The 57,671-nt window shown below is 41.1% G+C and carries 53 protein-coding genes, 3 tRNA genes and 1 other annotated feature (2 of these 57 running past the window's edge); of the genes, 35 read left to right on the top strand and 21 right to left on the bottom strand.

Annotation, left to right across the window (positions count from 1 at the left end; translation table 11 throughout):
- The 9 genes from G586_RS0101030 to G586_RS0100990 all read left to right on the top strand — a co-directional run.
- On the top strand, positions 1-620 hold the 3' portion of the coding sequence (locus G586_RS0101030; protein WP_051204345.1) for a YdcF family protein. 43 nt of this gene lie to the left of the window's left edge; only the last 620 of its 663 coding nucleotides appear in the window; its start codon lies beyond the left edge, outside the window; its stop codon occupies positions 618-620.
- A 48-nt stretch (positions 621-668) separates the two neighbouring features.
- The gene (locus G586_RS24425; protein WP_051204343.1) at positions 669-2,840 is read left to right on the top strand and encodes a hybrid sensor histidine kinase/response regulator; all 2,172 of its coding nucleotides are present in this window, start codon (positions 669-671) and stop codon (positions 2,838-2,840) included.
- A complete protein-coding gene (locus tag G586_RS21260; RefSeq protein ID WP_051204341.1) occupies positions 2,837-4,846 on the top strand; it encodes a hybrid sensor histidine kinase/response regulator in 2,010 nt (669 codons plus the stop codon). The genes G586_RS24425 and G586_RS21260 overlap by 4 nt, the downstream gene beginning before the upstream one ends.
- Positions 4,847-4,916: 70 nt before the next feature.
- On the top strand, positions 4,917-6,503 hold the full coding sequence (locus G586_RS0101015; RefSeq protein WP_026526192.1) for an NAD(P)/FAD-dependent oxidoreductase: 1,587 nt from the start codon (positions 4,917-4,919) through the stop codon (positions 6,501-6,503).
- 57 nt (positions 6,504-6,560) lie between these two features.
- The gene (locus G586_RS0101010) at positions 6,561-7,757 is read left to right on the top strand and encodes an FprA family A-type flavoprotein (protein ID WP_026526191.1); all 1,197 of its coding nucleotides are present in this window, start codon (positions 6,561-6,563) and stop codon (positions 7,755-7,757) included.
- Positions 7,758-7,920: 163 nt separating this feature from the next.
- On the top strand, positions 7,921-8,949 hold the full coding sequence (locus G586_RS0101005) for a glycoside hydrolase family 5 protein (RefSeq protein WP_026526190.1): 1,029 nt from the start codon (positions 7,921-7,923) through the stop codon (positions 8,947-8,949).
- Between the two features lie 63 nt (positions 8,950-9,012).
- On the top strand, positions 9,013-9,447 hold the full coding sequence (gene dtd / locus G586_RS0101000) for a D-aminoacyl-tRNA deacylase (protein WP_026526189.1): 435 nt from the start codon (positions 9,013-9,015) through the stop codon (positions 9,445-9,447).
- 35 nt (positions 9,448-9,482) lie between these two features.
- Entirely contained in the window at positions 9,483-10,346 is an 864-nt protein-coding gene (locus tag G586_RS21255; protein WP_196811522.1) for a putative sugar O-methyltransferase, read from the top strand.
- Between the two features lie 393 nt (positions 10,347-10,739).
- Positions 10,740-11,972 (top strand): hypothetical protein, encoded by a 1,233-nt coding sequence (locus G586_RS0100990; protein WP_026526188.1) that lies wholly within the window; start codon positions 10,740-10,742, stop codon positions 11,970-11,972.
- Between the two features lie 71 nt (positions 11,973-12,043).
- Here the strand turns inward: G586_RS0100990 and G586_RS24420 are convergent, their stop codons facing one another.
- Together G586_RS24420 and G586_RS0100980 are read right to left on the bottom strand one after the other, a co-directional pair.
- Positions 12,044-13,882, bottom strand: a complete 1,839-nt coding sequence (locus G586_RS24420) for an ABC transporter ATP-binding protein (RefSeq protein WP_051204337.1) — start codon at positions 13,880-13,882, stop codon at positions 12,044-12,046.
- Positions 13,879-15,684: an ABC transporter ATP-binding protein gene (locus tag G586_RS0100980; protein WP_026526187.1), complete on the bottom strand. Its 1,806-nt coding sequence runs from the start codon at positions 15,682-15,684 to the stop codon at positions 13,879-13,881. Before G586_RS0100980 ends, G586_RS24420 begins: the two co-directional genes overlap by 4 nt.
- 602 nt (positions 15,685-16,286) lie before the next feature.
- Between G586_RS0100980 and G586_RS0100975 the strand changes: the two genes are divergently transcribed.
- Entirely contained in the window at positions 16,287-16,565 is a 279-nt protein-coding gene (locus G586_RS0100975) for a GIY-YIG nuclease family protein (RefSeq protein WP_026526186.1), read from the top strand.
- On the top strand, positions 16,537-17,178 hold the full coding sequence (locus tag G586_RS0100970) for a trimeric intracellular cation channel family protein (protein WP_026526185.1): 642 nt from the start codon (positions 16,537-16,539) through the stop codon (positions 17,176-17,178). Before G586_RS0100975 ends, G586_RS0100970 begins: the two co-directional genes overlap by 29 nt.
- A gap of 700 nt (positions 17,179-17,878) precedes the next feature.
- On the opposite strand, the gene G586_RS0100960 is transcribed toward G586_RS0100970, so the two are convergent.
- Positions 17,879-18,742, bottom strand: coding sequence for a LysR family transcriptional regulator (locus tag G586_RS0100960; protein ID WP_026526184.1), 864 nt, complete (start codon positions 18,740-18,742; stop codon positions 17,879-17,881).
- 230 nt (positions 18,743-18,972) lie between these two features.
- Here G586_RS0100960 and G586_RS0100950 point away from each other — a divergent pair, with 230 nt between their 5' ends.
- A complete protein-coding gene (locus G586_RS0100950) occupies positions 18,973-19,743 on the top strand; it encodes an EFR1 family ferrodoxin (protein WP_026526183.1) in 771 nt (256 codons plus the stop codon).
- Between the two features lie 71 nt (positions 19,744-19,814).
- Here the strand turns inward: G586_RS0100950 and G586_RS0100945 are convergent, their stop codons facing one another.
- The gene (locus G586_RS0100945; RefSeq protein ID WP_026526182.1) at positions 19,815-20,096 is read right to left on the bottom strand and encodes a hypothetical protein; all 282 of its coding nucleotides are present in this window, start codon (positions 20,094-20,096) and stop codon (positions 19,815-19,817) included.
- Between the two features lie 12 nt (positions 20,097-20,108).
- Here G586_RS0100945 and G586_RS21240 point away from each other — a divergent pair, with 12 nt between their 5' ends.
- Positions 20,109-20,555, top strand: a complete 447-nt coding sequence (locus tag G586_RS21240; protein WP_026526181.1) for a helix-turn-helix domain-containing protein — start codon at positions 20,109-20,111, stop codon at positions 20,553-20,555.
- Between the two features lie 102 nt (positions 20,556-20,657).
- Positions 20,658-22,982: a diguanylate cyclase domain-containing protein gene (locus tag G586_RS0100935; RefSeq protein WP_026526180.1), complete on the top strand. Its 2,325-nt coding sequence runs from the start codon at positions 20,658-20,660 to the stop codon at positions 22,980-22,982.
- A gap of 53 nt (positions 22,983-23,035) precedes the next feature.
- Here G586_RS0100935 and G586_RS25485 read toward each other — a convergent pair whose 3' ends face one another.
- Complete coding sequence (locus tag G586_RS25485) at positions 23,036-23,215, bottom strand: MetQ/NlpA family ABC transporter substrate-binding protein (RefSeq protein ID WP_081674058.1); 180 nt, start codon at positions 23,213-23,215, stop codon at positions 23,036-23,038.
- A gap of 71 nt (positions 23,216-23,286) precedes the next feature.
- Here G586_RS25485 and G586_RS25930 point away from each other — a divergent pair, with 71 nt between their 5' ends.
- Positions 23,287-23,505 carry a hypothetical protein gene (locus G586_RS25930; RefSeq protein WP_026526179.1) on the top strand — a complete coding sequence of 73 codons (219 nt, stop codon included), beginning with the start codon at positions 23,287-23,289 and terminating at the stop codon, positions 23,503-23,505.
- A gap of 124 nt (positions 23,506-23,629) precedes the next feature.
- Here the strand turns inward: G586_RS25930 and G586_RS0100920 are convergent.
- Positions 23,630-23,703, bottom strand: a tRNA-Pro gene (locus G586_RS0100920).
- Between the two features lie 191 nt (positions 23,704-23,894).
- Here G586_RS0100920 and G586_RS21235 point away from each other — a divergent pair.
- Together G586_RS21235 and G586_RS0100905 are read left to right on the top strand one after the other, a co-directional pair.
- Entirely contained in the window at positions 23,895-24,863 is a 969-nt protein-coding gene (locus G586_RS21235; protein WP_155833996.1) for a carbohydrate kinase family protein, read from the top strand.
- Positions 24,864-24,887: 24 nt separating this feature from the next.
- Entirely contained in the window at positions 24,888-26,180 is a 1,293-nt protein-coding gene (locus G586_RS0100905) for a class I SAM-dependent rRNA methyltransferase (protein ID WP_035772017.1), read from the top strand.
- A gap of 22 nt (positions 26,181-26,202) precedes the next feature.
- Here the strand turns inward: G586_RS0100905 and G586_RS0100900 are convergent, their stop codons facing one another.
- From G586_RS0100900 to G586_RS0100880, 5 genes are all read right to left on the bottom strand, one after another.
- Positions 26,203-27,357, bottom strand: a complete 1,155-nt coding sequence (locus G586_RS0100900) for a sensor histidine kinase (RefSeq protein ID WP_196811521.1) — start codon at positions 27,355-27,357, stop codon at positions 26,203-26,205.
- A 212-nt stretch (positions 27,358-27,569) separates the two neighbouring features.
- Entirely contained in the window at positions 27,570-28,280 is a 711-nt protein-coding gene (locus G586_RS0100895; protein ID WP_026526176.1) for a LytR/AlgR family response regulator transcription factor, read from the bottom strand.
- A 26-nt stretch (positions 28,281-28,306) separates the two neighbouring features.
- On the bottom strand, positions 28,307-28,981 hold the full coding sequence (locus G586_RS0100890) for an ABC transporter ATP-binding protein (RefSeq protein ID WP_026526175.1): 675 nt from the start codon (positions 28,979-28,981) through the stop codon (positions 28,307-28,309).
- Positions 28,982-28,999: 18 nt separating this feature from the next.
- The gene (locus G586_RS0100885) at positions 29,000-31,462 is read right to left on the bottom strand and encodes an ABC transporter permease (protein ID WP_026526174.1); all 2,463 of its coding nucleotides are present in this window, start codon (positions 31,460-31,462) and stop codon (positions 29,000-29,002) included.
- 12 nt (positions 31,463-31,474) lie between these two features.
- Positions 31,475-33,478 (bottom strand): M13 family metallopeptidase, encoded by a 2,004-nt coding sequence (locus tag G586_RS0100880; protein WP_026526173.1) that lies wholly within the window; start codon positions 33,476-33,478, stop codon positions 31,475-31,477.
- Between the two features lie 235 nt (positions 33,479-33,713).
- On the opposite strand from G586_RS0100880, the gene G586_RS0100875 reads away from it, so the two are divergent.
- Positions 33,714-34,892 carry a MerR family transcriptional regulator gene (locus G586_RS0100875; RefSeq protein ID WP_026526172.1) on the top strand — a complete coding sequence of 393 codons (1,179 nt, stop codon included), beginning with the start codon at positions 33,714-33,716 and terminating at the stop codon, positions 34,890-34,892.
- 64 nt (positions 34,893-34,956) lie between these two features.
- Positions 34,957-35,922, top strand: a complete 966-nt coding sequence (locus G586_RS0100870; protein ID WP_026526171.1) for an AEC family transporter — start codon at positions 34,957-34,959, stop codon at positions 35,920-35,922.
- A 93-nt stretch (positions 35,923-36,015) separates the two neighbouring features.
- On the opposite strand, the gene G586_RS0100865 is transcribed toward G586_RS0100870, so the two are convergent.
- Complete coding sequence (locus G586_RS0100865) at positions 36,016-36,408, bottom strand: pyridoxamine 5'-phosphate oxidase family protein (RefSeq protein ID WP_026526170.1); 393 nt, start codon at positions 36,406-36,408, stop codon at positions 36,016-36,018.
- A 101-nt stretch (positions 36,409-36,509) separates the two neighbouring features.
- Here G586_RS0100865 and nudC point away from each other — a divergent pair, with 101 nt between their 5' ends.
- Positions 36,510-37,376, top strand: coding sequence for an NAD(+) diphosphatase (nudC, locus tag G586_RS0100860; RefSeq protein ID WP_026526169.1), 867 nt, complete (start codon positions 36,510-36,512; stop codon positions 37,374-37,376).
- Between the two features lie 48 nt (positions 37,377-37,424).
- On the top strand, positions 37,425-37,907 hold the full coding sequence (locus tag G586_RS0100855) for a hypothetical protein (RefSeq protein ID WP_026526168.1): 483 nt from the start codon (positions 37,425-37,427) through the stop codon (positions 37,905-37,907).
- A 74-nt stretch (positions 37,908-37,981) separates the two neighbouring features.
- On the opposite strand, the gene G586_RS0100850 is transcribed toward G586_RS0100855, so the two are convergent.
- Positions 37,982-38,572, bottom strand: a complete 591-nt coding sequence (locus G586_RS0100850; protein ID WP_026526167.1) for a hypothetical protein — start codon at positions 38,570-38,572, stop codon at positions 37,982-37,984.
- A 275-nt stretch (positions 38,573-38,847) separates the two neighbouring features.
- On the opposite strand from G586_RS0100850, the gene G586_RS0100845 reads away from it, so the two are divergent.
- From G586_RS0100845 to G586_RS0100835, 3 genes are read left to right on the top strand one after another with little or no spacing between them, the layout of a single operon-like run.
- A complete protein-coding gene (locus G586_RS0100845) occupies positions 38,848-39,270 on the top strand; it encodes a DUF4430 domain-containing protein (protein ID WP_026526166.1) in 423 nt (140 codons plus the stop codon).
- A 30-nt stretch (positions 39,271-39,300) separates the two neighbouring features.
- Positions 39,301-39,843 carry a hypothetical protein gene (locus tag G586_RS0100840; protein WP_051204331.1) on the top strand — a complete coding sequence of 181 codons (543 nt, stop codon included), beginning with the start codon at positions 39,301-39,303 and terminating at the stop codon, positions 39,841-39,843.
- 31 nt (positions 39,844-39,874) lie between these two features.
- The gene (locus G586_RS0100835; protein WP_026526164.1) at positions 39,875-40,267 is read left to right on the top strand and encodes a PaaI family thioesterase; all 393 of its coding nucleotides are present in this window, start codon (positions 39,875-39,877) and stop codon (positions 40,265-40,267) included.
- A 12-nt stretch (positions 40,268-40,279) separates the two neighbouring features.
- Here G586_RS0100835 and G586_RS25925 read toward each other — a convergent pair whose 3' ends face one another.
- From G586_RS25925 to G586_RS0100820, 3 genes are all read right to left on the bottom strand, one after another.
- Positions 40,280-40,447, bottom strand: a complete 168-nt coding sequence (locus tag G586_RS25925) for a hypothetical protein (RefSeq protein ID WP_155833994.1) — start codon at positions 40,445-40,447, stop codon at positions 40,280-40,282.
- A gap of 272 nt (positions 40,448-40,719) precedes the next feature.
- Positions 40,720-41,190, bottom strand: a complete 471-nt coding sequence (locus G586_RS21230; RefSeq protein ID WP_051204329.1) for an NUDIX hydrolase — start codon at positions 41,188-41,190, stop codon at positions 40,720-40,722.
- A 15-nt stretch (positions 41,191-41,205) separates the two neighbouring features.
- Positions 41,206-42,078: an aminoglycoside 6-adenylyltransferase gene (locus tag G586_RS0100820; RefSeq protein ID WP_026526163.1), complete on the bottom strand. Its 873-nt coding sequence runs from the start codon at positions 42,076-42,078 to the stop codon at positions 41,206-41,208.
- A 142-nt stretch (positions 42,079-42,220) separates the two neighbouring features.
- Here G586_RS0100820 and G586_RS0100815 point away from each other — a divergent pair, with 142 nt between their 5' ends.
- Entirely contained in the window at positions 42,221-42,964 is a 744-nt protein-coding gene (locus G586_RS0100815) for an aminoglycoside adenylyltransferase domain-containing protein (RefSeq protein WP_026526162.1), read from the top strand.
- A 103-nt stretch (positions 42,965-43,067) separates the two neighbouring features.
- Positions 43,068-44,324 carry a serine/threonine transporter SstT gene (sstT, locus tag G586_RS0100810; protein WP_026526161.1) on the top strand — a complete coding sequence of 419 codons (1,257 nt, stop codon included), beginning with the start codon at positions 43,068-43,070 and terminating at the stop codon, positions 44,322-44,324.
- A 110-nt stretch (positions 44,325-44,434) separates the two neighbouring features.
- On the opposite strand, the gene G586_RS0100805 is transcribed toward sstT, so the two are convergent.
- Positions 44,435-44,507, bottom strand: a tRNA-Gly gene (locus tag G586_RS0100805).
- 220 nt (positions 44,508-44,727) lie between these two features.
- Here G586_RS0100805 and G586_RS0100800 point away from each other — a divergent pair.
- From G586_RS0100800 to G586_RS0100785, 4 genes are all read left to right on the top strand, one after another.
- Positions 44,728-45,045 (top strand): PadR family transcriptional regulator, encoded by a 318-nt coding sequence (locus G586_RS0100800; RefSeq protein WP_026526160.1) that lies wholly within the window; start codon positions 44,728-44,730, stop codon positions 45,043-45,045.
- A gap of 1 nt (position 45,046) precedes the next feature.
- Complete coding sequence (locus tag G586_RS24415) at positions 45,047-45,739, top strand: DUF2812 domain-containing protein (protein ID WP_051204324.1); 693 nt, start codon at positions 45,047-45,049, stop codon at positions 45,737-45,739.
- Complete coding sequence (locus tag G586_RS0100790) at positions 45,732-46,556, top strand: TrmH family RNA methyltransferase (RefSeq protein WP_026526159.1); 825 nt, start codon at positions 45,732-45,734, stop codon at positions 46,554-46,556. The genes G586_RS24415 and G586_RS0100790 overlap by 8 nt, the downstream gene beginning before the upstream one ends.
- Positions 46,557-46,701: 145 nt before the next feature.
- Positions 46,702-47,175 (top strand): flavodoxin, encoded by a 474-nt coding sequence (locus G586_RS0100785; RefSeq protein ID WP_026526158.1) that lies wholly within the window; start codon positions 46,702-46,704, stop codon positions 47,173-47,175.
- A gap of 83 nt (positions 47,176-47,258) precedes the next feature.
- Here the strand turns inward: G586_RS0100785 and G586_RS27320 are convergent, their stop codons facing one another.
- From G586_RS27320 to G586_RS0100770, 3 genes are all read right to left on the bottom strand, one after another.
- Positions 47,259-47,909: a CD3324 family protein gene (locus G586_RS27320; protein WP_330363216.1), complete on the bottom strand. Its 651-nt coding sequence runs from the start codon at positions 47,907-47,909 to the stop codon at positions 47,259-47,261.
- Between the two features lie 27 nt (positions 47,910-47,936).
- Complete coding sequence (locus tag G586_RS0100775; RefSeq protein ID WP_026526157.1) at positions 47,937-48,644, bottom strand: hypothetical protein; 708 nt, start codon at positions 48,642-48,644, stop codon at positions 47,937-47,939.
- Positions 48,645-49,011: 367 nt separating this feature from the next.
- A tRNA-Gly gene (locus G586_RS0100770) sits at positions 49,012-49,084 on the bottom strand.
- A gap of 133 nt (positions 49,085-49,217) precedes the next feature.
- On the opposite strand from G586_RS0100770, the gene G586_RS0100765 reads away from it, so the two are divergent.
- From G586_RS0100765 to surE, 5 genes are all read left to right on the top strand, one after another.
- Positions 49,218-50,114, top strand: a complete 897-nt coding sequence (locus G586_RS0100765) for a TIGR01212 family radical SAM protein (RefSeq protein WP_026526156.1) — start codon at positions 49,218-49,220, stop codon at positions 50,112-50,114.
- Between the two features lie 92 nt (positions 50,115-50,206).
- Entirely contained in the window at positions 50,207-51,139 is a 933-nt protein-coding gene (locus G586_RS0100760; protein WP_026526155.1) for a phosphatase PAP2 family protein, read from the top strand.
- Positions 51,140-51,167: 28 nt separating this feature from the next.
- Positions 51,168-52,658: a glucosyltransferase domain-containing protein gene (locus tag G586_RS0100755; protein ID WP_026526154.1), complete on the top strand. Its 1,491-nt coding sequence runs from the start codon at positions 51,168-51,170 to the stop codon at positions 52,656-52,658.
- Between the two features lie 61 nt (positions 52,659-52,719).
- Positions 52,720-52,972: a binding site (T-box leader), on the top strand.
- A gap of 95 nt (positions 52,973-53,067) precedes the next feature.
- Positions 53,068-56,259, top strand: coding sequence for an isoleucine--tRNA ligase (gene ileS / locus G586_RS0100750; protein WP_026526153.1), 3,192 nt, complete (start codon positions 53,068-53,070; stop codon positions 56,257-56,259).
- Between the two features lie 76 nt (positions 56,260-56,335).
- Complete coding sequence (surE, locus tag G586_RS0100745) at positions 56,336-57,055, top strand: 5'/3'-nucleotidase SurE (protein WP_026526152.1); 720 nt, start codon at positions 56,336-56,338, stop codon at positions 57,053-57,055.
- Between the two features lie 146 nt (positions 57,056-57,201).
- Here surE and G586_RS0100740 read toward each other — a convergent pair whose 3' ends face one another.
- A protein-coding gene (locus G586_RS0100740; protein ID WP_051204322.1) for a prolyl oligopeptidase family serine peptidase crosses the window boundary here: on the bottom strand, positions 57,202-57,671 show its end. The gene runs 1,006 nt beyond the window's last position; 470 of the gene's 1,476 nt are visible here — the last part of the coding sequence; its start codon lies off the right edge, out of view — the gene reads right to left on this strand; it ends in the stop codon at positions 57,202-57,204.

Here is a 57,671-nt window from a genome sequence, read left to right as displayed (position 1 = left end):
AACCGGCGAATGCGGCTTCTTTCGATGAGATAGGAAGGTTCATATTTGTTTCCGATGAGCCCAGAGAGGCCGACCTTATTCTTATCCCGGGGGCTCCGGTGAAGGAGCTTGCGGAGCACGGAGCATATCTTTGGAAGAAGGGATACGCTAAAAAGGTGCTGGTCACCGGAAAGTTTTATATGACATACGAATCCCTCGAGGATGAGTTTAATAAGTTTTCAGCCAGTTCCGGAGACAGAGGAAATAGTAAAACGGAAGCTGAGTTTTTATCAAAGCTCATGATTTCTGAAGGGGTCGATAGGGATAGCATAATCCTGGAGGAGGAATCTACAAATACCTTTGAAAATGCCAAGTTTTCAAGGGAGATTATCGAAAAAGAGCTAAAGGGGGAAAATATTAAGCGGATTATTCTATGCTGCCAGGCTTTTCACGCAAGACGGGCACTTATGACGTTTCAGTCAGAGCTTCGCGACATAGAGATTATAGTTTGTCCTGTGGTGACACGTGGCTTAAGTATAGATACCTGGATGGACAATCTTAAAAATTTTAATCTTGTACTTTCAGAGCTCAGCAAATGCGGAGAGTATTTTATGGGAGAGCGGATGTACGAGCTAAGATAGCCAAGGGGGACTATCTAACACGGTGCGCTATTTTCATGAGGGGTTAATATGCGTAGTGCCAAAAAGTCAAAATGGACAGTGCCGATAGTCATTGCTCTGCTTTTTATTATTTTGATTTTACTGGTTAATACTATTCAGAGCAGATTTATCTATAGTGATCGAATGGTTCAGCTGACTACTTATTATTCTCAGCTGGAGTCTGTTATTACGACCAGATTTACGAGACATTTCAAATTACTCAGAAGCTGGTCGTATCATCTTGAACATGAGAAAGAATCCGGAATCGGAAATTTCACTAATTACATTTCTACTGAAAAAAGAATATGGGACATTGAACAGATTTTTCTGTTTGACGCTGAAGGGAATTATGTTGATACCGAAGGGCTGACAGGCACAATTGACGAAGACGAAGAGTTTTTGGAGCGCTTAAAGACTGTTGGTGACAGACAGGTATCTCATATTATAGGATCCAACGGAAAACGTCTGGATCTGTTTGTGCTTAGCGTAAAGCCAGGAAAATTCGATGGCTTTTCTTATCGTGCCATTGGCCTTGGGCTTGATTCGTACCAGATGAAGAGCCGCTTATCCGTAAAAAGAAGTGATATGGCGGGCTCTCTTAATTATCTTGTGGATCAAAATGGTAATCTCATTATCACATCGGTAAAACAATCCCGTGAAAAAGAGAATATTGTCCAATACGTTACAGAGAACGGAACCATGCTCTATGATCCGATCGGTGATGGCTTAGCAAAGGAAGTTGAAGAAAGAAAGACCGGAGTTGTTGTCATGGAGGTTGATGGGATTACTTACTATGTAACCTTTATGCCCTGCGGAATGGCTGATAGTATGCTCGTCTGCCTGACTCCGTCTGCTTCTGTTGACAAAAGCATAGACCAGGTAAAAAAGGTCAACAATATTCTACTTATCATAGCATTTGCAATTGTCCTGATAGTTATTATTGTGCTGATGAGATACACATCCATGCAGGAAATGCTGGTAGTGGCAAATTCGGCAAATGATGCCAAGACAAGATTTCTTGCGAACATGTCCCATGATTTCAGAACTCCCATGAATGCCATGGCGGGGTATCTTACGCTTATGAAAGAGAATGCGGATGATCCTGAAAAGGTTAAAGAATATGGGGAAAAAGCGGAGTATGCCCATCGCAATATGCTTAATATGATCAATTGTGTGCTTGACCTTAGCAAAATGGAGCAGGGTGGTGATGAGGTTGATTATGAAAGATTTTACCTGAGTGATGTTCTTACAAAGGTAGATAAAGAGATGCGGGCCCTCACGGATAACAGAAAGCAGAACTTCACAATAGACAGAAGCAAAGTGAAGGAGGATGCTTTTGTCGGTGATGCTCTGAAACTGGAAATAATTTTGAAAAATATTATTCAGAATTCAGTTACTTATACAGATGATGGTGGAACGATCAGCCTCGAAGTATATCCTGAAAATGAGGGCGATGAAGAGAGACTAATGCTTGCATTTAAGATTTCAGATAATGGAATCGGCATGAGCAAAGAGTTCATTGAACATGTTTTTGAACCGTTTAAGAAGGAACAGAGGAAGAATGCAACAAAGGAGCAGGGGACCGGCCTTGGACTTACTGTTACCAGAATGATGGTTGAAATGCTTGGAGGAGCCATAACTGCCGAGAGTGAGATAAACAAGGGCAGCACCTTTATGGTAAGGGTTGCATTTGATATTGCAAAGAAGACGGAGCTTGAGGAAATAAAAGAACTCGAAGAAGTTTTAGAGAGTGGAAATCAAAAGGAAGATCAGGAAGAAGTAAGCGTGTTTGAGGGCATGCGTTTTCTTGCTGCGGAGGATAATGAGCTCAACGCGGAAATTCTCGTTGAAATACTTAAAATGAGAGGCGCTGAGCTTGTGGATGTGGCCGAGGATGGCGAGAAGGCTGTTGAGATGTTTAAGGATAAAGGAGCAGGATATTACGATATGATCCTTATGGACATACAGATGCCGAACATGGATGGATATGAGGCAGCAGCCACTATCAGAGCTCTTAAGGACAGCGGAAGAGAGGATGCAGGTAAGATACCTATTATAGCAATGAGTGCCAATGCATTCAGGGATGATATAGAAAAAACCAGTGAATCCGGAATGGATGCCCACATACCGAAGCCGATAGACATAAAGCTTTTTGAGAATACGGTCAGGGCGTTTAAGGTTAGGGGGCATGAAGTCCTATGAGTGAGAGCAGAGATATTTTTATGGATCAACAGAGCAAATGTAAAGAATGGTTTTTTGATTTTCTTGTAAAGCAGCAAAGGACAGTTGCAGCCATTTTTTCAGGTAAGGATTACAGAGTTATATTTTTGACTGAAAATGCAGAGAAAATTCTTGGTGTACCAAGAGAGAGTATCTGCGATGATATTCGTGTTCTTCTAAGGATGGGAATAAAGATAAATAAAACGGATGCTCCTGCTCTTGAAAAAATCGCGAAGCTGCCGGTTGGTCAGACAATCGAAGCGGAAATACTTGAGGCTATAAATCAGGAGACCGGTGAAATCATGTATTTCAGAGGGAGTATAAATCATTCACCCCAAAGTGGAGGGGACTGGTATCTCCTTATATGGATTGATATCACGGACGAGGTTAAGAGAAATCAGCAGATGGAAGACATGATAGCTGTTGCGAAGGCTGCAAATGATGCAAAAACAAGCTTTCTTGCAAATATGTCCCATGATTTCAGAACTCCCATGAATGCCATAACGAATTTTAATCTTCTTATAGCAAAGAACTCGGATAATCCTCAGAAGGTAAGAGATTACACCCATAAGATTGGACTGTCCTGCCAAAATCTGTTGTCTCTGCTAAATGATGTTCTTGATATGAGCAAAATCGAGAGTGGCAAGACAGATATAAACAGTGAGGAGTTTGCCCTTGGACTTCTTTTGGAGGAGGTCAATTCAGTTGTAGCATTTCAGGCAAAGAGCAAACAGCTTGACTATCGCATGTATTCGACCGGAATGCAGCAGGATACTTTTATAGGTGATAAGAAAAGGATTAATGAGGTACTGGTAAATATTCTTGGAAATGCTGTCAAATACACTCCTGAAGGCGGAAAAGTCACTTTTTCAATAGAAGAGGAGAAGGTTGGAAATGGCAATCTGTGGGAGCTCAGATTTTCAGTAAAAGATAATGGAATCGGTATGAGCAAAGAATTCCAGGAAAAGATTTTCGAAGCGTTTACCAGAGAAGAGAAGGAAGAGACAACCGGAATTCAGGGAACTGGTCTTGGAATGGCGATCACAAAGAGTCTTGTTGAGATGATGGGTGGCACGATTTCAGTAGAATCCGAGGAAGGTGTGGGATCTAATTTTATAATCACCTTAAGACTTCCCGGAGTGAGACAGGAAAGCGGAGACTTCTGGAAAAATCATAATCTTAACAGAGTCCTGGTGATTGATGATGATATGAAGGAATGCAAGAATGTTGAAGTTGCACTTCATGATACCGGACTTGAGGTATTTTTCTGTACAAGCGGTTACAAAGCAATAAAGCTCATTGAAGCAGGAGATGATGACGGGAGAGGCTTTGATATCATTATCATTGGTATGATGATAAGGAGTCTTAGCTGTTTTGAGATCGCGGAGTATGTGAATAAAAAGAAATTAAAGCATAAACCGAAAATGATTCTTCTTACGGATGATTGGGAAGAAATAGCATCAGACGCAAGAGAGGCAGGAATCTTTGACTTTATTCAGAACCCGTTCTTCCTGTCGACGTTTATGCAGCTTATGGAAGATATTGTAGGCAGAACAAGCTTGGGCAATAGTGACGAGAGACGGAGTATCCTTAAGGGTATGAGGTTCCTTGCCGCTGAGGATAATGACATTAATGCGGATATTTTATCTGAGCTAATGGGTATGGAAGGCGCATTGGTTGTTAGAGCTTCAAACGGTCAGGAAGCAGTGGAGATGTTTGAAAAGGCGGAGCCCGGCTATTATGACATGATACTTATGGACATTCAGATGCCGCTTCTAAATGGCTATCAGGCTACCAAGGCAATAAGGAAACTGAATAAGGATGGAGCTACCGAAATACCCATCATTGCTATGACTGCGAACGCTTATGCCGATGATGTTCAGAGAGCGCTTGACTCCGGAATGAATGCACATGTGTCAAAGCCCATAGATATGAAGCTTGTGGAAGCAACAATTGCGTCACTAAAAGAAAATAATCAGTCGACATAAATTATTAATAATGATAAAATTACACTATTGTGAAGATAGTAAATTAAGATAGTGGAGAGCAGATTTAAAAATGAAGAAAGCATTAATCATAGGTGCCGGCCCTGCAGGTCTTACGGCAGCATATGAGTTACTTACAAAGTCAGATGATATCGAGGTTATCGTTTTTGAAGAGACTGACAAGTTTGGAGGTATTTCCAGAACTGTTGAATATAAAGGAAACCGCATGGATATGGGAGGACACAGATTCTTCTCCAAGGTTCCTGAAGTTAACCAGTGGTGGGACAACATGCTTCCCAGACAGGGTAGCCCGTCCTATGACGATATAGTTTTGAAGCGTGCATCAACTCTTGCAAAGGGTGGTCCTGATCCGGAGATAGAGGACAGGGTTATGCTCAGAAGAAATCGTATCTCACGTATTTTCTTCAATGGCAAGTTCTTTGATTATCCTATTTCATTGAAGGTTGAGACTTTCACAAACATGGGTCTTGGCACAACAATTGTTGCAGGCTTTTCATACATTAAGGCACTTTTGTTTAAACGCAAAGAGAATTCACTTGAGGACTTTTATGTAAATCGCTTCGGTAAGAAGCTTTACTCCATGTTTTTCGAGCATTATACAGCTAATCTTTGGGGAAGACATCCCTCAGAGATAGATCCCAGCTGGGGCGCTCAGCGTGTTAAGGGCGTATCTATTATGGCTGTTCTTGCCAATGCGTTTAAGAAAAAGAGTGGTAAGACAGGCGGAAAGGTTGAGACTTCTCTTATTGAGGAGTTCAGCTATCCTAAGCTCGGTCCCGGTCAGCTTTGGGATGTTACAGCATCCGAGATCAGGAAAAAAGGTGGCACAATAATAACAGGTGCCAAGGTCGTTAAGATCAATAAAGACGGAGATCATCTCACAGGTGTTACTTATGTGAAGGACGGTGAGAATGTTACCGTTGAGGGTGATTATGTTATTAGCTCAATGCCTGTAAAGGATCTTGTAGCAGGTATGAATGATGTTCCTGCTGATCCTGCAAGAATTGCTGCAGGACTTCCTTACAGAGATTACATGACACTTGGTGTTCTTATTCCGCACCTTAATCTTGTGAATAAGACAAACACCAAAACTATCGGCAATATTGTTCCTGATAACTGGGTATATGTACATGATCGTACAGTATCCATGGGACGTTTTCAGATTTATAATAACTGGTCACCTTACCTTGTTAAGGACATCGACAAAACCGTATGGATGGGACTTGAGTACTTCTGTAATGAAGGCGATTCCATGTGGAGCATGACAGACGATGAGTTTGCCAAGATGGCAATAAAGGAGATGGTAAAGATCAATCTCATCGATGAGGAGAGTGAGGTCATCGATTACCACGTTGAGCGTGTTAAGAAGGCTTATCCTGCTTACTTCGATACATATGATGAGATGGACAAGCTTGTTGATTATCTGAACACTATTGATAACCTTTACTGTGTAGGTCGAAATGGTCAGCACAGATATAACAACATTGATCATTCGATGTGCACATCCTTTGAGACTGTTAAGAATATTCTCAGCGGTACAAGGGACAGAAGCAACATCTGGAGTGTTAATACAGAAAAAGAATATCATGAATCCACAGAGGAAAAGAGCCCTGAGGATGAAGAGATAGAGATAGACTGATTTATATTATAAGGGCGCCAAAAACTGGCGCCCTTATTTAAAAGAAGGAGGCAAACAATGATCAATTTCAGAGAAATTACTGACAACACTTACTGGGTTGGCGGAAGCGACAGAAGGCTTTCAAGATTTGAGAATATCTTCCCGCTTGAGAACGGCGTTTCCTATAACAGCTATGTAATACTTGATGATAAAACCGCTCTTTTTGATACGGCTGATATCTCTATATCTGATCAGTTTTTGGAGAATGTCAAAGGGGTTCTCGGAGACAGAAAGCTTGATTACCTCGTGATAAACCACATGGAGCCCGACCATTGTTCACAAATAGCAACGGTTGTAGCACTCTATCCTGATGTAACTCTTGTGGGTAATGCTAAAACGTTTACTTTCCTTTCTCAGTTTTTCCCGGAGCTTGGCGCTCAGAATAAAATAACGGTAGCTGAAGGCGATACATTGGAGCTTGGAAAGCATACTCTCAGTTTTGTTATGGCACCTATGGTTCACTGGCCTGAGGCAATGTTTACATACGATCAGGCTACAGGAGCTCTTTTCAGTGCAGATGCATTCGGAACCTTTGGTGCAATAGATGCCGGCATATTTGCTGATGAGTATGATTTCGAAAAAGACTTCCTTGATGATGCCAGAAGATATTATGCTAATATTGTTGGAAAATATGGTATGCAGGTTCAGGCAGTTCTTAAGAAGGCAGCAGGTATTGATATCAAGCTTATCTGCCCGCTTCACGGACCTGTATGGAGAGAGAATATCGGCTGGTTTATTGATAAATATCAGAAGTGGAGTACATACACTCCCGAGGATGACGGAATAGTAGTTATCTACGGAAGTCTGTACGGACATACCGAGAGTGCGGCTCAGAAGGCTGCAGCCATGATTCGTGAGCAGAGTGGCAAAAAGGTCAGTGTATACGATGTTTCACAGACACACACATCCGTACTGATCTCAGAGGTATGGCGCTGCAGTAAGATTGTGCTGTTTTGCCCAACATACAATAATGGTATTTATATTCCGATGGAAAATTTCCTGTCAGACTGCGCAGCACTTACTGTTCAGAACAGAACATTTGCTCTTGCACAGAATGGTACCTGGGCTCCCGCTTCAGGTAAGCTTATGACAGAAAAGCTCTCTGCACTTAAGAATGTGACTATTGTTGAACCTATGCTCACAATTAAGAGTGCACTTCATGAGACAGATGAGCCCGAGCTTCATGCTTTTGTTAATGCTGTTGTAGAGGCATAAAGCATAAGCTGTGATTTCTGTGGATTTGAGACTTATCTATTTGGCAATTCGCATAATTTTGACAAAAATAGTATGTTTTTAGTATAAAAATACCAATAATCAGTAATAAAATAGTCACCTGAAGTTTTCTATTTACAAATAATTTGCTTAAGGAGATAACGAAATGAAACAGTTCCCGGGATTTTCACATGGAATAAACCTTGGAGGATGGCTCTCACAGTGCGATCACACCAAGGAGAGATATGATAATTTTATTACTGAGAGCGATATTGAAAAGATTAAAAGCTGGGGTCTCGACCACATAAGAATCCCGGTTGACTATGATCTTGTGGAGGATAAAGAAGGTAATTATAAAGAAGATGGCTTTGGCTATATTCAGAAGGCCCTTGACTGGACTGAGAAATATGGCCTTAATACCGTACTGGACCTTCATAAAACCTTCGGATACAGCTTTGATAATGGCGAGCAGGAAGCAGGCTTCTTTGAAAATGAGAAGTATCAGGAGCGTTTTTACAAACTTTGGGAGCAGTTTGCAAAGCGTTTTGGTAAATATGAGGACAGACTTGCATTCGAACTCCTTAATGAAGTTACAAAGAAGGAGTATTGCGACACCTGGAATCGTATTTCCACGGAATGCATTAAGAGAATCAGAGTTTTTGCTCCTACAATAAAGATTCTTGTCGGTGGCTACTATAACAACAGTATTGTTGCTCTGAAGGATATCTGTGCACCCTATGATGAGAATGTGGTATATAATTTCCATTGCTATGAGCCACTGGTATTTACTCATCAGGGAGCAGCATGGATTGATACAATGGATGTGGATTTCAGAATGCCTTTTGATTCCACATATCGTGAGTATGATGACAACGCATTTGCTCAGCTTGGTAACAGACCTGAGGAGATGAAGGTAGACGATCCTGACAGGAAGCTTGGAATCGAGTACTTCGAGCAGTATATGGAGGAGGCTGTAAGAGTAGCAGAGGAGAGAAATGTTGCTCTTTACTGCGGAGAGTATGGAGTTATTGAAAAAGCAACTCCCGAGGATGTTCTTAAGTGGTATACTGCTATAGGTACATGCTTTAATAAGTACAATATTGGCCGTGCAGCATGGAGCTACAAGGAGATGGATTTTGGTCTTTCGGATGCGCGTATGGATGGCGTTCGAGACGATATACTTAAGCTTATGTAACTAATCTTAGACTTCCCCTTGTGATCTTTTATTAGTGCAGGCAGAGTCTGATAAGGGGGATATATGAGAGCTGTTTTGACAAGAGTTTTGTCTGCTTCCGTTACAATTGACGGGCAGAAGGTATCAGAGGTAGGAAAAGGATTTTTGGTACTTCTTGGTGTAAAGACCGGGGATACCGAAGAGCAAGCCAAAAAGATTGCTGATAAGATCTGTGGGCTTAGGATATTTGAAGATGATAATGGTAAGATGAACATTAATCCTAAGGATGCAGGAGCAGAACTATTGATTGTCAGTCAGTTCACATTGTATGCCGATTGCAGCTCCAGAAGACCCGGATTTACAGATGCTGCAAGACCCGAGATATCAGAGCCGCTTTATGAGCTTGTAGTTTCTGAGTGCAGAAACAGAGGTTTTGAAGTTCAGACCGGAGTATTTGGCGCTGATATGAAGGTGGAATCTGTCAATGACGGTCCTGTTACTATTGTACTGGATGTATAATGGTGAAATATATAGGGGAAGGTATAAGAGTAAAAATGGCAACTTTTTATGAAAGAGTTCAAAAGAAGCTGGATAACAAAATTCTAGCAAAACATATTGGAAATAGTTCAGGCGGGAGCAGTGTTTCTGACGATGGTAAATATCCGATTTTCTGCAAGGTTGCAAGTCAGAATGGATTTATGTTTAACCATTTCAGAAGAAATGAGATTTATAATCTAATTCTTGATCATTTATCATTTGAGCAGGGACAGCAATATCTTGACGAGCTTAAGAAGAAAAGCGGCTTTGATAAAATCTCAGAGAGAATTTCAGAGTACGTGAAAAATGATACCGTAGGATCACCCAGAAAATATGTATATAACATAGGTGGCAGAGAGGTAAGCATTTCTCCGACAACTCTTCGATACATTAAGGTCCTTTATGATTTAAAGGAGCTGTTTGATATGGACAGTATAAAATCTGTTGCTGAGATCGGGGTAGGTTATGGCGGACAGTTCAGGATTATAAGTGCTGATCATCCGATGAATGCATATTATCTTATTGATCTTCCCGAACCTCTTATGTTGGCAAAGAGATATACCGGTAAATTTGCCGGCACGGAAGCTGCAAGATTTGTTGACGGAACCACTATTAAGGACTCAGATGTGGATAGTTGTGATCTCGTTATGAGCAATTATGCTTACAGCGAGCTTGTCCGTGTGATTCAGGACAGCTATTTTAAAAAAGTCATTAAAAAAGCAAGACATGGATATCTGACATGGAATCTTGAATCTGAGAGAAAAATGGATGGATATACTGTTAAAGAGTTCACTGAGAAATTAGAGGCTCTTGGCAGAGAGGTGAAGATCCTTGAGGAACATCCGCTAACAGCCGAGGGCAATTGCCTTATTGTATGGTAAAAAAAATATTATGATCATTTTAGGACGAGCGATTTTTGATTGCTCGTCCTTTTTATTGCAAACATTCTTTCTATATATGACTTTTTCATGGTCTAAATGTTAAGAGAATATGTACCCTGTGTAATTTTATTTCATTACTAAAAGCATTAAGGTGATTCTTTTATTCAATAAAAATATGGACTTTTCATAGATTAAAAAAATATAAACTTCAAAAGTTCTTGTTAATACTGAAATTGAGACATCAAAAATGAGTAATGAAAAAGGTTCTTGATTAGAATTTTATCTGAATTTTTAGCGAATCTTAATCGATTTGTGCTTTTCGTGAGGTTATAGTGTGTTCGAGGAAAAGAAAAGCCTTTGAAATTTAGTTGTACACGATTGGGGGATATTTTTATGATGAAAAAAACAACATTTTCACTGTTAATGATGTTTATGTGTTTGCTTCTGCCGCTTCAGGTAAAGGCTGAAGAAACAGAGATTACGGATGCTCAATATACTGATAAATTTGAAAAGGTCAGTGATTATGCTCAGTTTAGAGAGGATAATGAGTCACTTCTTGAAAATCCGATCTGGATTGAGGGAATAGCAAAGAGCTATGACGATAATGCTAAAACCATAATAATAAAGACGGTTGATGGTAATTGGGCTGCTTACTGCGGAGATAGCGGGAACGACCGGTATTATGAACTGGTACAGGAAATGGTAGGCAAACAGGTTCGTGTATTCGGAAAGTATACCGGTATATCAACTGATCTTGGAATACCTGAAATAACATTTATCGACAAAAATATATATGATCTGCCTTGCAGGTTGGAGAATGATGATAACAGCTTTAGATTATTCTATGGAGATTATGTATATGAGAAGCCGGAATATGATGATAGTTGTACTTATGGTATAGCAACTTTTGATGTTTCAAGGGACTTCAAAAAGGAAGAGACCGATGCTACACTTTTCTACTATTATTCAGATGATATACCGGCATTTATGATGATTCACACGGATGATCTGACAGACCCTGCTTATGATAATAACACTGATGAGGAGCTTCTTAAGATCTTTGGAAATCAGTTCTTAAAGTCATCTGATACTGAGATACTTAAGAAGGAGACTGAGATAAATGGCAGAAAGGGCCTGCTATGCGAGTCAACCTTTGTCTCTGAAGATTGTCCCTGTCCAATGAGTTCGTATTGTTATATGACGATCATAGACAGGCATTTCTATTACTTTGGAAGTACCCAGCCATATCTTTCTTCGGAAACTTATAAAGAGATTCTGATGGATACTGTAAATAGCCTTAGGGTAGAAAATCCGAGGCAGGTTAAAGTATCTACTGAAGGTGAAAAGAAGCATCCTTCAGTGAAAGAAATTGACGGACTTTATGCGATGACAGTCGAAATTACAGGTGCATCAGGAGTATCTAAGACAGAAACAGGACAAAATCTGTATTTTGGAGAGGATATTCTTAATGATTATGATGAGGAATCCGGTATAACCACTGTAAGCTGGGATGGCATTGTAATGATGCTCGTTTTCGACTATGACGATCAGGGAAATGTTATTTGTCATGGAACCTTGTCATCAAACAATGCAATTGGTTCGATTGTGGGAATGAAGACGAACTAAATACTTAATTAAATTATAGAGGCTGTTATCTCGGGTCATTTCGGGATAACAGCCTTTTTTATAAATGATTTTTATGATGCGTTATAGTCTGTATAATGATTTGCCTGGGCATTCCACATTTCCGAATATTTCCCGGGAATGCTGACTAGTTCATCATGAGTGCCCTCCTGAACAATCTGGCCCTTATCCATAACAATGACTCTGTCACAGAATTTGCAGGAATAAAGCCTGTGGCTAATGAAAATGGTTGTCTTATTAGCTGATATTTCATTCATCTTTGTGAATATCTCATATTCTGCATAAGGGTCCAGCGCAGCTGTGGGCTCATCCAGGATGAAGAGGGGAGAATCCTTGTAGATGCCCCTTGCTATGGCGATTTTTTGTGCCTCACCTCCGGATAGATCACAGCCGCCATCATCGTAGTCTTTGAAAAGAGGTTGCTCCAGCTTCCTGTCAAAGCTTTCTACTCTTTCTTTCATTCCTACTTTTTCAAGAGCATTCCAAACCTTTGCCTTATCGCATAGAGCACCGGCAGAGATATTATTGCCTATAGGTAGCGAGAGCAGACTAAAGTCCTGAAAAACAACCGAGACAGGAATATTCCCGATAGTTATGCTTCCATTTGAAACATCGTAGAGACCGCAAATCAGTTTGACCAGCGTTGTTTTTCCTGATCCGTTAGCACCTACTATTGCAACTTTTTCACCGTCAGAGATTTTTAGTGAAACATTATTTAAGGTGTTATTCCGGGAACCGGGGTATTTGAAGGAGACGTTATCTACTACGACTTCTCCTTTACCTGTTATGTCTGTTTTTGAAGCGGAAGCGTTTTCTTCGTCAAGTGATACGTAGTTAAAATATCTGATGAGGTGCTCGTTGTTGTTTCTAAGGTCTGTAAATGTCATGGAAAAATCCGTTAAGGCCTTTATCAGCATGGTAACCGCCGCATATACAAGAAGTACATTACCTATGCCAATACTGCCGTTCATCGCTTTTGCGCCTACAAGGATATATACAACACCTCCGGTAATGGCGCTGAGAAAAAGAAGGACGCCGTTACCCATGCTGGATGCGTCTTTTTCTCTCTTATCTCCTTTTGAAAATGGTATATAGCACTTGTCCAGAACTTCTTTTAGTATGAGGCTTTTCTGGTGATAAAGGCGAACATCCTTGGCAGATTTATCATCTGAGAGGTATTCAAGTTTGTAATAGCCTGAATAGCGGTTATACTTTGCACCATTTAAGAATACATCAAAGGATACGTCAAATATTTTGGCTGTCATTTTTGATGATATGAAAGCGGAGATAAGTATAACCAAAGCTAATACAAAATATCCCCATACGGAGTTTGCAAAACTAAACATCGATCCTGAAAAGCCTAGAGTTGTGCCTTCGATTCCGACATTAAGCGCAAGAATAATTATGCTGATAACTCCTGAAATAATGGCATTAAATATTGATCCACAGTCCCAGTACAGACTTCCCATTCCAGCACCGGAGCAATCAATACTTCCTGAGACTTCATCCCTGAGGGCTCTTATTTTTTCGTTTTCAAGAAGGGAGTATTTCATGGCGTTGGCTTTTTCGTTAAGCCGTATCTCGTGAGCCGGGAAGAGTTGATTGTAGCCCACATTAATTTTCTTATTTAAAATTGCGGATAGCACACTTAAAAGCAGTGTAAGAGAAATAGATACAGCTATATATGTAATAAGTGCGGATACTCGCCTTAGTCCGCTAAGCTCGCTGATAACCATAGAGGTCATGTATATTCCTATATAGGGTATTATCATTGAAATAAGAGAGGCTATGAAGAGTAGCCTTAGCTGCCTCGGAAGAAATGTGCCGAATTCTATCATGCCCCGTCTTATGAGTTTTAAGTCTTCTATAAGTGTTCTGCCATTTTTTCTCATATAGCTTCTTCCTTTCCTTCAAGATAATATTTGCTCTGAACCATGTACATATCGTGGTACATTCCACCTTTTTTCATAAGCTCATCATGTGTTCCGATCTCTTTGATTCTGCCGCCATCTATCAGTATGATACGGTCACAGAATCTGGTGGATGATAGTCTGTGAGATATGAAGAATGAGGTCTTATCTTTTGCCAGCTGATGGTACTGCAAATAGACATTCTGTTCGGCGATAGGGTCCATTGCTGCTGTGGGCTCATCGAGAATCAATATTGGCGAGTCCTTATACACAGCCCTTGCGAGCAGGAGCTTTTGAACCTCTCCTCCGGAGAATTCGGTTCCATTCTCGGTGATATGCTTAACAAGGGGAGTTTCTATTCCATTTTCAAGTGACGAAATCTTTTCCTCGAGACCGACTATTGATATGATCCGCGAAAGTTTTGACTCGTCAGCTTCATCATCATTCATTATGATATTTCTTTTTATGCTTACAGGTAAAAGAGCTGAATCCTGAAATACAGCGGAAATACTGTCAGCAAAAGCATCAAAGGAAACAGAATCCGTTTTTACGCCATCAATCAGAATCTCTCCTGTCTTTGGATGTAATAACCCGCATATTAGTTTTATCAGAGTGGTCTTTCCTGCTCCGTTTGAACCGACTATAGCAATTTTTTCTCCTGGATTAACCTTCAGATCAATGCTATTAAGTACAGGAGTCTCATCATTATATGAAAAAGATACATTTTTAAGTTCAATAGAAGGAGCGGAGGTGAGTTTAAGACTTTCTCCTGAGGATACATTTTCATCTGGAAGATCCAGGAATTTCCTGAAATCAGTGACGTCATTATCAGCCTCTCTAAAGGCCCCCATACCTGAAGTTATCTCTGAGAGAAACTCACCAAGGCCGCTAACGGCAGCAGCGTAGAGCGCAAAAGCTCCTATAGTGATACGGCTATTAAGGGCCAGCCATACAAGAGCGGCATAAACAATTCCATCACGCAGAAAAACAATAAGGCTGTTTATTATAAGGACATGCATCTGATAATCCTGAACTTTTTCATCTATCTGCTTCATATCAAGTCTTGCAAAATTAGTCATTTCAGTTATCCATTGCCGCATAGAGTAGATTCGAATGTCTTTTGCAATGCTAAGACCTCTTGTGTTGTAAGCAAAATAGTTCATTTTGCGCTCCGCTCTGGCTACGTCATCCTTAAGGAGCTGTTTCTTTTTTTCGGCGCTTAGAGTTATAAGAAGGCTGAAAAAATAGGTGATCAGCAAACAAATAAGAACCAGTGGATGCACGTTTACAAGCAAAATGGCATATATTGCAAAACCGATAAAGCTTACACTAAGATCGATCAACCTTGGGATATAGGTGCCTATTCCCCATCTGGTTGTTCCCTCAAGCATGAGTCTTGCCTTGCTTGAGGACTGCTTTCCCAGCTTTGATGTGAATGTTTCATAATCCATGGTGGAAACCTTTTCTATCCACAAGCGGTTTAATCTAATGAGCACGAAGGAGTTCATACTGTGTTCCATGGTGTTTTTGGCTAATAGTTCCAGGATCGAGGTTGCTGCCATGGCAGCAGTTATTAAGACTATGCGAACAAGGAAGGCTTTCTCACTCTCGAATCCTTCAATGGAGTCTATGATAATCTTAGGAATGAAAATCGTAACAAGGGATTTTAAGATCCTTGAAGGAATAAGAAGGATTGCAAATAGGAATCCAATCTTGTCAAAGCGCAGGTATTCATTGCTGTAAAAGCACATGTTTTTTAGAAGAGAATATCTCTTTTTATCCATTAAATAATTGTCCTCCGATTAGTAGATAAAGATTATGTGGCAGGATTTTATTAAGCAGTTTTGCTACAAAAATAAAAATCCGCCTGCGCTGCGCAGACGGATACAAATCTATCATCATATGCCGATTTTAATATCAGAGGTCGAAATAGAACCCTATTAGCATCAAAATAGCGATGCTATAACGTCAATCGACTAAAGATTTCTCGGATATGCTATAGAATAATCTGATCCAAAATAAGGAGTATGCTCCTTAAAAATGCGCAACACAAAATAGCCCACAACAGGGCAATGCTAAAATAGGATCAAAATTATCTAATACGCATAACGAGCATCTATGATACCTCCCAAAATACAATTCAATCTATCTTCAATATTTGCATTTTTGAGTTTGATAGTCAACAAAAAATATTGCGATAATTGTGTAATGATTCAGAATAATAATTAGCTGACATGAAATCATTAATTTATGTATTGGTAATTTTTCTGTATTATAATCATAGTGAATTTTAGGAGAAAGAAGCCATAAATAAGTGCGGTAATAGCTTAGATTATGGTTGTAGATAAATTAATGATTTGTATAAAATTAATTTATGGTAGGGAATATGAATTATACATATATAGTTGAATGTGCAGATGGAACCTTATACTGCGGATGGACGAATAATCTTGAAAAACGGATTGCCGAACATAATGCAGGGAAAGGTGCCAAGTATACAAAGCCAAGGCTTCCTGTTAAGCTAGTGTATTATGAGACCTTCAGTACTAAAGAGGAGGCTATGAGCAGGGAGTGGCATATAAAGCAGCTTTCCAGAGCAGAGAAAATTAAATTGATAGAGGAATCGGGGGAAAGAGATGTCAGTACTACTTTTGGGGATATTTGATTTTATAGGAACTGTGGCTTTCTCAATATCAGGAGCGATCACTGGTATCCATAAGAAAATGGATATATTTGGGGTGAATATTCTTGCTATTATGACAGCCTGCGGTGGAGGACTTACAAGAGATATTGTTATGGGAAGTTTCCCACCACAGATGTTTATTAATCCTTTTTATGTCATGGTTGCGGTAATAGTGGCAAACATTGTATTTCTTATAATGTATTTTCGTAAAAGTGTTCCGGATAAGTTTTTCGGAGTATATGATAAGGGATTGTTTATTTTTGATACTCTTGGCCTTGCCGCATTTATGGTCGACGGAGTAATGATAGGTGCCAATTTTGGTTATGATGATAATATGTTTCTCCTGGTATTCCTTGGGTTCATAACGGGAGTTGGAGGTGGAGTTTTACGAGATGTTCTTGCGAACCAGATGCCTGCGATTTTTGTTAAGCATGTTTATGCTCTTCCTGTGATAATAGGAGGAATCATCATGGTGATCATACATGAGATAATGAAGACTTGGAATGTGGCCATGGTGGTAAGCTTCGTGTTTGTTATTCTTTTCAGGTTTATGGCGAGCCACTACAGGTGGAATCTTCCGAAGGTGGAGCTTTAAAATACTTTTTTATATGGAATCTTGGAATGATTTGGGGGTAGTTTGGGGATAGTTTGGGGGTAGTACTCCCTCCCATCATACTTTCAAAAACTTGAAAATTTGGATTGAGTCCGGACGGATTTGAACCTGCGGTCTCCGCTTCGCTCCGGTCGGCCCAAAACATAGTTTAACACAGATTAACATGGAATAAAAAACATAATAAGAACTTTTTGGTAGAACAAATAGTAGAGTAAAAAGCTCTTTTTTTAATCCAGTCAAAGGAGCAACTAAATGGCAATACTTAAAAATAAAACTCAGGGAAACTATACAGTAGTCTCCCAAAACATCATGAGGGACAGAAACCTATCACTAACAGAGCGTGGTATGCTTCTTACCCTTCTTTCTTTGCCGGATAACTGGAATCTGACAATGCCACAATGTATGTGGGCTGGCCGAAAGGCTGGGCGGTATTCCGTCAGGCAAAAGAAGTATGGGATGAGCTTCAGGAAGCAAGTCAAGCATAGCGTTCTCTGCTTATGCGCACTCAGTTTTTTACCACCAAGAACCCGCTCGGGACGGCGGGAAAACGACAGCCGGAAGTCCTCCTGGAATGGGATCGAACCTGTGGCAGGGTCTATGCAGCCAACTTCTGACATTGATCTCCACCATCTTCGGTTATTTCGAAAATCCCTTCTGCGCAAAGTGGGACACCTGGCTGTGTTCACTGATTCAGATTTTCCATAATATAATGAAGGAAAGCGTCTACCGGCTCCGATCGGATCGTCCGCTTTTTCCAGAACAGGATCGGGGTTGCGTCTCGGTAAGGAGCCATCGTCACAAATTTCAGTTCTTCGGCAGTCAGAGAAGGGTCGTCAAAGCAGAGCATCGGCCCCAGTCCCTGTCTGACCAGCTGGACGGCGTTATGGGCCAGGGTAAAACTGGCGGCGATGGTAATGTCCTTCGAAAGGTTTTCCGTAAGTTCCCGCTGATAAACTCGGTTTTCAGGCAGGATGAGGGATTCTCCCTCCAGATCTTCCGCTTTTATCGTATTTTTCCTTGCCAGAGGATGATCAGCCCTGACCAGAATCCCCCAACGGGCTTTCTCAGGAAATTCCAGGCTTTCACAGGATTCCAGATCCACGGACCGCGTGATCAGCCCCAGATCCAGAACGCCCTTCTCCACGTCGTCGCGGATCTCCTCCGCGTTTCCCGATAGAATATGGAACCGGATTCCTGGCTGCTGCTGCCGGAAATCCTTAATATAGGCTGCCAGGCGGGAAAAAGCGGGGATTTCCCCCGATCCAATGTAGATATCGCCCGTAAGGGTCTCCTGCCCGGAATCCTGCTGCACGGCTTTGCTGAAGATGGTGATGATGTCTGTGGAAGCTTCGAGAAACTGTTTTCCTGCATCCGTCAGGGCGACCGCCTTGTTGGTCCGGATAAACAGCACCTTCTGAAGTTCCTCCTCCATTTCGCGAATCCGCCGGGATACCGTGGGCTGGGACAGATGCAGCTGCTCCGCTGCCCGCGTTATATTCTTTTCTTCCGCAACTTTAATAAAAATCTCAAGACTGAACAGATCCATGACTTCCCTCACTTTGCTGAAATAAACTGAGACTGCTTCTGGTATGATTGTAAAACCAGATGTTGACTGCCGCAAGACCCGCCATAGCAAAAATGTATCTCAAAGCATGTATTATTTCTATTTTACATTCCTGTAATTACATGATACAGTATGGCCATAAAAACAGCTGCTGATACCATAGCAGAGAGAAACGAGCCGAAAAGGTTCCTCCTAAGAAAGGAGTTCATCAGATGATTCTTTATTTTACAGCCACCGGAAACAGCCTGTACGCTGCAAAAAAGCTGGACAGCGAACTGCTCAGCATTCCGCAGGAATTGAAAAAGAAAAACCGGCATTACAAGGCCGACAAGATCGGCGTCGTCTGCCCCCTCTTTGAGTTTGAGATTCCGCCTATGGTGAAGGATTTCATAGCCGGCTCTGAATTCGAGACCAGTTATTTTTACTTGATCGTCACATTTGGCATGCACCACGGCGGCGTGGCCGTCCGCACCCAGGAGTTTCTTTCCTCCATCGGAAAAAAAGCCGATTATATCAATACTGTCATCATGCACGACAACGCCATCATCGTTTTTGACATGGACGAACAGCGGAAGATTGAGGATACGAAGAGAGTTGAGGAGCATCTTGCACAGATCAAGGCTGATATTGACGCAAGAACCCATTATATCCAGCCTTCACCACAGGGAGAATCAGATTTTTATAATGGCTATATCCATTACAGGGAACAGGCTGGCCCCATGTACTCCTTTCCCCTTTACCAGGTCAATGAAAAGTGTGTGGGATGCGGGACCTGCAGCCGCATCTGCCCCAGAGGCTGTATCCGCATAGAAGACAAACGGCCGGTCTACGATTACACCGACTGCATCAATTGCATGGCGTGCATACAGGCCTGTCCGGCAAAGGCCATCAAGTTTGCCTCTGTGCAGGAACCCAATCCCGAAGCCAGATACAGAAACGTCCATATCTCGCTGCAGGAGCTCATTGAAGCTAACCGCCAGTAATTTTCAAGTTTCCTGGGCAGTAATATATGCAACTATCATTTCTTTATTTTCAGCAGTTTTGTCTTTTCCGCTTATTTTTTTCGCTTGCCGCTTGTTTTTGTCGCTTGCAATCTATATACGGTAGCCTTGATTCCATCACCGAATTCTTCAAAAACAGGCTCTTGCAAACCATACTGCTTATAAGCCTTTTCAATAGCAGCGCACAAATCCTGATTTAGAGTTGCTTTCGGATCATGGAAAACCTCATTGTGATAGACTTTTAATTCAATCCAATTCCGGTTCTCATCGTCTGTAGCGTCTTTTTCCTCTATATCTACACGATCATGGACGGTGGTTTTTATTGAGAATGCCATTGTTATCCTTACATGGATTTAATAGAGCGAACACAAAGCAGCGATTATGATCTGACAGAAGAAGTCATATCGTATGTAGCAAATAATTGTACCGAAAACATATCTTTGCAGACTGTTTCCAGAGAATTCGGCGTAAGTCCCTACAAAATTTCGCGAATATTTTCAGGAATAGTTAAGACCTCCTTCCCTGAATACGTCAAGATTCACAGAATAAACAACGCTGAATTTCTTCTTGTAAATACGAATAAGGATATAACGAGCATCGGATTGGAATGTGGCTTCAACAACCAGCAAAACTTCAACAAAGCCTTTAAAGAATGCGAGGGAATAACACCTTCTGAGTTCAGGAAGAGAATAGCCAAAAATATCAGCAACAGCGGTCATGTGCTGCCCATTCCCAAGGAGGCTGTAATAGAGTCTACCAATAAGACAATTCAGACATTGTCAATATCAGGGTAAAAATGAAGGGCTTAAATTCAAGATATTGTGTAATTTTTCCTACTCATAAGATATAATTAAGAAAATTATTTTCCATAGATGCAATAATGAGGTATTTAAAGAATGGGTAAGAAAAGGCATAACATAGCTTTGCTGGTAGCCGGATTTGAAAATACTTTTGTTCGGCAGCTCTGCACCGGTGCCATGACTGCGGCAACAGAGACAGACAGCAATCTTGTGGTTTTTCCGGGAAAATTCATAAATCCCCCCTATTATGATAATAATATTACTCAATATGAGTATCAGAGTGATACTATCTTTGACTATGCTCAAAAGACAAACTTTGACATATTTCTGATTGATATTAACACAATCGGTCTTTTCTCCACTTTTGAACAGAAATTGGAATTCCTGCAATCTTTCGGCGATGCCAAAATTGTGTTACTTACATGCTCTATCGATGGCTATGCCAATATATGCTTTGACAACAAAGCGGGACTGTCAGCCGGAATCCGGCACCTTATCAGAGATCATCATTGCAAAAAGCTTGGATTCATGGCAGGGACTCTGGAAAATGCTGATTCCATTGAGCGTTATGAAGTATATAAATCAGTCCTTACTGAATTTGGAATGGAAGTTGATCCGACCATGGTTGGACATGGTAATTTTTCAGAATTTTGCGATGAAGAGGTAGAGAGATTACTGGATGCTCATCCGGACATGGATGCCATGATCTTTGCTAATGACGGCATGGCCATAGGCGGATACAGAGTATTCAAAAAGCGCGGACTTGAGATTGGCAAGGATATCCATGTGATGGGCTTCGATGATGCTCCCAGCGCTGTCGCAAGTGATCCCCAGCTTACTACAGTTAGTGCTGATGCTGCAGGGCTTGGATATTTGGCAGTTAAGTCTGTAGAGGATTTTCTTGCAGGCAGCATAGACAATATTAAGATACAATCGCAGCTTATTAAAAGACAATCATGCGGTTGTACGACAAAGGACTACTCCACTATCCCGTTTACAGTAGAAGACTTTAAAGATTCTTCGCATTTTGACCATGTTATGGGAATGGTTAATAAGTATATCTTCGCAGGCAATGATTATGAAAAAGGTGCTGCCCGAATTATCGAGCTTCTTGAACAAACAATAAAGTGCGTCTTTGAGAGCATGCAAGATGATACCTGTCGGTGCGATGAAACGCTTCAGAAACTTTCAAAGGTCGGGTGCAGACTTAACAAGATGAAGCTGGCGCCTTTTACAAGGCCTGAGAAGATTACCTTCCTGTTTGAATGTCTTTACAGGCAAATGAAAATGAAGGATAACGGGGAGCACTGGCAGCGAACCCTGTCAGAGGCCTTTCAGCATATTTATCACGAAGCAGCAAGCTATTCGCAGGTAAATGCGGACAAGATGATTGAGAAGGCAGAACTACTTAATTTCGTAACGACTACCTTCCTAAGAGATGTGCTCAATTATGCGGTGGCTGATGATATTCTGTTCTCTCAAATGATTGATACACTATCGAAATACGGCTTTGAAAGTACCTATCTTTTACGGCTGCCCCATAATCAGATTGTACGAAAAAATCAGCATCCGGGTGTGGCAGAGACTATGTTGCTAAAGGCCTATCAGATTGGAGATAAGACCTATGTCCCGGCAAGTGATATTCAGCTAAGGCCTGTTAAGGATCTTTTTACAGATCTTTTTGCAGATCGAGACAGGCAAATCAATGCCGTCGCAGCAATGCTTTTTTCAGGACCGGAGCAGTATGGTGTCATGATATTCGAGATGAATGCTGATAACATTCCTTATATTACAACGGGCATCTATCAGACAAGTGCGGCTATTAAGACCATCGAGCTGCTAAAAAACAAAGAAGAAAACGCAAGCAAGCTAAAAAGCAGCTTAAAACAGCTTGCAAAGGCCAATTCTATACTGGATGAGATATCCAAATCAGATCCTCTGACACAGCTTTTGAACAGAAGAGGCTTTCTTGAAGCAGTTAATCGCTCTGTCGAGAAACCTGAGAATAGTGGCAGATGCGGAGTTGTAATATTTGCGGATTTAAATAATCTCAAGATCATCAATGACAGATTTGGCCATGAGGATGGGGATTTTGCTCTGCGTCTGGCAGGCAGCATATTGAAAAACAGCATAAGCGAGAATGCTTCTATCGTAGCAAGATATGGCGGCGATGAATTCTGCGCCTTCTATATTACAGATGAAGCTGAGGACCCCGAGGAGAAAATCAGAAAACTGATTGCGGACGAAACAGAAAAGCAAAATCAGCTCACAGACAAAGAGTATTATGTTTCAATCAGTATGGGCTTCTGCATGTTTGAGTGCGGCTGTAATGTAATTCTTAGCGACATGCTTGATAAAGCCGATGCCAATCTATATGAGGATAAAAAACATAAAAGGGCCAGCGTCTATAAAGATCATTAGTACAAAAAGGGACGGTTCAAATAAGTCACATGAACCGTCCCTTTGTACATCATTTATTTAACCGGAATTACTGCTCCATCATATTTTTCTTCGATGAATTTCTGTGTATCTTCGTCGAGAAGCGCTTCTACAAGTGCCTTGATAGCCGGGTTATCCGCATCTTCCGATCTGACTGCTATCATGTTGGCGTAAGGGCTGTCTGCTCCTTCGCTGAAAAGCTTTGCTGAATCTATACCTGCCTCAAGGGGACACCGTACAACTGGCTAAGTCCCGCTCCCATGTATGTCGAAAGGGATGGACAAATATGTATTGTTGCAGCCGCTTCACTGCAGTGCTCCAGCTCTTCTATCGATGCAAAGGGCATTCAAATGTGCTTATTCCAGCTGGCCTTGATGCTAGAGAGAGGGCACTGATCCTTGGACATTCTGTAGAAACGAATGAGAGATATTACTCATATGCTGGTACCTTTCTACTGGAAGGTATCTATGATAAGCTCACGAAATCCAGTATCCATGCGGTTTAATTTTAGGTCACCCACTGGTCACCCAATTTAATGACGGTAAAGCGTAAATTTTATTAACAAATTCGAGACATAGAAAAATCCGGAAACCCACTAACCATGAGAATTCCGGACCTTCTAGTAGTAGTCGAAGTGACAGGATTTGAACCTGCGACCTCTGCGTCCCGAACGCAGCGCTCTACCAAACTGAGCCACACTTCGTTATATGTTAAGCGGAAGTCGTGAGAAGACTTTCGCAGCACACATGATGATACAAAAAAAATCGAGTTATGTCAATAGGGCAGAGGAATTTCATAAAGCTTTAATTAAGCAGTTTTTATGATAACGGTCATATATGGTATATTAATTATGATTGTTGTTATTAATTTAATGAAGGAAAATGGTGAGGGGTATTGAGTAATTCATTGGATATAACTGTAATTGGAGCGGCGGTGATGGATATTTTGGCCGGCGCGGCAGGACCGGAGGTGTTTGATATTGGATCAATGCCGATGGACTACATAAAGACTTCCTATGGCGGAGATGCGCTTAATGAGGCTGTTGCTCTGACAAGGCTTGAGAAGAAGGTTGAACTTATCACGAGGCTTGGCGAGGACGATGTCGGGGCGAGGATTATGCAGTTTCTTAGAGAAAACGGAGTCAGGATTCAGCGCACGACGGTGTCGGATGAGTATCCTTCGTCAATCAACATAGTGCTTGTTGATAAAAAGGGCGAGCGCTACTTTTTAACAGATCCTAAGAGCTGTTTAAGAAAGCTTTCTGAGAGTGATATTATTCCGAACATAGCTGATATGGCGAATATTGTGAGCTTCGCCAGCATATTTGTGTCACCGGTTCTCAGGATTGCAAGTCTTGAGAGAATCTTTAAACAGATAAAGGAAGGCGATCCTGATAAAAAGAGGATTCTTTTAACCGATATGACAAAGCCAAAGAATGGCGAGAAGCTTACTGATATAGTATGCCTTCTTCCATACATCGATTATTTCCTTGCAAATGAGGATGAGATATCGATGCTGACAGGGGTGAAGGATCCGGCAGAGAATGCAAGGCGTTTCATAGAAGAAGGCGCGAAATGCGTTGTCATTAAGAGGGGCAGAGAAGGCTGTATAATAAGGACGAAAAACGATGTTCTTGAGATACCTGCCTATTTGGTTGATAAAGTTATTGATTCAACAGGTGCGGGAGACAGCTTTGCAGCAGGCTTTTTATATGGACTTTCGGAAGGATACAGCTTAGAAGACTGTGGAAGATTTGGCTGTAGCGTAGCTTCCTGCGTGGTAGAGAGAGTCGGTGGCTCGGACGGACTTATTTCAATCGAAGAGCCAAAGAGAAGATTCGAGATTTTAAAAACAGAAAAATGAAAACAGTTTAAGAAAGAAGAAAATATGAGTTCAATTAAGATTTCAAATGCAACTATAGTTTTGAAGAAGGGCGAAGGCCGCACAATCAAGGCAGGCGGCGCCTGGGTTTTCGACAATGAGATCAACAGAGTCGAGGGCAGCTTTGATAACGGTGATATCGTAGAGGTTCATGACCATGACGGATATTTCATGGGATATGGATTTATCAATACCAATTCCAAAATAAGAGTCCGCATGATGTCCAGAAGAAAAGAGAACCCTGTAACAGAGGAACTGATAGAGACAAGGATTCGAAATGCATGGGAGTATCGCAAGGCAGTCATGAATCCTGTGTTATACGGTTACGATCAGGCAGGAATAAAGGCTGACCGCACTGAGGATGATGAGGAAAAGACGCTTCAGAAACTGTCCTGTCGTCTTGTTTTTGGTGAGGCTGATTTCCTCCCCGGCATAACAATAGACAAGTTTTCAGATGTTCTTGTTATAGAATCGCTTGCCCTTGGTACAGACAAAATGAAGGACATTATCCTTGATGCCTGCAAAAAAGTTCTTGCCGAGGATGGTGTAAAGATTCGCGGCATCTACGAGAGAAGTGATGCCAAGGTCAGAGAGCAGGAAGGTCTTGAGAGAACAAAGGGCTTTATCGGTGAGCCCTTCGACACCAAGGTTTTAATAGAAGAAAATGGTGTTAAGTATTACGTTGATGTTGAGAATGGCCAGAAGACAGGCTTTTTCCTTGATCAGAAGAATAATAGAAGAGCAATAGCATCTCTTTGTAAAGGTAAGAAGGTGCTTGACTGCTTTACACATACGGGATCCTTTGGACTCAACTGTGCGGCAGCAGGAGCAAGTTCTGTGCTTGCAGTTGATGCATCGGATGTAGGATGTGCTCAGGCTGAGGAAAATGCAAAGCTTAACGGGCTGGAGAGTATTATTAAATTCCAGTGTGCTGATGTATTTGATCTTTTGCCTGACCTTGAGAAGAAGAATGAGCAGTATGATGTAGTTATCCTTGATCCTCCGGCATTTACCAAATCAAGAGCTTCTATTAAGAAGGCGGTAACAGGCTATAGAGAGATCAACATACGAGGACTTAAACTTGTTAAAAATGGAGGCTTCCTTGCCACATGTTCATGCTCGCACTTTATGGATGAGGAGCTATTTGCTAAGACCATAAGAGAAGCAGCGAGAAGTGCTCACAAGCAGCTTCGTCAGGTAGAGTTCAGGCAGCAGGCTGCGGATCATCCAATCCTTTGGTCCAACGATGCATCATTCTACCTCAAGTTTTATATCTTCCAGGTATGTGACGAAAAATAAGGCGCCGGATGGACGCCTTATCTTAAGCATTTATTGGGAAAAGAAGCTCTGTGGCAAATTCATAGCCATAGGGCTTTTCTTTACATTCAAAGGATAATTCTCCCGAGTATACAGCCGCGGCTTCACGGACATTCTTAAGCCCGAAGCCGTGGTTTTTTGTATCTCTTTTGGTGGTTACAAGAGTATCATTTTTAATTGCAGGTTTATTGGCACAAGGATTCCTTAGGGACATCATAAGGAAATTATTTGTGTGCCTGAAGTCAAGGTTAATAACTTTTAAGGATTCATCCAGATCGGTAAGCTTTTCATCACTTACTGCCTCGATAGCGTTGTCCAGTATATTTGCAAGGATTTTACAGGTGTCCACCGGGGAAAATTCTATATCTGAAATAGAACCTGAGACCTTAAGTACAGCACCGGCTTCCTTGGCTTTTTCGCGCTTTTCGGAAATAATGACATCAGCGATGGTATTGCCGGTATGTGCACTGACATCAGCGGTTTCTATAGCTGCACCCATCTCCTCGAGATAATCCTTCATCTTGTCATATTCACCGTTTTTCAGCAAAAGAGAGAGCACAGAGACATTGTTTTTCATATCGTGCTTCAGAGCCCTGATTTTGCTATCCATTCCGGCAGCAGCCTCAAAATATTTCGCCTCTGCCTGAATGAGATCCTCCTTGACCTGGTTTAACTCCATAAGATCTTTGCGCTCTTTTCTCGATGAGGTTATATAAAACAACACTACAACAAAACCGAGGGATAACAGTATAAATGTCAGATACAGTGCCCGGTTTTCAGTTAATCCGTTTGGTACATCCCAATAGATGGGAAGTAAATTTGCAAGAAGAGTAACGATAGTAAATAGAGTAAAGGTCACAATGAGTGGAACCGGAGTGTTATCCTTTTTTCTGCGCATTTTTGCAATAAAGAAAAACATTAGATATTCAATAGTAATCCACAGTACGCCTAAGGCTGCTATAGAAAGTGGCTTTTGGGCGTTATCAAGTGAAACATCGGCTCCCGTTATGAGATAACCTATAGCAGATAATATAGTGAGCACATAAACAAGAATATCTCTGCCAAGGAAGGCTGTTAGAAATCGTTTCCAGCCTTTGCCGGTCATAAAAATAGAAATGATTATTACAATTATAAGATCTCCAAATTTTCTTACGGTCAAAGATGAAGTTATTTTGCTATTTGAAAAATTGACTAATACAAAGGTATGTATAACGGAGACAAAGATGCCAACGACAAAAGAGGAGATATAGACTGCTTTCCTGTGACGAATTTCATGTCGCAGAACCTCAGACGTAAAGAAAACGATAAGAGGCGGAAAGAAGATATAGGGAATCATAGTAAGAATGTAATTTAGAATATTCATCCCATAGCTCATCGTCCGGTTCTCCTTATATAATCGAAAAGTTTCTTTTTGACACCGGAAGCAAGACCTCTTGAAATCGGAACAATGTCGCCATTGTCCATTGAAACCTCGCCGGTGCCAAGTTTATATACATGTGCAAGATTAATATGATAGGATCTATGACATTTAAAGAAGTCCGCTGAAAGGCCATCGATAAGCTTTATGGCGTCGTTCAGCTTCATGCGGGTTGTCAGATCACCATCAGTAAAAACAAACCTTACGGAATTGTTACTGGCCTCTGCATAGATAAGAGAAGATATGGGATAGATTACATCTTCCCCATCGACCCTTAAGGCAATCTTTTCCTCTACCTTCAGTTTGTTCTCAAGATCTCTTAAGGCTTCACGGAGTTTCTCGTGATCCATTGGCTTTTTGAGGAATCTGAAGGCACCGACTTCGTAGCCGTCCATCGCCATTTCAGTATGGCTTGTAAGAAATATAATGGGAACATCTGCTGAAAAGCTGCGAATGGCCCGGGCTGTTTCCATGCCATTCATTTCCTTCATCTCGATATCAAGGAAAACAGCATCAGGCATAAAACCAGTCCTTAAGCCACTTATGAGCTCTTTGCCATCTGCGTAATGAAAGCAGCTGACTTCTCCCCTTCCGTAAAGCGTTGTGATTGCTTTGTCTGTTTCTTGTCTAAAAACACTCTCGTCGTCAACAATAGCTAATTTCATGATATCCTCCGATATCATACTACCACTCAGCTGACCATCTTGCCATTATCAAGTGTTATTGTTCTTGTGCCATAATCAGCACATTCCTTGGAGTGGGTAACCTGAAGGATGGTGATACCCTTTTCTTCATTAAGGCGTTTAAAGAGTTCCATAATCTCTGCAGTAGCCTTGGAATCAAGGTTTCCGGTAGGTTCATCTGCAAGAATAACTGAAGGATTTCCAAGAAGAGCTCTTGCTATAGAAACTCGTTGCTGCTGTCCGCCTGACAGGGTTGATGGCATAGCCTTTCTCTTTTCTGTAAGACCTGTGATTCGCAGTATCTCATCAAGCTCTTCCTTTAGCTCGCTTCTTTTACGACCATTCATGGTTGCGGGAAGGAGGATATTGTCCTCAACATTTAAATTCATCACAAGATTGTAGAACTGGAAAACGAAGCCCAGATTTGAAAGTCTAAGCTTTGAGAGCTTTCTGTCATTAAGTGAAACTATATTCTCTCCGCAAAGAGTGATCTCACCTTCAAAGTCGCGATCAAGACCGCCCACAAGATAAAGAAGCGTGGATTTTCCCGAGCCGGATGCTCCCATGAGGGATACGAATTCACCCTTATTTACGTACATACAGCATTCATCGAGAACACGGTTTATATTACTACCTTTTCCAAAGGTTTTTGATACATTTTTAACTTCTATCATTGTACTCATATCGTTTATCTCCTCACATTATTCATATTTAATCTGCTCTGACAGTTTCATTTTTCGAAGGTTCCTGATGGGGAAAAGCACGGTCAGTGCAAACAGGGCAGTCATTGATATCCACAGTGTAAATATTGTCTTAGGGTTAATATCTATGTTAAGTACCAGTATTTCCGCGCTCTCAGTGGCTTTTTTCAGAACTAAGGTCAGTAGAGTTCCAAGGACGCAGCCTGCGGTTGCGGAGGTTAAGGAGGTTATCAGAATCTCCTTAAACAATATTCCTGAAAGGGTTCTGTTGCTCATAGATGTGGAAAGCATGACAGCACATTCTTTCTTTCGTCCTTCAAAGCCGATTATCTGATTGTTGATAATTCCGATACAGGTCATGGCAAGGGCAACTATGATTATGATGTTATAAACCATAACTGAGGAAGAAACATCTTTGTTGTAAGCGTCGATGATCTCCTGTTTTGTCTTTGCAGCAGAAACAGAGCTTCCGGCATAGCTTTCAATGAGCTTTGCTGTTTCTTCAGGTGTGCTTGTTCGCACCAGAAGTTCTTTGGGATTATCGTGGTAAATACTCTTGTAATCATGCAGCGATACTACAAACGGATTCTTTAAACCGTCATAAGGACTTATCTTGAAAAATGAGGCAACAGAAAATGTCTTTTCTATCGGGAATACACCTTCCTTATCAAAGGTAAGAGTTATCTGGTCACCAATGTTATAGCCACGACGTTTTGCCCATCCGCTTTCCAAGCATATAGTTCCTTCCTCCAGGGTATTCGGAAGATCACCGATTGCGTGATAGAATCTAAAGCCATTCTCAGGCATTCCGAAGACCATTCCGATTTTTAGTTTGTCTTCGCCTTCAATACCTAAAGAATCCATATGACCATAAACGAATTCTGTATCGGTTATATTGTCCATGTGCTCTACAAATGAAAGCTTACTGGCCTTTGCTGCGCAGGTAACTACTACATCACAGTCATAGGATTCGGTGTTGTAGGTTCCCATCATTGACATTGAGATTATATAAATGATCACGCACATCGCAGCTGAGGTAGCGCATAAAACGCCGCTTCCTACGGTGCTCTTTCGTGATATGGCTTCGATTGATGCAAGTCTTAGCTTTTCGTGACCGCTCTTTCTCGCTAGCTTACCAATGAGCTTTGAAACGGTTTTTAAAATCAGAGGGAACAGAAAAGCGAGGGCCATAACTGATGCAATAAGGCAGATCGCTGCTCCCAGAAGATTTCCGGAAAAGAAGGCTGTTATCACAGCCAGTATGGCCATTACTGTTCCTACTACAATAGAAGACTTATGCATTTTGTAAGCAGTATCGCGGTTATCAAAAATGATATCCCTAATGGAGGTGTTAAGTGCCTTCAGTACGGATTTTAACGGAACAAGGCATTCAATAAGAATTGCTGACAAAATAACGGTGATAACGAGAGCCGGAGATACTTCGGGAATCGTAATTTTTATGTTACCAAGTGTCTCAGGATTGAAAACTGTCGCATACATGGGGCTTCTGATTCCAAGATAGAGCAGGGTTCCCGGGATGCTTCCAAAAAGAGCGTAGGTTACATTTTCCAAAAGAAGCACAACTGCAGTAGTTCCTGAGCTTAATCCAAGGCTTCTTAGTGTTCCGATAAAGGACATTCTTTCGCCTACAATCCTGTCACATATTGAGAATGTGATAAATATGAGAAGAAGGAAGGTAATGGCAAAAAGCAGGAATAAAAAGCTAAAGAGCTGACCAAGAACATCCTTACTATCTTCATTTAGAGAATACTTATAAACATTCTCTTTTCCGAAATCATCCACAAGCATATCGTAAGCATCGTCAATAAGATCATTATCCTTGAGGTCTATCATGATACTTCCGGAAATGGGCTTGTTACAGCAAAGAATGTCGCCGGTTGCATTGTTTACGGTTGCATGATTGCCTCTTCTTAAAATGCTTTTGACGTCCTCCTCCACAATCTTAACAATGGTAAGCTTATGGGGATTTTTTGCCATATCGTGGACTGTGAATTTATCACCTTCCTTGTAGCCTTTTTCCTTGGCAAAGGAATCGGTGATGATTGCTTCGTTATCGCCGAGCTTATCTGTATCGAGATATCCCATAGCCATAGCTCCGGCCGGATCTGTAGCACTTATTGCGAGCTGGTCCATAGTAACGTAGGCATATTCTCCTTCGATGTCATTTGAAAATGACTCATAGAAATCTCTGATTATGAGACCGCTATATTCCGGGAAGTCCTCCGGAATCCTGTCGGTATCCACAAGATTCATGTCAACGGACATATCTGCTGCTCCCTTAGATTCACTCAGCATATTTTCTATGAGATCAGTTGATGTTTTCATAATATCGAAGGTGAAAAGTGCCATAAAAGTGCAGATAAATATTGAGAAAACAACAAGCAGAGTTCTTAATGGTTTTCCGAATGTGTTTTTTAGAGTTGTCTTTAGAATTATATTCATATCATACCTTCCTTAATGCCATCTTGAAATTCGTTTTTCTGCAGGTATAAACATGCCATCGCCTTCTTTGAGGCCGTAGGTTTCGTAAAAGGAATTCACGGTAGAAAGAATGGCATTTACTCTTATTACTTCAGGGCTGTGCACGTCTTCATCGATCTGACTTATAACGCTGTCCTCAGATTTTTTAGTGCACCATATCCTCGCATAGTTTTCAAACAGAAGCTTTCTCTGCTCGTCAGTCTCCGGAATGGAAGATATGCATTCCATTGCACCAAGGTCTGCATAGTTTTCTCCAAGCGTCTGTTCTCCGTCCACATGGTAAACATGTAAAACTGTGAAGTTATCTTCAAAATAGTCGACTGCCTGGCTGTTTCTCTTTTCAAGAGCTGCTGTATCCTCAGCGCCAACCCAGCCGGGATTATATTTGCCGTTTTCGTCAAAGAGGACGCCGCTATTGTCAAAGCCGTGTCCCATCTCATGGGCGATTACCATTCCGATGCCTCCGAGATTTGTGTAAAAATCTGCATTCAGATCGAAGAAAGCACCGTTCATGATGGCTACTGTAATGGTGATGTTGTTGAGGGAGGGATTATAGCAGGCGTTAAAGGTCTGCATGTTCATGAGCACCTTATCCCTCGGAATCCCATTTTTAAGGAGTTCAATCTTTTCCTGAAATTTCTTTTTCTTATAGGAAAGGAAGTATTCAAAATAGTTGTCTGCAGGTAAACTCGCATATTCAGAGGCATCATGGCGTACGCTATCAGCTCCTGTGACATACTCGATTTTTTCGAGCTTATTTAAAAGGCCCTGTCTGGTAGCTTCGTTTAGCCAGTCGGCACCGCTAATGAGTACTCTGTACTCGGTCTTTATCCTATCGCACAGGGAAATTAGTGCGTTGTCCGCTTCGTCTGAATAGTATTTCTCTACATAGATAGGATCTGTTTCTGCAGGAAAACTGTTATAGATTTCATTTATTATCTGGGTTTCTCTTGGATCATAATCAATGATTACAAGGTCTTTTAGTGCATCATAGCCGTTTGCTATAAATTTTTGATACATCGAACCAAGGGACGCCATCTTCCAGGCCTTTAAGGCTTCAAGGTTATCCTCAGTTAGTATTTTGCCAAGACTTTCAAGCTGAGCGGGATCATAAACTGCAAACTCACCACAGTACTGAGAGTCTATGCCCAGATTTTCAATGTATTTCACCAAATCCACGGAAGGGAGAATCCCCTGCATTTCATCAAGTGAATAGATCTTGAAGTAATTGTAGGTCATATCGGCATGCAGTAATTCTTGATCTGTACTGTTATAAATATCCATTGCTATGTGACCCAGTTCTGTTCCCACTTCATCTGAGATATCCTTGTCATGCCCAAGAGCGCTGTAGTATGCGCTGGCACTTTTTTTGACAGAATTAAGAGGGGAATATGTATCCTCAAGAGTAGTAAAGTTGACACCCATGAAGTCATGATACTGCTGGAAAACAAGTATCATATCCTCCGGTGAAAAATAGTTTGAATCAATGTTGATGTTAAAAAGGTTTGTGATGTTGTAATCTGTCTGGAGCTTTGCGTCAATTTTCAGAAGCTCATCCACAGATGAAGCATCATTTATCTCCCTTAGCAGACCATCAAGCTCTGTAGGAACAGGGCTGCTTTCAAAGTCATAGGCGCTATAAAGGTCATAAGCGGTTTTAATGATGTCTTCCTCAGTGCCTTTTTCATATCCGCTGCCAGAAGCTACTTCGCTGACAACGCCCTTTACCTGATCCTCAATTATCTTTTGATCAAAAGCGCCTGAGCTTGACACTTCTCCGGGTCTGAAGCTGAGCTTTTTTAGCACGTCTTCATTTATGTATCTGTAGAAATCATCCTGTGCACGGGCAGGAGTTTCCTGTTCCACTTTTTCTTCTGCTTCGTCAGTGGTATCTTCCGGCAAAGAAGCAGTGACTCCGCATCCCGCAATAAGTGACAGAGCGGTGCAAAGAGCTGTTATTTTCTTTAGTTTCCCCATTTTTCCCTCCATAGTAATATTTTATTGTTGGAAAAAAGATTAACATGCAGAATTATTGATTTGTGGAATCTGTGGTGAGTTGTTATTTTTTTGTGGTGAGTTGTCAAAAAAACGTTAAAAAAGAGTGTTGACTTCGCCCCTGGGGCAAACTTTATCATGGGATTATCTCAAAAAAGCGCTTAAGAGAATGTGCAAAAAATAGATAATAGATTACACTGTTTACAAGGAGAAGCGTATGAAAGATAAAATGACATCAGGTGAAATCGCAAGAGAGGCGGGGGTCTCTCAGAAAACGCTCAGGGTTTACGATGAAAAAGGCCTGCTTAAGCCGGTTGGATACTCTGAGGGCAATTACAAGTTATACGATAAGAATTCGCTAATGATTCTTGAGAAAATCATTGCCTTAAAGCATGTGGGATTTAGTCTTGAGGAGATTAAGAGCAATCTTGAAAGTGGCGATGACGAATCCATAGCTGAAACACTAAAGAAGCAACTGGAGCTTATGGAAAACAAGATCTATGAAATGAAGAAAGCGGCTGAATGTATCAAGGTTGCTCTGGCAAGAATCGATGAAAATCCTGACTGGGATGATGTTGCCGATGTGATCAAGAAAATGGAGATGAGTCAGGGACAGGATGAGAGAAGATGGTATGCTGAGACTCATGCCGCAGATGGAATAGAGTGGTATGAAAAGATTTTTGACTCAATGGAGTTTGAGAAGAGCGACACAGTACTGGATCTTGGAATCAGCTATGGCCTCCTGTACAGGAAGAACTGGGATAGAATGCCTGCAAATCTTACCGTTGACGGATATGATATACATGAGAGCTGGGCGGACAATCTTGACGAAGACCTTCGCGAAAACAGAGAACCCGTGCCGGATGATATGAAGATTCAGGTGCACTTTAGTAATCTTGAGGACGAAGAAACCTGGAAGGAGATAAGAAAGAAGAAGTATTCCAAGGTAATGGCTCATTATTTCATGGCATACATGAGCGATATGGAAGCTATTATGAAAAATGTTGCGGACGTTCTTACGGATGGCGGATTCTTTTCCGTAACCTATCTGGGAGTCGGATCTGAAAATGATTTCTGGGAAAAGCTGATTGATGAGATGGGACTTGATAAGTCATTTGCTCTTAAAAAGAGAAAGAGTATTTATGACAGGCAGAGCGTTTTCGAAGGACAGCTTTCAAAATATTTTTCAAAGGTCGTGCCTGTTGTACTTCCCGGTCCCCTTAGATTTGATGATTCCGAGGAACTTTTTAACCGCATGCTGAAGAGATTTGATCAGGCAGCAAAATATCTGAATGACCATAAGGAAAAGATAATAGAATTTTTTGATAAAAGGATAGAGAGGGATGGACATATTATTCTGGAATGCAATAGTACCTTCTATCACTGCTACAAATAAAATACAGTTTATTTTTTAAAATAAATAAATATAATATAGGTAATGCGCGGAGGACAAAGACATCATGGAGAATCTGATTTTTAGTTTAAATGCGACATTACCTATATTTGCGCTTATGGTGCTTGGGAATGTTTTTAGAAGGCTTGGACTTATCGATGATAAAGCATCTGCCTGGATGAATAAGTTTGTTTTCAAGGTGGCACTGCCTGTCTTGTTATTCGAAGATCTCTCGGGTCAGGACTTTGCAGGGACCTGGGATGGAAAGTTCGTAGCATTCTGCGTTATCGTCACAGCAGTAAGCATAGCGCTTATCTACTTATTATCAAGAATTGTAATCAAGGACACTGCAAGAAGAGGTGAGTTTATACAGGGAGCCTACAGAAGCAGTGCAGCACTTTTGGGAATTGCTTTCATACGGAATATATATGGGAGTGAGGCCACAGGGATGGGACCGCTCATGATTCTTGGAAGCGTGCCATTTTACAACATTTTTGCTGTAATTATTCTCACGCTTACCGCGGATAATGAAGATGCGAGTGCGGGAACAGATAGAAAAGTACTTATGAAAAGCACCCTGAAAGGGATAATTACAAATCCGATTATCATAGGAATTGCTGCAGGTTTACTTTGGTCCCTTGTGGGTATTCCTAAGCCAAGGGTTATAGGAAGGATACTATCGGATATAGGAGCACTTGCGACACCGCTGGGGCTGATGTCAATGGGAGCGACCTTCGAGTACAAGAAGGCATTAAATAATATAAAGCCTGCGCTTCTTGCATCGTTCATAAAGCTCTTTGCGCTGGTAGGAGTATTCCTGCCGATTGCTGTAAGAATGGGATTTGCCGGAGAACAGATAGTGGCTATCCTTGTAATGCTCGGCTCTGCTACAACCGTTAGCTGTTTTATTATGGCTAAGAGTATGGGACATGAGGGAACGCTTAGCAGCAGTATCATCATGATGACGACCTTTGGATGTTCATTTTCACTTGCGTTTTGGTTGTTTGTGCTTAGATCTTTTGGAATAATATAAAAAACTCCTGTGCAGGATTTGGCTATTAGCCGTACTGCACAGGAGATTTTTTATTTAATTGAAATTTTGATTATTTAGCTATTTATAATCTGATCAGAATGTGATTACCTTGGGTGCATCTGTGAATGAAGAAATTGTTGCTGTTGCATTCTTGAAGTAGAGAACTTCTGTGTTGTCATCTTCAGCAGAATACATACCTTGGAGTGAAGGATAAGCATCAAGCATATGCTTTTTAGGCTCAATTCTGTCGTCGCGCACAAGCTCTCCTGCAACACGGATCCACTTACCTTCTACAAAACCACAAATCTCAACCTTGGGATTTGCCTGGATTTGTTTTGAAACATCTTTAACTTTTCCTGTCTGGATATAGAGCTTATCTTCGAAAATATCTACTGTTCCGAAAGGACGAACTCTGGGCTGATCCCCATCAACAGTTGCCAGATAATAAGTTCCACATTTCTTTAAAAACTCATAAACTTCCTGCATGATATACCTCCTCGAATTTAAATTGTATAAAATATATTATAACTAGCAAATTTCTTAAAAACAAGCTATCGTTATACATTTAAATAATGTACAATCAGTATATGATTCAGGATATATCACCTAAAGAATTTCATAATGAATACAAGGCCATTCTTCCGGATCCGGAGGACTACGTTTTTTCATTTCGTGGAAGGGAGCTTCTTTGCACATTTGAGGAAAACGGTGAGGTACGATTTCCCAAGGCAGGGGATATAGGCATCGATAAAAGTGAGATGGTTTATCTCTTTGAGATAGATGGTACAAAGTTTTTCATGCCTAAAAGAGAGTACGGTTTTTTTATTTCTGAGATTTCCGAGGATAAGGCTCCGGAGCATCAGTATCGCTATGAGGATATAAGAGTCCTTCGCGGTGCAAACCCTGGATATCTGTGCTTTGCAGGTATAACGGCATACCATCTCTATGTGTGGTATCGCGATAATAAATTTTGCGGACGATGCGGAAGAGAGACGGTTATCCATGATAAGGAGAGAGCGTTAAGGTGCCCTCGCTGCGGAAACATAATTTATCCAAAGATCTGCCCTGCAGTTATAGTCGGAGTTACCGATAAGAATAAAATACTGATGACTAAATATGCCGGAAGAGCATATAAGGGAAATGCACTTATCGCAGGTTTTTGCGAGATCGGAGAGTCGGCAGAGGACACAGTAAGACGAGAAGTAATGGAAGAGGTTGGGCTCAAGGTTAAGAATATAAGATACTTTACGAGCCAGCCCTGGGGATTCGATTCCAATCTGCTTCTTGGGTATTATTGCGAACTTGATGGCGAAGGCAAGATTAAGATGGATGAGGAAGAGCTTGCAAAAGCCGAGTGGGTAGACAGAGACGATATTGGTGATGAAAACAGTAACCTCAGTCTTACTGCCACAATGATGATGTACTATAAAGAACACCCGGAGGAATTTTCATAAGTTAATAGGATGCACTGACAACACAACTAAAAAGCGGAGGGTCAGCATATGGAAGAACAGATGAGAAAGATCGGAAAACAGATGGCCATAAGGATGGGCATTTTGATGAGCTTTTGTCTTGCTCTTGTGGGTACGCTCACTTCAGGGCACTTCACGATTCCCGGATTTATTATCAGCTTTATTCTTAGTGCCATAATAAGTATGATAATAGGTATTGTAATTCCTATCGGTAAAATAACCGGGATACTTTGCGCCAAATGGGGCCTCGAAAGAGGTAAGATTTCAACAAGAGTAGTTGAGAGCCTTATCTCTGATGTGATATATACACCGATAATTACCATTGCAATGGTGGCTCTGGCATATAATATGGCTATGAGACAGAGCGGCGGAATGGCTCAGATAGCATTTGTTCCGATGTTTCTAAAGTCATGTTGCATTTGCTTTGTTGTAGCATTTTTCCTGATATTTATTTTCCAGCCTCTGTTCCTTAGGCAGCTTATGAAAAAGAACTCAGAAGAAAATAATAATTAAATAAAAACAGTCTTCGTATCAGGCAGATGATACGGAGACTGTTTTCATTTTAGGAGTTTATTGAAAATGGAGCATTATTTAAGCTTGTTGGCAATACGGTGCTCATTTTTTCCGAACTGATTGTAGTGGGCAAGGAGCTTGTTTGCATCAGTTCCATAGGCATCTCTTAAATCCTTGTAGTTGGAGTAATAATAAAATGCATTGAATTCAGAATTGTTTCCGCTGAAGCTTTTAAGTGCTGCAAGTGCATCCTCTTTGGCCTGAACCTCTGCAGCCGCTGCAGGGTCTATGTTCTGAACATAGACTTCAATGCAATCATGTTTTTCTGAGGTTGGCATTCTGTCATCGCTTACATAGAAATGGAAGAAAACATTTTTCTCTGTTTCATCAGCTCCTATGTGGATTCTTACATATTCTGATCCGGCGCGGCAGGTGCACTCCATGTATGTACCGGAGCTGGAGTGAGGTCCAATATAATAAGTGTAGTTGTAGTTGGACATGATCCAGACATCTTTAGTTGTGCCTGCATTCATTTTGAAAACAGTCTCACCGAAATCAAAGCACTCAGGAATTTCGCTGTAAGCAAGAGATCTTGAGCCGAATGCGAGTGTAAGAATGAGGGCCAATGAGAAAATTGCCATAGAACGTTTGATAAATTTTTTCATATTTCAATATCTGCCCGGGGATTCTGATTCCGGGTTTATCCTTTCTCCCTGCTTAGGGCATAATAGATTCTCTCAATAATAATTATAGATTTGGGTTATCGTTATTGCACATAAACTTTTCCTAAAGAAGGTAAACTTTTTATTTGCTTTTTACATGCTTCATGATGAAAAGAAGTCGAAATTGTGATTATTTTATTCTTTTAATAGATGAAATTATGAATTATACTAGAGGGCGTGTATTTACAAAGAAAAAAGCAAAGAGGAGAAATGAAAAAATGGAAAAGAAGAATAACAAAGGTCTTATAATAGGGGCAATAGTACTTGTTTTACTGGTGGCTGTTTTTGCAGTTGTTTATAAGTTTAATAAACCGGCAACACATGCAGGTTCAAAGGAAATCGTAATCGAGGTTAAAGGAAGCGATGGAAACGCTAAGGAATACGAGCTTTCAACAGATGCTGAGTATTTGATCCAGGCTATGGATGAGCTTGTTAATGATGGCTCAGGCTTTACATATCAAGGCACAGACAGTGATTACGGTATGATGATCGAGTACATAAATGATGAGAGAGCTATTTATGCTGAAGATGGTGCTTACTGGGCACTTTATGTAAATGGTGAATACGGAATGGCAGGTGCTTCAGAGCAGCCTGTTGCAGACGGAGATACATTTACATGGGCCTATGAGTTGGCACAGTAATAACTAGAAAACTGTAAGGATACAATAAGAATGACCGGGACAAATCGGAAGTTTTCCATTTTGGATATAGCGCAGATAGGCATAATGGTTGCCGTAATAGAGGTTTCAAAGCTGGCACTTAGCGGAATGCCGAATATAGAACTGACAAGCTTTTGGCTAATAATGTTTACGCTGTTTTTTGGATGGAAAATTGTGGTTGTTGTCCCGGTTTTTATTTTGATAGAAGGGGCCTTTTACGGAATCCATATTTGGTGGATAATGTATTTATACGCATGGCCGCTTTTGGTTTTTATAGCCTGGATTTTCAGGAAAAACACATCTGCAATTCTTTGGGCAGTAATATCCGGAATATTCGGACTCTGTTTTGGTGCATTATGCTCGATTCCGTACTTTGTGATCGGCCTTAGCTCGGGTGGTGTAGCCACAGGGCTTCGCAGTGCCATAACATGGTGGATTGCCGGGATTCCATGGGATTTCATTCATTGTGCCGGGAACTTCATAATAATGCTTGTATTATATTATCCGATAAGTCATGCTATGAAGCTTGTTGTAAAAGACAGAGTGGTTTTGTAAAAAGACGGCTTTTCAAAGGAGATAGGTGAAAATGGCTGAAGAATTTGCACTTAGTAGATTAAAGAATCCTTTTATGGAATACAACGGCATAGAAATATGCGAGATTTCTCTTGATCACAGCGTACTTAAAGCAACCATCACAGATAATTCGGAGAATCCGTATGGGATGATCCATGGCGGCCTTATGTACACAATGATGGACTGCTCCGCAGGAATTACTGCAAGAGCAGACAACCATAATTATGTAACTCAGAATGTTTACGTTAACTATCTGAGCAATGTAAAAGACAAAGATGTCATATATGCTGAGGGCACAGTTGTAAAAAGAGGCAGATCCGTCACTATAATTCATTCAATCGTTCGAACTGAAGAAGGAAAGCTTCTCGCGGACGGCACTGTAACTATGCACCGAATTAATGACTGATACATACTATGTTCAGATAAGGAAAATCTGAGCGCAGGCAAAAGCTGCGGCAGCGAACAGTACTACTCCGGCCATAAGGAATCTGCTCCTTATGGTTGAAATGTTGGTATACCTTCCATTGCAGTAGGCAGTATCAATTATTTTTGAATCGTTTTTATTGAAATCAGTTAATTTCCCCATAATATCCTCCCCAGAATATCTTGAAAAAATGTGTACGTTAACTTATTTTTGTTTTGAAAAATGATAAACTCAAAATGTGTACAAAATACGGCTAACACATAAAAAATTTATAAAATTCTATAAACTTTATGGTAAAAAATAATTACAGAAAACAGTGACAGAAGGAACAAAAATGGCATCAAGTATAATACATCTTGCAGTTACCGGCGAACTTATAAAACGCTATAACTTCTCAAATACTGATAGGCTAAAATTTGGAGGAAAGCTGATATTTAAAAGCCATCCGAAAAGCAACTAAAGGTATACACTTCTTTTGCCAGAGCGATAGCTTCATCTAACATTGTGTTTCCTGCTTCATCGGCATAGTTTAGAAGGTCTTTTACTTTTGTTATTGGAACCAGCTCTCTTCCATAAAGCTTTCCTGTGGCAGGATCGGTATGGGATTCTTTTATGCTCTTGATTTTTGCAATCATCCTGACCTGAGCATATTGAATGTCATTTTCTTTGACCAGCAGATATCCAAGGTAATGAATATCCTCGACGATGGTATTTAACTCCTCTATATATTCTCTTTTGAGAGTTTCTTCGAATGATTCACCCTGCTCTGGTTTTCCACCTGTCAATTTGTATTTTCCATCTTCTATTCGAAGAAGTATCCTGCCATCGTCCGAGAAAACAATTCCATATACCTGTTTTACCGGTAAATAATCAGAAACAGGACTATTAAGCCATGTAAAACTCACCACATCACCTTCTTATCAAATTTCCTTGAATGAATTCTGCCTGAGTGCGTTAATGAAACATAACATCTCATCTTCAGTTGCATCAGGATAAATAAAATCGCATTTATTCGCTACTGAGTGTCCAACCTGGTGCCACAACTCAACAACTGCTTCATGTGCCTTCCAAATCACATCATAATCCGCAGAAGGATAGGTCTTTTTGTATAAATCGAAAAGATCTTTTTCCAACAGCTTTTCCATATTGCTGTCGAGAATTCCCATATCTACCGGAATTCCATGCTGCAGGTAAATATGCCAGCGAAGCATTCTGTTCAGAAGGTCGCGAACGGCAATATTCAGATAGAACATAGCAGAAGGAAGCTCTTTTCGAAGTGCATATTCTGAGAAGGTTTTAAGAACCCAAAAGAACTCATTACATGTTCCAAGGAACTCTTCCTCTGAAGGTTTCTCTTCAAATATAGTTTGAGTCTCCTCTAACCGTTCAATTTCAGGTAGAAGATTATCTTTATCCAATAGCTTTTTATATGTATCACCAATCCAGACATTTTCATGGGCCTGCTCTTTGTTAAAGCGGGATAAAAAAGTATCTTTATCACTTGCATCTATCGAAAGAGTTATTCCATCCTCAAATACCATGAGGTGAGCTTTTGTATTGGGGAACATTTCAGGATAATTCTTATCACCGCGATATAAGAGAATCCTTTGTCCAAAGCAGTCTTTGAATATATCATTTTCGTATTTTTCGATATCATTGACCACAAAAAAGAATTCATAGGAATACTGAAATTTCCTTTTAGGGAACAGGTTGGTGCGTATAACCGCCCGGACTGATGGATCAGCTGATGCCATTTCTAAAACTAGTTTTATTATAGTTGCTTCAGATCTCATGCGATTCTCCCATTTTTACAGATGTTTTTATTATACGTGCAGGGAGCTATAAGAAAAAGAACTTTCATGGTATTGAGAAAAATCTTTGATAGGATAGAATGGTTGATGGTAAAAGACTACGGCTAGATTTGAGGAGATGATTATGGAAAAAGTATTAAATGAATTTGTAGGGAGATCCAAAGAGATTTTAGGGGACAATCTCGTGGGTATATACATACATGGATCCGCTGTCATGGAGTGTTTTAATCCTAAAAAGAGTGACTTGGATCTTATCATTGTTGTTAATGAGAAAATGGATGATGCTTCAAAGCGAGCATTCATGGATATGGTGATTGAGCTTAATGAAAGCGGGCCTGCAAAGGGTATAGAAATGAGTATAGTAACCAAAGATTCATGCAGGCCATTTAAATATCCTACACCCTTTGAATTGCATTTTTCAGTTATGCATCTTGGATGGTACAGAGATAATCCGGAAGATTATATTCAGAAAATGAATGGCACCGATAAAGATTTAGCGGCGCACTTTACCATTATTGTGAAAAGAGGGAAATGCTTATACGGCCGGGCAATTAAGGAAGTCTTTGCAGAAGTTCCTGCAGAAGACTATTTAGATGCTATCTGGGATGACATAGCTGAGGCCAAGGAAGATATTGAAACCAATACTATGTACATTACATTAAATCTGGCAAGAGTATTGGCATATAAGAAGGAGGGACTCGTTCTGTCCAAAAAGGAAGGTGGAGAATGGGGAATAAAGAACCTTCCACAGGAATATCAGCCATTAATATGTGATGCTTTAAGTGAGTATTCAGACGGAGTGGATGCTGATTATGATTTGCGTATAGCGTGGGATTATGCGGAATACATGCTTAAAGCAATAATGTAAAACTGCTAAAGGCCTTTACAGTTTTGTACTATCTTTTAATCGTTAAATAATGCATAATTAATTTAGTGGGTCTAAGATACATAAGTTTTCGAAGGAGGACGAAATTATGGATATTGTTAGGAAGTACAATAGTGTCAGCCTGATCATCAGGATAATAATTGGATTGGTGATTGGCGCTATTTTGGGAGTGTTATTTAAAAATCTTCCTGTAATTGGATTGTTGGGATCAATTTTCGTTGGGGCACTTAAGGCGGTAGCACCGGTGCTTGTATTTGTTCTTGTAATATCTGCGCTGGCTCAGGGCAATGACAATCTTGATAGTAGATTTGGACTGGTAATTGCCCTTTATATGATCAGTACATTGCTTGCTTCTGTTGTGGCAGTTATAGGAAGCTTTATTTTTCCGCAGACAATTAAACTTTCGGAAATTGCCGAAGCGGAAACCGTACCTACCGGAGTGGGAGAGGTGCTCAGTAACCTTCTTGTAAACATGGTGGCAAATCCAGTGGGAGCCCTTCTGGAAGGCAGGTATATCGGAATACTGTTCTGGGCTGTTGTTTTTGGACTGGCTGCTAAAAAGTTAGCCAGCAGTAGTACCAAGAAGATGATGGAAGATTTGGCTGACATTGTATCTCAGGCAGTAAGATGGATTATAAATCTGGCACCATTCGGAATTATGGGACTTGTTTATACGAATGTGTCAACAAACGGGTTGTCAATATTTACGGATTACGGAAAGCTGCTCCTGTTGCTTGTTGGATGTATGCTTGCAGTAGCTCTCATTGTGGATCCTTTACTTGCGGCAATTGTTCTTAAAACTAATCCGTATCCCCTTGTTTTCAGATGTCTTAAAGAATCCGGAATAACCGCTTTCTTCACAAGAAGCTCAGCTGCTAATATTCCTGTTAACATGGAGCTGTGTGAAAAGCTTGGAATGGATAAAGAGATGTATGCCGTATCAATTCCGCTTGGAGCTACGATCAATATGGATGGTGCAGCTATAACTATTGCTGTTATGTCTTTGGCTGCAGCTAACACAATGGGTATTAAGGTACCGTTTGCTACTGCGCTGATTCTTGCATTTATCGCCACGCTGGCAGCCTGCGGTGCATCAGGCGTTGCGGGAGGATCACTTCTTCTTATCCCCATGGCATGTTCACTGTTTGGAGTGAATGCTGATGTTGCAATGCAGGTAGTTGCGGTTGGATTTATCATCGGAGTTGTGCAGGATTCCGTTGAAACAGCGCTGAACTCTTCGGGAGATGTAATGTTCGCGGCAACTGCAGAATATGCCAAGTGGCAAAAGAGTGGCAAGTCATTGCCGACGTTCCTTGGCGGAACCACAAAGGTAGATATTTAAAGAATGTGATTAAAGTCTCAGGTATGATACCTGGGGCTTTTTATTTCAACCGGAGCGGGTTTGAGCCGGGCAAAATAAAAGCCTCAGATGAAATCTGAGGCATAAAAAAGAGCGATAGACGGGGCTCGAACCCGCGGTCTCCACCTTGGCAAGGTGGCGCTTTACCAACTAAGCTACTATCGCATATATGTAAAGTCGCTTTCGCGACAGCAAAATAAAGTATATAGAATGAAGTAATAATTGTCAAGTATATTTTTGAAAATTTTTTCGCGAAAAATTTTTCAATATATTGTTGACTGATATATCGTGTGATGATATATTATAACCATGATACATCGGAAGACGATATAACGCGTTGCGATACAACGTATAACGATATGAACTTTGAAAGGAGAAAATAGAGATGGCAAATATAGAAACACCGCTGACTGAAGCTTTTTACTACATCATGTTAGCGCTTAGAAAGCCGAATTACGGCTATGGAATAACTCAGGAGGTTTCTGATCTCACAGGCGGAAGAGTTCAGCTTGGAGCCGGTACTTTGTACGGGGCACTCCAGACACTGGAGAAGCGAAAGTGGATTGAGATTTACAGCGAGGATAAATCTTCCAGGAAGAAGAAGGAATACATAATAACAGATCTTGGAAGAGAGGCATTTGAGAAGGAACGCCAAAGGCTGGAAGAACTTGTAAACAACGGTAAATTGATGGAGGAAAAATAAGATGATTAAATTCATGATGACATTTGATAAAGATAAGGAAGCAAGATGGCTTACAGAGAAGGCTAATGAGGGATGGGCCATGAAGAGATTCTTCGCAGGCTTTTATACATTTGAAGAGTGTGAAAAAGGAAAGTATCAGTATCAGGTTGATTTCTGTGATAAGGTCCTTCGTGTTTCAAAGGATTACAGAGAGTTCATGGCTGATAATGATATTGAAATAGTTCAGCAATGGGGCTTCTGGGTAATTCTTCGTAAGCTCAGCTCAGCAGGTGAATTCGAACTCTATTCAGATGTCGATAGCCAGATCGCACATTATAAAAGGGTTCTTAGGATGTTCCAGGGTGTTACTCTTTTAGAATTCCTTGTACTTTTATATGAGGTATATGCAGCATCCACATTGCACGCAGTGTTTGCATGGGCAGCAGTTTTTGCTATCATGGCACTTATCGTTGTATTCATAAATGTAATTTCAAATACAAATAATATCATTCAGAAACTCAATGAGCGCAAGACAGGTATTGTTGAGACAAAGAAGACGAATCTTTCTCCCGTGCTTGCGGTTGGATTTATGTTTAATGCATGTGCTGTGTGCATGGATAAATCATCAATTTTCAAGATGATAATACAGATAATAGCAATTATACTGCTGCTTTCAGGAACTATACTCACATGTAAGAGAGTGAAAAATGCGTAATTCAGAATTATTTAAGGAAATTAAAGATCTGTCTGCACCTGAACTGGCGATATATAGCGAGCAGTCAGAGATAAAACTATACAGAATAAATGAGCCTGAGCCGGGAATTTTTATAGCTGAAAGTCCTAAGGTTATAGGCAGAGCTCTTGATGCAGGGTATGAGCCAATCTCCATGCTCATGGATAAGAAACAGACTTCAGGAGAGGCAGAGCCTCTTATAGAGAGGTTTGAGGCGGATTACAAGAACACACCTATCTACGTCGCTGATGATGAGGTCCTGACTCAGATTACAGGATTCCATCTTACAAGGGGAGTGCTCTGCGCCATGAGAAGGAGAGTATTACCTTCTGTGTCAGGGATTTGTGAAAATGCCAGAAGGATAGCGGTACTGGAAAATGTAACCAATCCTACTAATATCGGAGCAATCGTAAGGAGTGCGGCGGCACTTGGGATGGATGCAGTTCTGTTTACCTATGATTGTTCAGATCCTCTGTACAGACGTGCAATCAGGGTTAGCATGGGAACCATTTTTCAGGTGCCATGGACATTTCTGCCCAGGGGAGATGCTCCTTCTTTGCTTAGAGAATATGGCTTTAAGTCAGTTGCCATGGCTCTTAGGGAAAATTCCATGAGTATAGATGATGAGAGGATAAGTTCAGAAGAGAAGCTTGCAATTTTCCTTGGAGCAGAGGGAGATGGACTTCTTGATGAAACTATAAAGTCCTGCGACCACACAGTGATGATCCCTATGGCACATGGCGTTGATTCTCTTAACGTGGCGGCAGCCAGTGCTGTGGCATTTTGGGCTGTCAGATGAATTTGCGATGTGCCATGAATAATAGAGAATTGATATAAGTTATATGTGATATAATTAGACGTGTAATGTAACTTTGAAGTGCGAAGTCAGGGCAGGTCACGGATGACTCTTTGCTCTTGCGTTTTTTTCAAAGGAGGGCAGAAATATGAAGGTATTGGTGGCTTATTTTTCAGCTGGTGGAGCTACTGCTCAGATTGCAGCGAGGCTTACGAAGAGTATTGGAGCAGATGTTTTTGAAATAAAACCGGCTCAGAGATATTCAAAAGATGACCTTGACTGGCAGAATCCAAAGAGTAGAAGCAGCATGGAGATGAATGATAAAACATCGAGACCTGCTATTGCTGAGAAAAAGGAAGATATGTCCGAATATGATGTGATCTTCCTGGGATTTCCGATATGGTGGTACAGAGAGCCGTCCATTATCGATACATTCATAGAGAGCTATGATTTTTCGGGAAAAATAATAGTTCCGTTTGCTACTTCCGGAGGAAGTGAACTAAATGATACATCAAGAAACCTGCAAGCCTTGGCAAAAGGAGCAGTTGTGACCACAGGAAAGCGTTTTGACAGTAGCGCGGGAGAAGATGAATTGGCAGACTGGGCAAAAGAGTGGATATAAATAATAAAAGAAGATCGGGACTTTACCTGATCTTCTTTTTTGGTTAAAGTATGATTTCTTGAATGTTCATTCAAGATGCCATGTTATCTTTGGAAATGCTTTCCATAATTATTCCAGAAAAAGTTATACTCACTATTTCTGGCAAAAACAAAAGCATAATGGGAATTTCTTTTCTCTCCCTTGAGATAGTTCAAATATCTTGGCTGATAAGGCGCGGAAAATGTTTTGTTATCATATATAACAATTAGTGGGACTTCTAAAAAGCTTGTAGAATCATCAGCGCTTTCTACACTTGACGCGGTCTCGATAAATCTGATAGGTATTCTTACAAGTTCTGACATGAAAAAATCAGATATATCAGGCATAGACTCATCCATTGAGCTTAGATAAGCGCGAACCCACTCTTCGCCCATACCTGCAGAAGCATATTGCTCTGCTGAATTTATGGATGGAGAAAACATTGGCAGATTCACCTTCTTTCCATATACGAGTTTTTTAATTGTCTCGGGTGACAGGAAGAATTCCTCGGCTATTTCCATGATGGATTGCCCTGCTGAGTAGCGGCTGCATATCGCAGCGTTTCTCTTATTTAGTTTGCTGCGATAGCCGGAAGCCTCTCCCCATCCCTTGGGTTTTTCACTTTTTGGGATGTAGATCAGCTTCCCCTCCGCATATTTTTGCACTTCCTCTAAAAGATTAGCCGGAAGAATGTCCTTTGCATTTTCGTATTTCATAGTAATGTATTGTGCCTTTTTTTAGTATTAAAGCTTTGACATACGCTCTGACAGCGCATTAAGTGACTTGACGATTGATTCACAGGATTCAAGATCATCGATGGATGCGTGCCATCTTAAAGTAACAATTCCCTTGTAGTATGCCATACACAGAAAACGCTCCTTGAAATTTGGAATCTCAATGTTTTTCTCTTTTGCATAATTATAAAGCTTTTCCGGAACAAGGAGATAAGGCTTATTGAGATCAAGAATGGCAAAATCCATCATGAAGTCCATGATTCCTGCTCTGCCCCAGTCTGTGCAGTGAGCCTTTCCCTCGTCATCAACTACCATATTACAGAAAAATGTATTGTTATTGGCAAGGAATCTCTTTCCTTCACAGAAAGGTGCATATTCTAAGGCTTTTGAAGCGATCTCGTTGTAATAATCTTCCTTTAAAAAGGTTGTTCCGAACATCTCTTTCCAGTTCTTCCAATAGCCTTCTGTGGGTTCGCCTAGCATGTCATCGCGAATGAATTCTTCCAATGTGGAAAATGGAGCCTTGTTGTTCTCATCAAATTCTCCGTATCCGCTTTCTGAAGATACATCTGTGGCAGCGATTTCAAAGATCATGTCAAAGAAGCTCTCATAACACTGCTCGAATTCTTCCGGTGTTATCTCACTTGCTTTTCTTCCCTTGGGACTCATCTCTATTTTTTCCTTGGTAAGGTTTCTGATAAAAATATCTCTATTCATACAACTGTCCTCTCTTTTCTAGTAATCATAATTTATGTTGTTGTTCAAAGCGCTTTTACAATTGTAATAATAGCAACATAGATGGGAGAGCGATATAGACAGAACGGTTATAATAGACTTTACCTTAATTGAAGTGATATGAGCGGAGCTTAGATGCGAACCCGCAGAGCGGGTTTGAGCTCATTATGTAAATAAAAAAAGAAGATCAAAATGATCTTCTTTTTTTAGAGCGATAGACGGGTCGCACGAGGTCCGGGGGACCTCGGCTTTGCGACGACCGGAACGGAGTGTAGATGCGAACCCGCGGAGCGGGTTTGAGCTCATTATGTAAACAAAAAAAGAAGATCAAAATGATCTTCTTTTTTAGAGCGATAGACGGGGCTCGAACCCGCGGTCTCCACCTTGGCAAGGTGGCGCTTTACCAACTAAGCTACTATCGCGTATATGTGAAGTTGCTTTCGCAACGCAAGATTTATAATACATGAGCAGGGTATATATTGTCAATACGATTTTTGATATTATGAATAAAAAAGTTGAATTAGTTGAATTATTGGAGTTTGGCTGGAGAAATATATGCCACAAAGACTATCTGACTATCTGAAAAAAGAATATGGAGAAAAGATTTATAGGCTGTCATTGTCATCAGGATGTACCTGCCCTAACAGGGATGGTAGCATTTACCTGCCTGATGGAATGCCGCTTACCGGAGGCTGCACTTTTTGCTCCGAAGGGGGATCCGGTGAGTTTGCAGCTGACATTGCGCCGATCGATGAACAGATAGAGGATGCAAAGAAAAGGATAAGAGCAAAGACTGATGCAAAAAGATTCATTGCCTATTTTCAGTCTTATACAAATACATATGGGGATGTTTCCAGATTAAAGAAGCTATATACCGAAGCAATAATGCGCGATGACGTAGCGATATTATCACTGGGAACACGGCCTGACTGTCTTGGAGGAGAGGTTCTTGATATGCTGGAGGAACTTCGAAAAATAAAGCCTGTCTGGGTGGAGCTTGGACTTCAGACGATTCACGAGAGGTCAGCGGAGGCTTTTCACAGAGGATATAAGCTTGAGGCATTTGAAGAAGCATATAAAAACCTAAAGGCACGTAATATCGATGTGATAGTTCATGTGATTTTCGGCCTTCCAGGGGAAAGCAAAGAGGATATGCTTGCTACAGTCCGCTATCTTGCAGGGCTTTCACCGGAGCTTGATGGAATAAAGCTACAGAATCTGCAGATCCTTAAAGGAACACAGATGTATGAAGAATATAAGGAACATCCCTTCCACATTTTGAGTCTTGATGAACATGTTGAATTGCTTTCTGAGAGTATTGCTATTTTGCCGGAAAACACCGTGGTTCACAGAATGACAGGTGACGGCCCCAGAGCTTTACTGGTAGAACCTTTGTGGAGTCTTGATAAGAAAAACGTGCTTAATACGATAAATAGAAGTGTGAAATTTTAATTAAGAAATCACCTTTGGAAGAGAGCAAAGCTAAAACTCCGATGCGGTTATGGTACAATATAAATGAGCTTTTTCTTTGAAAGGGGTATTTTATGGGAAATACATTCTACTTTGCTTTTGAACCGGCGCTTATGGAGTGGATACAAAGCATCATGGGCGATACCGGAGCAAAGATTGTATCTGGGTTTTCAGCTTTCGGAGAGGAAACAGTCCTTATTCTTATCATGGGATTTTTATATTGGTGCTATGACAAGAAGTTTGGTATTTATATTGGGACAAATATGGTTGTGGGGTTAACTCTAAATCCACTTATAAAAAACATTTTTCTTAGAAGAAGACCATATATGGATAACCCCGGAATAAAGTGCCTAAGGCCGGTTGAACCGAAGGCGGATATATATGACATTTCTGCGCAGGGATATTCATTTCCGAGCGGACATTCCATGAATTCAGCGATAGCCTATGGTACTCTGGCAAGATACAAGCGGCAGAGGATTTTTACGATACTGGCATTTGTTATACCGCTTTTAGTAGGAATTTCCCGGGTTTCAGTGGGAGTTCACTATCCGACGGATGTACTGACAGGATGGGCTTGCGGCGTGGTAGTGATTTTTGCTGTGCCATATATAAATGAGAAATTCGGAGAAGCTAACAGGTGGAAGGTCAACCTTGTCTATTTCCTTATTTCATGTGTTGGAGTATTTTATTGCAGAACAGATGATTATTTTGCCGGGCTTGGCATTATGGCAGGCTTTTTCGTAGGAATAGAAATCGAAAAAAGATTTGTGAATTTTGAAGGTACGATGCAGCCGGTTCATTGTATACTGAGATTATTAGGCGGACTTGTTTTGTATTTAGCCTTGAACAAGCTTCTTAAATTGCCATTTTCTTCCGAGTTTCTAGCATCGGGAACAATGGCAGCATATATTATTCGGGCAATCCGTTACTTTTTGGTATTACTCTTTTTGATTGGAATTTATCCATACGTTTTTCGCTTCTTTTCGGGGAAAAAAGAAGCTGCATAACGATATTTGAGAAAAGAGACAGATATTCATGAATGACGAGAGATCTAAATCGCTTGGTGCGATTACAGCTTTTTTGTTTACATTCGTTCTTGTGGCTATAGCTTTTTTGGGGTTCTTCAGATTCGGTTTCGGTGCGGATACTATGACGCATTATTTGAATCCGCTTATTAACATTGAATCAAAGCTTCCATATGCAAGATATATCTCATATTTCATCGAGATTACACTTTATAAAATGGGGATTATTTTGCCGGAGCATTACAGGCTGTTTTACATTCTCTTTTTACTGGTAACGGCAGCAGCTGCATTTATATATCAGCAGATTTTTGTCGGGCTACTTGATGAAAAGGGAATGAAAACAGATATTATTCAGGAATATTTTGGCAGGGCCATTCTTTCACTGCCTTTTATAAGCACGCTGTATTCTGAGTACTTTATGTTTCCTGAGTGCTTTGCGTTCTGCGTGGGATTTCTGTTTTCAGCTATAGCAGTTCTTTTATATTCACGAAAAAAATATATCGGAGTAGCGCTGTTTCTGATCATGGCGGTTTTCACTTATCAGGTGACGGTTATGATCAGTGCTGTTTATATGCTCCTTTATGTAGTTGTTAAATATGATTTTATTCTTACTGCAAAAATGTTTTGGAGAGGACTGATTTCCTCTTTGAGTTGTATATTTGCAGGATTTATAAATTACATTGTATCCAGGATTTTCTTTTATCTTGGTGTGATAACTGATACTCCCAAGCAAATATCAATGGGATCTGTTTTTGACAGAATACGCCATGCGTTATATATACTTAAGACGTTCTTTATATCAGGAAATGGTTTGGTTCCGATACCATATGCCAATGCCGTAGTGGCACTATTAGCAGTAATTCTGATCGTTATTTGTCATAAAGGTAGAATAGGAGAGGCTTTCACAATTCTTTTTGCCGGAATGATCATGTTTTGCCTTGCGATAGTTATTCCGCTGATTCAATCGGATGCTCCGAGAGTAATATTTGTGCTTTATGCTGCGCTTGGATGCATGGTGGCTCTTTCCTATGTTCAGCTAAAAGGCAGAGAAAAATCTATCATGCAGGTAGTGATTGTAGGTGCTGTCTTTTTACAGATTTTTGCAAATCAGCAGATCGCTGTTAATCATTACATTTCAAATGCACAGGATATCGCATGCGCAAGAGCAGTACTTAGTGCTATCGATGATTATGAAAAAGAGACGGGAAAAACTGTAACTAAAATTGCGACATGTTCAGATAGCGTGTGCTATAGCCACTATGAAAATGTTTATTACACCCTTGAACAGATTAATGAGAGAGTAGCGGTTACTGTGCCCTACAGCCTTCTGGAATATGTAAACAAGATGGATAAAGGGACCACTGAGCGAAGGTTTAAAAAGAGTAAAAAGAGTCCTGAAAAAGTCAGAAATAAATACTTTGACGGAATGGAATGGGATAGATTTAATGTTAATGAGCAGCTCATAATAAAGGGAAAAACAGCCTATTGGTGCATGTATTAATAGGATGATATTATTCTTGACATTTATTATTGCTGTGAATAAAATATATTTTAGTTTAATAGAAAAAGCTATGACGAAGACAGTAAGTAATTTTGAAAGTTACAGAGAGCCTGCGGTTGGTGCGAGCAGGTACGAGTAGAGACTACAGAAAATCACTTCCGAGCTGCATGACTGAAAAGATATTACTTAGCCAGGCATCATCGAGCTTAAGTAAGTCATGACGGTGTCTCCCCGTTATGGAGAAACATATAAAACCGTAAATTCGGGGAGTATGCGTAAACAGGTGGTACAGCGAGTTCAGGCTCGTCCTTTTTACAAGGACGGGCCTTAATTTTTTGCTTTCTCCCTTTGGGAGAAGGTGGTGCAAAGCGCCGGATGAGGGCGCTTGTCAAAGGATTAGGAGGTAAAGATGTACAAGAAGGTTGACACTGATATGAATTTTGTCGCCCGCGAGAAAGAAATCGAGCAGTTCTGGAAAGATCAGGATATTTTCCAGAAGAGCGTAGATACTCGCAGCAAGGGCGAGATGTATATGTTCTATGATGGACCGCCGACTGCAAACGGTAAGCCTCACATCGGACACGTACTTACACGTGCGATCAAGGATATGATCCCGAGATACCGTACAATGAAGGGCTACACTGTTCCTCGTAAGGCAGGATGGGATACACATGGTCTTCCTGTCGAGCTTGAGGTTGAGAAGCTCCTTGGTCTTGATGGAAAAGAGCAGATTGAAGAGTATGGTATGGAGCCTTTCATCAAGAAGTGTAAGGAATCTGTATGGAAATATAAGGGAATGTGGGAAGATTTCTCAGGCACAGTTGGTTTTTGGGCTGATATGGATCACCCCTACATTACCTATGATGATAACTTCATCGAGTCCGAGTGGTGGGCTCTTAACGAGATCTGGAGGAAGGGTCTTCTTTACAAGGGCTTCAAGGTAGTTCCTTATTGCCCTCGCTGTGGCACACCTCTTTCATCACACGAGGTTGCACAGGGCTATAAGACACTTAAAGAGCGCACAGCTGTTGTTCGCTTTAAGGTTAAGGATGAGGATGCATATTTCCTCGCATGGACAACAACACCCTGGACACTTCCTTCAAACATCGGTCTTTGCGTAAACCCTGATGAGAAGTACATCAAGGTTAAGGCAGCAGACGGATATACTTACTATCTTGCAGAGGCACTGGCTGATACAGTACTTGGCAGCCTTGCTAAGGAAGAGGGCGAGAAGGCTTACGAGGTTCTTGAGACCTATGTAGGTACAGATCTTGAATATAAAGAGTATGAGCCTCTCTATCAGTGTGCAGCTGATGAGACAGAGAAGCAGCACAAGAAGGCATTCTTCATCTACTGTGACAACTATGTAACTATGTCAGATGGTACAGGTATAGTACATATCGCTCCTGCATTCGGTGAAGATGATGCTCGTGTTGGTAGAAAATACGATGCTCCTCTTGTACAGATGGTTGACGGAGAGGGTAGACTTAAGCCCGAGACTCCTTTTGCAGGTTACAGATGTAAGCCTACAGAGAAGGAGATAGAAGAGGGTGCTATCAGTGCAGATCCCGAGGTACTTAAGGACCTTGATAAGAGAGGACTTCTCTTCTCAGCACCTAAGATGGAGCACGATTATCCTCACTGTTGGAGATGCGGAACACCGCTTCTTTACTATGCACGTTCCTCATGGTTCATCAAGGTTACAGAGGTAAAGGATGACCTTATCAGAAATAATAAGGAGATCAACTGGGTTCCTGAGTCAATCGGTAAGGGACGTTTCGGTGACTGGCTTGAGAACATTCAGGACTGGGGCATCTCCCGTGACAGATACTGGGGAACACCTCTTAACATCTGGGAGTGCGATGACTGCGGACATCAGCTTTCAGTAGGATCAAGAAAAGAGCTCGCTGAGCTTTCAGGTGATCCTTCTGCTGAGACAGTTGAGCTTCACAGACCTTATATTGATCAGTTTGAGATCACATGTCCCAAGTGTGGCAAGAAGATGCACAGAGTTAAGGAAGTTATCGACTGCTGGTTCGATTCAGGAGCAATGCCTTTCGCTCAGCTCCACTATCCTTTTGAAAATAAGGAGCTCTTCGAGAAGCAATTCCCTGCTCAGTTCATTTCAGAGGCAGTAGACCAGACAAGAGGTTGGTTCTACTCACTCCACGCTGAAGCAACACTTCTTTTCAATAAGCCTGCATTTAAAAATGTTATAGTACTCGGCCTTGTGCAGGATGAGAATGGACAGAAGATGAGTAAGTCAAAGGGCAATGCGGTTGATCCGTTTGAGGCTCTTGAGAAATACGGCGCAGATGCTATCAGATGGTACTTCTATACAAACTCTGCTCCCTGGCTTCCTTCCAGATTTGCAGGAAAGACAGTTCAGGAGGGTCAGAGAAAGTTCCTTGGAACACTTTGGAATACCTATGCATTCTTCGTACTTTATGCAAATATCGACGGATTCGATGCTTCCAAGTACACACTTGAGAAGGACAAGCTTACAGTTATGGATAAGTGGATCCTTTCCAAGATGAACACTATGATCGGTGAGGTTGATAAGAACCTTGAGAATTACAGAATTCCTGAGGCAGGAAAGGCGCTTGATGCATTTGTTGATGATCTTTCCAACTGGTATGTAAGAAGAAGCCGTGAGCGCTTCTGGGCTAAGGGAATGGAGCAGGATAAGATCTCTGCATACATGACACTTTACACAGCACTTGTAAATGTATGTAAGGCAGCAGCTCCTATGGTTCCTTTCATGACAGAGTCAATCTACCAGAACCTTGTAAGAACAAGCGATGCAACAGCACCTGAGTCAATCCACCTCTGCGATTTCCCTGCAGTTGATGAGAGCTTCATCGACAAGGATCTCGAGGAGAACATGGATGAGGTACTTCAGATCGTAGTTCTTGGACGTGCTTGCCGTAACGCTGCAGCAATCAAGAACCGTCAGCCTATCGGACAGATGTATGTTAAGGCTGAGAAGACAGTTTCTGAGTTCTATCAGGAGATCATCGAGGATGAGCTTAATGTTAAGAAGGTAGTCTTTGCAGATGATGTAAGAGACTTCACAACCTATACATTCAAGCCTCAGCTTAAGACAGTAGGACCTAAGTACGGTAAGGTACTCGGCGGAATTAAAGAGTACTTGGGTTCACTTGATGGAAACAACGCAATGGATGAGCTTAAGGCAAACGGTGCACTTAAGTTTGAGGTAAATGGAAATGCAGTTGAGCTTACAGAGGAAGATCTTCTTATCGATATGGCTCAGAAGGAAGGCTTCGAGAGCACAGAGGATCACGGAATCACAGTAGTTCTTGATACAAACCTTTCTGAGGAGCTCTTAAACGAAGGCTTCATGTATGAGGTTATCAGTAAGGTTCAGACAATGCGTAAGGATTCAGGCTTCGAGGTTATGGATCACATCAAGCTGTCTGTTAACGGTAATGATAAGATTGCTCAGATCGTTAAGGACAATGCTGATTCTATTTCAACAAAGGTTCTTGCTACAGAGCTTGTATATGACAGTGATGTAGCTAATGCCAAGGAATGGGATATCAACGGCGAGAAGGTTACTATCGGAGTTGAGAAGGTTTGAGAAATAAGTTAAAGTAATATTAAGGCACGCGGTAGCATTTGCTGCCGCGTGTTTTTTAGAACTGGGAGGTGTTGTATTGAGAAAGATTTTGATTACCAATGATGACGGAATAATGGCTGATGGTATTATAAGGCTTGCAGAAGCGGCAAAAGAATTTGGAGATGTATGGGTGGTTGCTCCTGATTCACAAAGAAGTGCTGCTTCACATAGCATTTCATTAAGACACCCGATAGATGTCTATCCACAGGATTTTCCTGTAGAAGGTGTAAAAGCCTTTTCATGTACAGGAACTCCGAGTGATTGTGTGAGAGTTGGCGGACTTAATGTTATGGATGAAAGACCGGACGTTGTTCTTTCAGGAATAAACTTTGGATATAATGTCGCTACGGATATTCAGTATTCTGCAACTGCAGGAGCTGCATTTGAGGCTGCCTTCCAGGGATATCATGCAATTGCTTTATCAGAAGGCTTTAGCGGCAGTCATGAGGTCACAGATCATTATTTAAGGGATATGCTTATGGATGCCCTTGAGGTAGACCTTGACTATGGCGAGATATTGAACATAAACTTCCCGGATTGTCCTTTTTCAGAGTGTAAAGGCGTAGCTAAGGGAGTTACGGTATCTCGCAAGGCTTTTTATATAGACAGTTACAATGTACTTGAGAAGCTTGAAAATGGCGGTAAGAGATATATGGTAGCCGGTATCCATCGGGCGGTTCCTGAAGAAGGCACGGATTATGGTGCGGTATTGAACAATACTATCGCCTTTGGAAAAGTTAACAATATTGGAATCTGATTAGTATATTAGTGCTGGAAGATATTCATTTGATAATAGCATTTTGGAAATATTAAAAGACAGTTCATATGCCTGAGCAGGCGGATGAACTGTCTCTTTTATTTCGTATATAATATGGCTTACACCACAGATATCCTATGAGCGGATTACTTACTCTGCTCAGACATCCACTGCCACATGTTTACACCATTGTCTTCGCACTCATTGTTGAAGAAGTAGATCCATGACCAGTGGCCCATGAACTGGTAAGCATTGCCATCCTGGCCCTTATAAGTGTCAGATGTGTCATGAACATCAGCGAAGATACTTCTGTGAACGTTAGCACCAATATCGTCGAGACGCTTCAATGTGGGAACCTCGAACATCTTGGGATCAACAGTTGTATCATTCTCTGCGTATACGAACCATACGGGAAGGTTCTTGATAGCTTCAAGCTGCCCGTCCTTGATACCTGCATCGGAATATGCCTCACAGATGGGATATGCTGCTGCGAAGAAATCAGGATAGTTCATGATCATATCCATTGTCATGTAACCACCGTTTGAGCAACCGCCGATGATGATTCTGTTAGGATCAATGTTCTCGTGGGATTCAACATAGTTGTCAATAAGAGCCT

Source organism: Butyrivibrio sp. VCD2006 (assembly GCF_000423925.1).
Lineage (GTDB): Bacteria > Bacillota > Clostridia > Lachnospirales > Lachnospiraceae > Butyrivibrio.
Note: the sequence above shows the minus strand (reverse complement) of the source record. Positions and strands in the feature narration are given on the sequence as shown.

What these genes read in the sequence shown, in the direction of transcription:
- G586_RS24425 (WP_051204343.1), top strand. Translation starts at nt 669, where the DNA reads ATGCGTAGTGCCAAAAAGTCAAAATGGACAGTGCCGATAGTCATTGCT.
- G586_RS21260 (WP_051204341.1), top strand. Translation starts at nt 2,837, where the DNA reads ATGAGTGAGAGCAGAGATATTTTTATGGATCAACAGAGCAAATGTAAA.
- G586_RS0101015 (WP_026526192.1), top strand. Translation starts at nt 4,917, where the DNA reads ATGAAGAAAGCATTAATCATAGGTGCCGGCCCTGCAGGTCTTACGGCA.
- G586_RS0101010 (WP_026526191.1), top strand. Translation starts at nt 6,561, where the DNA reads ATGATCAATTTCAGAGAAATTACTGACAACACTTACTGGGTTGGCGGA.
- G586_RS0101005 (WP_026526190.1), top strand. Translation starts at nt 7,921, where the DNA reads ATGAAACAGTTCCCGGGATTTTCACATGGAATAAACCTTGGAGGATGG.
- dtd (WP_026526189.1), top strand. Translation starts at nt 9,013, where the DNA reads ATGAGAGCTGTTTTGACAAGAGTTTTGTCTGCTTCCGTTACAATTGAC.
- G586_RS21255 (WP_196811522.1), top strand. Translation starts at nt 9,483, where the DNA reads ATGGCAACTTTTTATGAAAGAGTTCAAAAGAAGCTGGATAACAAAATT.
- G586_RS0100990 (WP_026526188.1), top strand. Translation starts at nt 10,740, where the DNA reads ATGATGAAAAAAACAACATTTTCACTGTTAATGATGTTTATGTGTTTG.
- G586_RS24420 (WP_051204337.1), bottom strand. Translation starts at nt 13,882, where the DNA reads ATGAGAAAAAATGGCAGAACACTTATAGAAGACTTAAAACTCATAAGA.
- G586_RS0100980 (WP_026526187.1), bottom strand. Translation starts at nt 15,684, where the DNA reads ATGGATAAAAAGAGATATTCTCTTCTAAAAAACATGTGCTTTTACAGC.
- G586_RS0100975 (WP_026526186.1), top strand. Translation starts at nt 16,287, where the DNA reads ATGAATTATACATATATAGTTGAATGTGCAGATGGAACCTTATACTGC.
- G586_RS0100970 (WP_026526185.1), top strand. Translation starts at nt 16,537, where the DNA reads ATGTCAGTACTACTTTTGGGGATATTTGATTTTATAGGAACTGTGGCT.
- G586_RS0100960 (WP_026526184.1), bottom strand. Translation starts at nt 18,742, where the DNA reads ATGGATCTGTTCAGTCTTGAGATTTTTATTAAAGTTGCGGAAGAAAAG.
- G586_RS0100950 (WP_026526183.1), top strand. Translation starts at nt 18,973, where the DNA reads ATGATTCTTTATTTTACAGCCACCGGAAACAGCCTGTACGCTGCAAAA.
- G586_RS0100945 (WP_026526182.1), bottom strand. Translation starts at nt 20,096, where the DNA reads ATGGCATTCTCAATAAAAACCACCGTCCATGATCGTGTAGATATAGAG.
- G586_RS21240 (WP_026526181.1), top strand. Translation starts at nt 20,109, where the DNA reads ATGGATTTAATAGAGCGAACACAAAGCAGCGATTATGATCTGACAGAA.
- G586_RS0100935 (WP_026526180.1), top strand. Translation starts at nt 20,658, where the DNA reads ATGGGTAAGAAAAGGCATAACATAGCTTTGCTGGTAGCCGGATTTGAA.
- G586_RS25930 (WP_026526179.1), top strand. Translation starts at nt 23,287, where the DNA reads ATGTATTGTTGCAGCCGCTTCACTGCAGTGCTCCAGCTCTTCTATCGA.
- G586_RS0100905 (WP_035772017.1), top strand. Translation starts at nt 24,888, where the DNA reads ATGAGTTCAATTAAGATTTCAAATGCAACTATAGTTTTGAAGAAGGGC.
- G586_RS0100895 (WP_026526176.1), bottom strand. Translation starts at nt 28,280, where the DNA reads ATGAAATTAGCTATTGTTGACGACGAGAGTGTTTTTAGACAAGAAACA.
- G586_RS0100890 (WP_026526175.1), bottom strand. Translation starts at nt 28,981, where the DNA reads ATGAGTACAATGATAGAAGTTAAAAATGTATCAAAAACCTTTGGAAAA.
- G586_RS0100885 (WP_026526174.1), bottom strand. Translation starts at nt 31,462, where the DNA reads ATGAATATAATTCTAAAGACAACTCTAAAAAACACATTCGGAAAACCA.
- G586_RS0100880 (WP_026526173.1), bottom strand. Translation starts at nt 33,478, where the DNA reads ATGGGGAAACTAAAGAAAATAACAGCTCTTTGCACCGCTCTGTCACTT.
- G586_RS0100875 (WP_026526172.1), top strand. Translation starts at nt 33,714, where the DNA reads ATGAAAGATAAAATGACATCAGGTGAAATCGCAAGAGAGGCGGGGGTC.
- G586_RS0100870 (WP_026526171.1), top strand. Translation starts at nt 34,957, where the DNA reads ATGGAGAATCTGATTTTTAGTTTAAATGCGACATTACCTATATTTGCG.
- G586_RS0100865 (WP_026526170.1), bottom strand. Translation starts at nt 36,408, where the DNA reads ATGCAGGAAGTTTATGAGTTTTTAAAGAAATGTGGAACTTATTATCTG.
- nudC (WP_026526169.1), top strand. Translation starts at nt 36,510, where the DNA reads ATGATTCAGGATATATCACCTAAAGAATTTCATAATGAATACAAGGCC.
- G586_RS0100855 (WP_026526168.1), top strand. Translation starts at nt 37,425, where the DNA reads ATGGAAGAACAGATGAGAAAGATCGGAAAACAGATGGCCATAAGGATG.
- G586_RS0100850 (WP_026526167.1), bottom strand. Translation starts at nt 38,572, where the DNA reads ATGAAAAAATTTATCAAACGTTCTATGGCAATTTTCTCATTGGCCCTC.
- G586_RS0100845 (WP_026526166.1), top strand. Translation starts at nt 38,848, where the DNA reads ATGGAAAAGAAGAATAACAAAGGTCTTATAATAGGGGCAATAGTACTT.
- G586_RS0100840 (WP_051204331.1), top strand. Translation starts at nt 39,301, where the DNA reads ATGACCGGGACAAATCGGAAGTTTTCCATTTTGGATATAGCGCAGATA.
- G586_RS0100835 (WP_026526164.1), top strand. Translation starts at nt 39,875, where the DNA reads ATGGCTGAAGAATTTGCACTTAGTAGATTAAAGAATCCTTTTATGGAA.
- G586_RS25925 (WP_155833994.1), bottom strand. Translation starts at nt 40,447, where the DNA reads ATGGGGAAATTAACTGATTTCAATAAAAACGATTCAAAAATAATTGAT.
- G586_RS0100820 (WP_026526163.1), bottom strand. Translation starts at nt 42,078, where the DNA reads ATGAGATCTGAAGCAACTATAATAAAACTAGTTTTAGAAATGGCATCA.
- G586_RS0100815 (WP_026526162.1), top strand. Translation starts at nt 42,221, where the DNA reads ATGGAAAAAGTATTAAATGAATTTGTAGGGAGATCCAAAGAGATTTTA.
- G586_RS0100800 (WP_026526160.1), top strand. Translation starts at nt 44,728, where the DNA reads ATGGCAAATATAGAAACACCGCTGACTGAAGCTTTTTACTACATCATG.
- G586_RS24415 (WP_051204324.1), top strand. Translation starts at nt 45,047, where the DNA reads ATGATTAAATTCATGATGACATTTGATAAAGATAAGGAAGCAAGATGG.
- G586_RS0100790 (WP_026526159.1), top strand. Translation starts at nt 45,732, where the DNA reads ATGCGTAATTCAGAATTATTTAAGGAAATTAAAGATCTGTCTGCACCT.
- G586_RS0100785 (WP_026526158.1), top strand. Translation starts at nt 46,702, where the DNA reads ATGAAGGTATTGGTGGCTTATTTTTCAGCTGGTGGAGCTACTGCTCAG.
- G586_RS27320 (WP_330363216.1), bottom strand. Translation starts at nt 47,909, where the DNA reads ATGAAATACGAAAATGCAAAGGACATTCTTCCGGCTAATCTTTTAGAG.
- G586_RS0100775 (WP_026526157.1), bottom strand. Translation starts at nt 48,644, where the DNA reads ATGAATAGAGATATTTTTATCAGAAACCTTACCAAGGAAAAAATAGAG.
- G586_RS0100765 (WP_026526156.1), top strand. Translation starts at nt 49,218, where the DNA reads ATGCCACAAAGACTATCTGACTATCTGAAAAAAGAATATGGAGAAAAG.
- G586_RS0100760 (WP_026526155.1), top strand. Translation starts at nt 50,207, where the DNA reads ATGGGAAATACATTCTACTTTGCTTTTGAACCGGCGCTTATGGAGTGG.
- G586_RS0100755 (WP_026526154.1), top strand. Translation starts at nt 51,168, where the DNA reads ATGAATGACGAGAGATCTAAATCGCTTGGTGCGATTACAGCTTTTTTG.
- ileS (WP_026526153.1), top strand. Translation starts at nt 53,068, where the DNA reads ATGTACAAGAAGGTTGACACTGATATGAATTTTGTCGCCCGCGAGAAA.